Origin of the sequence: Leeuwenhoekiella sp. W20_SRS_FM14, assembly GCF_052119605.1 — a bacterium.
Lineage (GTDB): Bacteria > Bacteroidota > Bacteroidia > Flavobacteriales > Flavobacteriaceae > Leeuwenhoekiella.
Genome location: NZ_JBGQOK010000003.1, coordinates 288,357 through 345,230 on the forward strand (window position 1 = coordinate 288,357; position 56,874 = coordinate 345,230).

Annotated in this window: 67 protein-coding genes (2 of these 67 running past the window's edge); 22 read left to right on the forward strand and 45 right to left on the reverse strand. The window is 35.9% G+C overall.

Going from position 1 to position 56,874, the window contains the following annotated elements; all coding sequences use genetic code 11:
* A protein-coding gene (locus tag ACEN25_RS07410; RefSeq protein WP_441802368.1) for a 7-carboxy-7-deazaguanine synthase QueE crosses the window boundary here: on the reverse strand, positions 1-20 show its 5' end (the start). 613 nt of this gene lie to the left of the window's left edge; only the first 20 of its 633 coding nucleotides appear in the window; the start codon lies at positions 18-20; its stop codon lies off the left edge, out of view.
* A gap of 236 nt (positions 21-256) precedes the next feature.
* Here ACEN25_RS07410 and ACEN25_RS07415 point away from each other — a divergent pair, with 236 nt between their 5' ends.
* The 12 genes from ACEN25_RS07415 (at position 257) to ppgK (ending at position 8,689) form a co-directional block, all read left to right on the forward strand.
* Complete coding sequence (locus tag ACEN25_RS07415; RefSeq protein WP_441802369.1) at positions 257-991, forward strand: hypothetical protein; 735 nt, start codon at positions 257-259, stop codon at positions 989-991.
* An 83-nt stretch (positions 992-1,074) separates the two neighbouring features.
* Positions 1,075-2,598: a helicase HerA-like domain-containing protein gene (locus ACEN25_RS07420; protein WP_441802370.1), complete on the forward strand. Its 1,524-nt coding sequence runs from the start codon at positions 1,075-1,077 to the stop codon at positions 2,596-2,598.
* Positions 2,599-2,623: 25 nt separating this feature from the next.
* Positions 2,624-3,169 (forward strand): hypothetical protein, encoded by a 546-nt coding sequence (locus ACEN25_RS07425; protein WP_028376302.1) that lies wholly within the window; start codon positions 2,624-2,626, stop codon positions 3,167-3,169.
* A gap of 20 nt (positions 3,170-3,189) precedes the next feature.
* Positions 3,190-3,558, forward strand: a complete 369-nt coding sequence (locus tag ACEN25_RS07430; protein ID WP_441802371.1) for a cupin domain-containing protein — start codon at positions 3,190-3,192, stop codon at positions 3,556-3,558.
* 111 nt (positions 3,559-3,669) lie between these two features.
* Positions 3,670-3,873: a hypothetical protein gene (locus ACEN25_RS07435; protein WP_028376304.1), complete on the forward strand. Its 204-nt coding sequence runs from the start codon at positions 3,670-3,672 to the stop codon at positions 3,871-3,873.
* 48 nt (positions 3,874-3,921) lie between these two features.
* Complete coding sequence (locus ACEN25_RS07440) at positions 3,922-4,761, forward strand: alpha/beta fold hydrolase (RefSeq protein ID WP_441802372.1); 840 nt, start codon at positions 3,922-3,924, stop codon at positions 4,759-4,761.
* A 31-nt stretch (positions 4,762-4,792) separates the two neighbouring features.
* Positions 4,793-5,575: a 23S rRNA pseudouridine(2604) synthase RluF gene (gene rluF, locus ACEN25_RS07445; protein ID WP_441802491.1), complete on the forward strand. Its 783-nt coding sequence runs from the start codon at positions 4,793-4,795 to the stop codon at positions 5,573-5,575.
* Positions 5,576-5,669: 94 nt separating this feature from the next.
* The gene (locus tag ACEN25_RS07450) at positions 5,670-5,915 is read left to right on the forward strand and encodes a DUF7218 family protein (RefSeq protein WP_441802373.1); all 246 of its coding nucleotides are present in this window, start codon (positions 5,670-5,672) and stop codon (positions 5,913-5,915) included.
* Between the two features lie 19 nt (positions 5,916-5,934).
* On the forward strand, positions 5,935-6,354 hold the full coding sequence (locus ACEN25_RS07455; RefSeq protein WP_441802374.1) for a VOC family protein: 420 nt from the start codon (positions 5,935-5,937) through the stop codon (positions 6,352-6,354).
* Positions 6,351-7,403, forward strand: a complete 1,053-nt coding sequence (locus ACEN25_RS07460) for an AI-2E family transporter (RefSeq protein ID WP_441802375.1) — start codon at positions 6,351-6,353, stop codon at positions 7,401-7,403. The genes ACEN25_RS07455 and ACEN25_RS07460 overlap by 4 nt, the downstream gene beginning before the upstream one ends.
* The gene (locus tag ACEN25_RS07465) at positions 7,387-7,866 is read left to right on the forward strand and encodes a thiol-disulfide oxidoreductase DCC family protein (RefSeq protein WP_441802376.1); all 480 of its coding nucleotides are present in this window, start codon (positions 7,387-7,389) and stop codon (positions 7,864-7,866) included. Before ACEN25_RS07460 ends, ACEN25_RS07465 begins: the two co-directional genes overlap by 17 nt.
* A gap of 79 nt (positions 7,867-7,945) precedes the next feature.
* Positions 7,946-8,689, forward strand: coding sequence for a polyphosphate--glucose phosphotransferase (gene ppgK, locus ACEN25_RS07470; protein WP_441802377.1), 744 nt, complete (start codon positions 7,946-7,948; stop codon positions 8,687-8,689).
* A gap of 70 nt (positions 8,690-8,759) precedes the next feature.
* On the opposite strand, the gene ACEN25_RS07475 is transcribed toward ppgK, so the two are convergent.
* From ACEN25_RS07475 to argS, 3 genes are all read right to left on the reverse strand, one after another.
* A complete protein-coding gene (locus ACEN25_RS07475; RefSeq protein WP_441802378.1) occupies positions 8,760-9,641 on the reverse strand; it encodes a bifunctional 5,10-methylenetetrahydrofolate dehydrogenase/5,10-methenyltetrahydrofolate cyclohydrolase in 882 nt (293 codons plus the stop codon).
* A 77-nt stretch (positions 9,642-9,718) separates the two neighbouring features.
* The gene (gene ffh / locus ACEN25_RS07480; RefSeq protein WP_441802379.1) at positions 9,719-11,047 is read right to left on the reverse strand and encodes a signal recognition particle protein; all 1,329 of its coding nucleotides are present in this window, start codon (positions 11,045-11,047) and stop codon (positions 9,719-9,721) included.
* 216 nt (positions 11,048-11,263) lie between these two features.
* Positions 11,264-13,039 carry an arginine--tRNA ligase gene (argS, locus tag ACEN25_RS07485; protein ID WP_441802380.1) on the reverse strand — a complete coding sequence of 592 codons (1,776 nt, stop codon included), beginning with the start codon at positions 13,037-13,039 and terminating at the stop codon, positions 11,264-11,266.
* Between the two features lie 148 nt (positions 13,040-13,187).
* Between argS and ACEN25_RS07490 the strand changes: the two genes are divergently transcribed.
* The 3 genes from ACEN25_RS07490 to ACEN25_RS07500 all read left to right on the forward strand — a co-directional run bounded on the left by ACEN25_RS07490 (position 13,188) and on the right by ACEN25_RS07500 (position 16,634).
* Entirely contained in the window at positions 13,188-13,619 is a 432-nt protein-coding gene (locus tag ACEN25_RS07490; RefSeq protein WP_441802381.1) for a hypothetical protein, read from the forward strand.
* A gap of 61 nt (positions 13,620-13,680) precedes the next feature.
* Positions 13,681-15,117 carry an SDR family oxidoreductase gene (locus ACEN25_RS07495; protein ID WP_441802382.1) on the forward strand — a complete coding sequence of 479 codons (1,437 nt, stop codon included), beginning with the start codon at positions 13,681-13,683 and terminating at the stop codon, positions 15,115-15,117.
* A gap of 56 nt (positions 15,118-15,173) precedes the next feature.
* Positions 15,174-16,634, forward strand: coding sequence for a BCCT family transporter (locus ACEN25_RS07500; RefSeq protein ID WP_441802383.1), 1,461 nt, complete (start codon positions 15,174-15,176; stop codon positions 16,632-16,634).
* A gap of 2 nt (positions 16,635-16,636) precedes the next feature.
* On the opposite strand, the gene ctlX is transcribed toward ACEN25_RS07500, so the two are convergent.
* The 37 genes from ctlX to rpsL form a co-directional block, all read right to left on the reverse strand.
* A complete protein-coding gene (ctlX, locus tag ACEN25_RS07505) occupies positions 16,637-17,569 on the reverse strand; it encodes a citrulline utilization hydrolase CtlX (protein ID WP_441802384.1) in 933 nt (310 codons plus the stop codon).
* Between the two features lie 87 nt (positions 17,570-17,656).
* A complete protein-coding gene (locus tag ACEN25_RS07510) occupies positions 17,657-18,571 on the reverse strand; it encodes a dimethylarginine dimethylaminohydrolase family protein (RefSeq protein ID WP_441802385.1) in 915 nt (304 codons plus the stop codon).
* Positions 18,572-18,658: 87 nt separating this feature from the next.
* Entirely contained in the window at positions 18,659-19,945 is a 1,287-nt protein-coding gene (locus tag ACEN25_RS07515) for a citrate synthase (RefSeq protein WP_028376324.1), read from the reverse strand.
* A 280-nt stretch (positions 19,946-20,225) separates the two neighbouring features.
* Positions 20,226-21,515: a phosphopyruvate hydratase gene (eno, locus tag ACEN25_RS07520; protein WP_441802386.1), complete on the reverse strand. Its 1,290-nt coding sequence runs from the start codon at positions 21,513-21,515 to the stop codon at positions 20,226-20,228.
* Positions 21,516-21,724: 209 nt separating this feature from the next.
* The gene (gene carA / locus ACEN25_RS07525; protein WP_441802387.1) at positions 21,725-22,837 is read right to left on the reverse strand and encodes a glutamine-hydrolyzing carbamoyl-phosphate synthase small subunit; all 1,113 of its coding nucleotides are present in this window, start codon (positions 22,835-22,837) and stop codon (positions 21,725-21,727) included.
* 108 nt (positions 22,838-22,945) lie between these two features.
* On the reverse strand, positions 22,946-23,443 hold the full coding sequence (rplQ, locus tag ACEN25_RS07530) for a 50S ribosomal protein L17 (RefSeq protein WP_441802388.1): 498 nt from the start codon (positions 23,441-23,443) through the stop codon (positions 22,946-22,948).
* Positions 23,444-23,506: 63 nt separating this feature from the next.
* Positions 23,507-24,499, reverse strand: a complete 993-nt coding sequence (locus ACEN25_RS07535) for a DNA-directed RNA polymerase subunit alpha (RefSeq protein WP_028376328.1) — start codon at positions 24,497-24,499, stop codon at positions 23,507-23,509.
* Positions 24,500-24,525: 26 nt separating this feature from the next.
* Complete coding sequence (gene rpsD / locus ACEN25_RS07540; protein ID WP_028376329.1) at positions 24,526-25,131, reverse strand: 30S ribosomal protein S4; 606 nt, start codon at positions 25,129-25,131, stop codon at positions 24,526-24,528.
* Positions 25,132-25,222: 91 nt separating this feature from the next.
* Positions 25,223-25,645 carry a 30S ribosomal protein S11 gene (rpsK, locus tag ACEN25_RS07545; protein WP_035899755.1) on the reverse strand — a complete coding sequence of 141 codons (423 nt, stop codon included), beginning with the start codon at positions 25,643-25,645 and terminating at the stop codon, positions 25,223-25,225.
* A 9-nt stretch (positions 25,646-25,654) separates the two neighbouring features.
* Entirely contained in the window at positions 25,655-26,029 is a 375-nt protein-coding gene (gene rpsM / locus ACEN25_RS07550; protein WP_028376331.1) for a 30S ribosomal protein S13, read from the reverse strand.
* Positions 26,030-26,034: 5 nt separating this feature from the next.
* Positions 26,035-26,151 carry a type B 50S ribosomal protein L36 gene (gene ykgO / locus ACEN25_RS07555; RefSeq protein WP_009779203.1) on the reverse strand — a complete coding sequence of 39 codons (117 nt, stop codon included), beginning with the start codon at positions 26,149-26,151 and terminating at the stop codon, positions 26,035-26,037.
* A 5-nt stretch (positions 26,152-26,156) separates the two neighbouring features.
* Complete coding sequence (gene infA / locus ACEN25_RS07560) at positions 26,157-26,372, reverse strand: translation initiation factor IF-1 (protein ID WP_028376332.1); 216 nt, start codon at positions 26,370-26,372, stop codon at positions 26,157-26,159.
* Positions 26,372-27,709 (reverse strand): preprotein translocase subunit SecY, encoded by a 1,338-nt coding sequence (gene secY, locus ACEN25_RS07565; protein WP_028376333.1) that lies wholly within the window; start codon positions 27,707-27,709, stop codon positions 26,372-26,374. Before secY ends, infA begins: the two co-directional genes overlap by 1 nt.
* An 11-nt stretch (positions 27,710-27,720) precedes the next feature.
* Positions 27,721-28,173: a 50S ribosomal protein L15 gene (rplO, locus tag ACEN25_RS07570; RefSeq protein WP_028376334.1), complete on the reverse strand. Its 453-nt coding sequence runs from the start codon at positions 28,171-28,173 to the stop codon at positions 27,721-27,723.
* A 14-nt stretch (positions 28,174-28,187) separates the two neighbouring features.
* Positions 28,188-28,367, reverse strand: a complete 180-nt coding sequence (rpmD, locus tag ACEN25_RS07575; protein ID WP_441802389.1) for a 50S ribosomal protein L30 — start codon at positions 28,365-28,367, stop codon at positions 28,188-28,190.
* A gap of 10 nt (positions 28,368-28,377) precedes the next feature.
* Positions 28,378-28,902, reverse strand: a complete 525-nt coding sequence (gene rpsE / locus ACEN25_RS07580; protein WP_028376336.1) for a 30S ribosomal protein S5 — start codon at positions 28,900-28,902, stop codon at positions 28,378-28,380.
* Between the two features lie 6 nt (positions 28,903-28,908).
* The gene (gene rplR, locus ACEN25_RS07585; protein WP_028376337.1) at positions 28,909-29,265 is read right to left on the reverse strand and encodes a 50S ribosomal protein L18; all 357 of its coding nucleotides are present in this window, start codon (positions 29,263-29,265) and stop codon (positions 28,909-28,911) included.
* A 12-nt stretch (positions 29,266-29,277) separates the two neighbouring features.
* On the reverse strand, positions 29,278-29,820 hold the full coding sequence (gene rplF / locus ACEN25_RS07590; RefSeq protein ID WP_441802390.1) for a 50S ribosomal protein L6: 543 nt from the start codon (positions 29,818-29,820) through the stop codon (positions 29,278-29,280).
* A gap of 20 nt (positions 29,821-29,840) precedes the next feature.
* The gene (rpsH, locus tag ACEN25_RS07595; protein WP_441802391.1) at positions 29,841-30,239 is read right to left on the reverse strand and encodes a 30S ribosomal protein S8; all 399 of its coding nucleotides are present in this window, start codon (positions 30,237-30,239) and stop codon (positions 29,841-29,843) included.
* A gap of 74 nt (positions 30,240-30,313) precedes the next feature.
* Positions 30,314-30,583, reverse strand: a complete 270-nt coding sequence (gene rpsN / locus ACEN25_RS07600; protein WP_441802392.1) for a 30S ribosomal protein S14 — start codon at positions 30,581-30,583, stop codon at positions 30,314-30,316.
* A gap of 2 nt (positions 30,584-30,585) precedes the next feature.
* Positions 30,586-31,137, reverse strand: coding sequence for a 50S ribosomal protein L5 (rplE, locus tag ACEN25_RS07605; RefSeq protein WP_028376341.1), 552 nt, complete (start codon positions 31,135-31,137; stop codon positions 30,586-30,588).
* Between the two features lie 2 nt (positions 31,138-31,139).
* Positions 31,140-31,451 (reverse strand): 50S ribosomal protein L24, encoded by a 312-nt coding sequence (rplX, locus tag ACEN25_RS07610; RefSeq protein WP_441802393.1) that lies wholly within the window; start codon positions 31,449-31,451, stop codon positions 31,140-31,142.
* Between the two features lie 12 nt (positions 31,452-31,463).
* Positions 31,464-31,832: a 50S ribosomal protein L14 gene (gene rplN / locus ACEN25_RS07615; RefSeq protein ID WP_028376343.1), complete on the reverse strand. Its 369-nt coding sequence runs from the start codon at positions 31,830-31,832 to the stop codon at positions 31,464-31,466.
* A gap of 2 nt (positions 31,833-31,834) precedes the next feature.
* The gene (gene rpsQ, locus ACEN25_RS07620; RefSeq protein WP_028376344.1) at positions 31,835-32,092 is read right to left on the reverse strand and encodes a 30S ribosomal protein S17; all 258 of its coding nucleotides are present in this window, start codon (positions 32,090-32,092) and stop codon (positions 31,835-31,837) included.
* Positions 32,093-32,103: 11 nt separating this feature from the next.
* Positions 32,104-32,295 carry a 50S ribosomal protein L29 gene (gene rpmC / locus ACEN25_RS07625; protein WP_028376345.1) on the reverse strand — a complete coding sequence of 64 codons (192 nt, stop codon included), beginning with the start codon at positions 32,293-32,295 and terminating at the stop codon, positions 32,104-32,106.
* An 11-nt stretch (positions 32,296-32,306) separates the two neighbouring features.
* Positions 32,307-32,729, reverse strand: a complete 423-nt coding sequence (gene rplP / locus ACEN25_RS07630) for a 50S ribosomal protein L16 (RefSeq protein ID WP_028376346.1) — start codon at positions 32,727-32,729, stop codon at positions 32,307-32,309.
* A gap of 19 nt (positions 32,730-32,748) precedes the next feature.
* A complete protein-coding gene (rpsC, locus tag ACEN25_RS07635) occupies positions 32,749-33,468 on the reverse strand; it encodes a 30S ribosomal protein S3 (RefSeq protein ID WP_028376347.1) in 720 nt (239 codons plus the stop codon).
* 3 nt (positions 33,469-33,471) lie between these two features.
* A complete protein-coding gene (rplV, locus tag ACEN25_RS07640; protein ID WP_441802394.1) occupies positions 33,472-33,882 on the reverse strand; it encodes a 50S ribosomal protein L22 in 411 nt (136 codons plus the stop codon).
* 8 nt (positions 33,883-33,890) lie between these two features.
* Positions 33,891-34,169, reverse strand: a complete 279-nt coding sequence (gene rpsS / locus ACEN25_RS07645) for a 30S ribosomal protein S19 (RefSeq protein WP_028376349.1) — start codon at positions 34,167-34,169, stop codon at positions 33,891-33,893.
* A gap of 6 nt (positions 34,170-34,175) precedes the next feature.
* Positions 34,176-35,000, reverse strand: a complete 825-nt coding sequence (rplB, locus tag ACEN25_RS07650; protein WP_128757665.1) for a 50S ribosomal protein L2 — start codon at positions 34,998-35,000, stop codon at positions 34,176-34,178.
* 9 nt (positions 35,001-35,009) lie between these two features.
* A complete protein-coding gene (gene rplW, locus ACEN25_RS07655) occupies positions 35,010-35,300 on the reverse strand; it encodes a 50S ribosomal protein L23 (RefSeq protein ID WP_028376351.1) in 291 nt (96 codons plus the stop codon).
* Positions 35,301-35,305: 5 nt separating this feature from the next.
* A complete protein-coding gene (rplD, locus tag ACEN25_RS07660) occupies positions 35,306-35,935 on the reverse strand; it encodes a 50S ribosomal protein L4 (protein ID WP_028376352.1) in 630 nt (209 codons plus the stop codon).
* Complete coding sequence (rplC, locus tag ACEN25_RS07665) at positions 35,935-36,546, reverse strand: 50S ribosomal protein L3 (RefSeq protein ID WP_028376353.1); 612 nt, start codon at positions 36,544-36,546, stop codon at positions 35,935-35,937. The genes rplD and rplC overlap by 1 nt, the downstream gene beginning before the upstream one ends.
* Before the next feature lie 175 nt (positions 36,547-36,721).
* Entirely contained in the window at positions 36,722-37,027 is a 306-nt protein-coding gene (rpsJ, locus tag ACEN25_RS07670) for a 30S ribosomal protein S10 (protein WP_009779180.1), read from the reverse strand.
* A 10-nt stretch (positions 37,028-37,037) separates the two neighbouring features.
* Positions 37,038-39,170: an elongation factor G gene (gene fusA / locus ACEN25_RS07675; protein ID WP_441802395.1), complete on the reverse strand. Its 2,133-nt coding sequence runs from the start codon at positions 39,168-39,170 to the stop codon at positions 37,038-37,040.
* Positions 39,171-39,175: 5 nt separating this feature from the next.
* Positions 39,176-39,652, reverse strand: coding sequence for a 30S ribosomal protein S7 (gene rpsG, locus ACEN25_RS07680; RefSeq protein WP_028376355.1), 477 nt, complete (start codon positions 39,650-39,652; stop codon positions 39,176-39,178).
* A 25-nt stretch (positions 39,653-39,677) separates the two neighbouring features.
* Entirely contained in the window at positions 39,678-40,052 is a 375-nt protein-coding gene (gene rpsL / locus ACEN25_RS07685; RefSeq protein ID WP_009779177.1) for a 30S ribosomal protein S12, read from the reverse strand.
* A gap of 231 nt (positions 40,053-40,283) precedes the next feature.
* Between rpsL and ACEN25_RS07690 the strand changes: the two genes are divergently transcribed.
* From ACEN25_RS07690 to rlmB, 6 genes are all read left to right on the forward strand, one after another.
* On the forward strand, positions 40,284-41,903 hold the full coding sequence (locus ACEN25_RS07690) for a hypothetical protein (RefSeq protein ID WP_441802396.1): 1,620 nt from the start codon (positions 40,284-40,286) through the stop codon (positions 41,901-41,903).
* A 259-nt stretch (positions 41,904-42,162) separates the two neighbouring features.
* Positions 42,163-45,372, forward strand: a complete 3,210-nt coding sequence (locus ACEN25_RS07695; RefSeq protein WP_441802397.1) for a SusC/RagA family TonB-linked outer membrane protein — start codon at positions 42,163-42,165, stop codon at positions 45,370-45,372.
* A 23-nt stretch (positions 45,373-45,395) separates the two neighbouring features.
* Positions 45,396-46,715: a SusD/RagB family nutrient-binding outer membrane lipoprotein gene (locus ACEN25_RS07700; protein WP_441802398.1), complete on the forward strand. Its 1,320-nt coding sequence runs from the start codon at positions 45,396-45,398 to the stop codon at positions 46,713-46,715.
* 484 nt (positions 46,716-47,199) lie between these two features.
* Positions 47,200-50,400, forward strand: coding sequence for a SusC/RagA family TonB-linked outer membrane protein (locus tag ACEN25_RS07705; RefSeq protein WP_441802399.1), 3,201 nt, complete (start codon positions 47,200-47,202; stop codon positions 50,398-50,400).
* Positions 50,401-50,406: 6 nt separating this feature from the next.
* A complete protein-coding gene (locus ACEN25_RS07710) occupies positions 50,407-52,002 on the forward strand; it encodes a SusD/RagB family nutrient-binding outer membrane lipoprotein (RefSeq protein WP_441802400.1) in 1,596 nt (531 codons plus the stop codon).
* Between the two features lie 91 nt (positions 52,003-52,093).
* Positions 52,094-52,828 (forward strand): 23S rRNA (guanosine(2251)-2'-O)-methyltransferase RlmB, encoded by a 735-nt coding sequence (gene rlmB / locus ACEN25_RS07715; protein ID WP_441802401.1) that lies wholly within the window; start codon positions 52,094-52,096, stop codon positions 52,826-52,828.
* Here the strand turns inward: rlmB and ACEN25_RS07720 are convergent.
* Complete coding sequence (locus tag ACEN25_RS07720) at positions 52,825-53,538, reverse strand: rhomboid family intramembrane serine protease (protein WP_441802402.1); 714 nt, start codon at positions 53,536-53,538, stop codon at positions 52,825-52,827. The two genes, rlmB and ACEN25_RS07720, sit on opposite strands and share 4 nt — an antisense overlap.
* A gap of 88 nt (positions 53,539-53,626) precedes the next feature.
* Here ACEN25_RS07720 and ACEN25_RS07725 point away from each other — a divergent pair, with 88 nt between their 5' ends.
* Complete coding sequence (locus ACEN25_RS07725) at positions 53,627-54,904, forward strand: replication-associated recombination protein A (RefSeq protein ID WP_441802403.1); 1,278 nt, start codon at positions 53,627-53,629, stop codon at positions 54,902-54,904.
* Between the two features lie 76 nt (positions 54,905-54,980).
* Here ACEN25_RS07725 and ACEN25_RS07730 read toward each other — a convergent pair whose 3' ends face one another.
* From ACEN25_RS07730 to ACEN25_RS07740, 3 genes are all read right to left on the reverse strand, one after another.
* A complete protein-coding gene (locus tag ACEN25_RS07730) occupies positions 54,981-55,883 on the reverse strand; it encodes a hypothetical protein (RefSeq protein WP_441802404.1) in 903 nt (300 codons plus the stop codon).
* Between the two features lie 111 nt (positions 55,884-55,994).
* Entirely contained in the window at positions 55,995-56,687 is a 693-nt protein-coding gene (locus ACEN25_RS07735) for a YjjG family noncanonical pyrimidine nucleotidase (RefSeq protein WP_441802405.1), read from the reverse strand.
* A protein-coding gene (locus tag ACEN25_RS07740; RefSeq protein ID WP_441802406.1) for a polysaccharide deacetylase family protein crosses the window boundary here: on the reverse strand, positions 56,680-56,874 show its final stretch. Its footprint extends 1,110 nt past the window's final position; the window shows 195 of its 1,305 coding nt (coding positions 1,111-1,305); its start codon lies beyond the right edge, outside the window; it ends in the stop codon at positions 56,680-56,682. The genes ACEN25_RS07735 and ACEN25_RS07740 overlap by 8 nt, the downstream gene beginning before the upstream one ends.

Genomic DNA, 56,874 nt, shown 5'->3' on the forward strand with positions numbered 1-56,874 from the left:
GCTATTGCCTCTTTTGTCATAAGTGGCAAAGATACTACAACTCTTTTCGAAGCATCAATAAACAGAATAATTTTTAGAGCTGTATTATTACAAGAATTTATATTTTAGACAAGTAAAAACCATTCAACTGCTTAAAAAAGTAATTACATTATATTTATTAATTGCAACATATTTAGTAAATGCGCAGGTAGGTATAGGAAATTCAAACCCAGACCAAAGCGCTATTTTAGATATAAGCAGTGAAAATTCCGGTTTATTGATTCCCAGAATAACTACTTCTCAAAGAAATGCAATCTTGTCTCCTGCTAACGGATTATTGTTATACAATACAAATTTAAACTCTATTGAAATTAATACCGGTACCCCTACAACACCAGTTTGGAAGACTGTAGAATTAAAAGAAAGAACTACTAACGCTCTAATACCTCCTAGCGTTACCACATTAGAAATGAACGCACTTGCAACAATTGAAGGGTCTATTGTCTATAATACAGACTTTAATTGTTTATTTCAATATAACGGTTCGTGGTCTAGCTTATGTAAACAAAGCAATACCAAAAAAGTGACGCTATATAAAAATTTTAATGGAGATAATGTCATTATTGCAAATGCTGCATTCCACAATTTCCCTTTTGGCAGTAATCCTGTAGATATTAAAGAAATTGACTCTGATACATTTGAAATTTTAGGAGACGGAAGTATACGAGTACTGCAAGCTGGAAGCTATTTCATTTCAGCAAGCTTAGCTGTAAGAAATATGAATAGTGGAAACAGAAAATATATTCTAGCCGTATTTGAAGGAACAACCAGAAGAGGGTATATGAGTCGTGGGTTTACTAATGTTCCTACAGGCAATGATTATTTTGGCGTATCTGGAGTATTTCAATACTACTTTAATGCAAACGCAATTATAAATATTCAATATTACTTTAACACTCCCACTACAACTTTCAACGGCGACCTTATGCACATAGGAATCGTCAAGTTATAAGTAAAAAATCTTTAATATTTTAATCATTTTTTCTATACCTAATATGTTTTGGTTTATGTTTATTTTTGACCAAATTTCAACTTATGGATCAATCTGAAGCATTTAAAGAACATATTGTACAAGGCAACAGCTTTAAAGGAGAATTTATTACTGTGGGAGCAGCAATGCTTAATGGAAAAACCATTAGCGGTGCCCACGTAAAAATTCCGCTTAAAACCTTAAATCGCCACGGCTTAATTGCAGGAGCGACCGGTACCGGAAAGACTAAAACGCTGCAGGTCTTAGCTGAAAATCTTTCAGAAAAAGGAGTTCCCGTCTTATTGATGGATATGAAAGGTGATTTAAGCGGGATTGCAAAGGCAGGATCTGGTCATCCTAAAATTGACGAACGCCATGAGAAAATAGGAATCCCCTATACAACTAAAGATTTTCCTGTAGAATTACTTACGCTATCTGAACAAAATGGAGTGCGGCTTAGAGCTACCGTGAGTGAATTTGGCCCTGTATTATTCTCGCGTATTCTTGATGCTTCAGATGCACAAGCGGGTATAATTGCCATACTCTTTAAGTACTGCGACGATAAAAGTTTACCACTACTCGATCTTAAAGATTTTAAAAAAGTATTGCAATACGCTACAGAGGAAGGTAAAGAAGAAATACAAGATTTATACGGAAGAATATCTACAGCTTCGGCAGGGTCAATTCTACGTAAAATTGTACAACTAGAACAACAGGGAGCAGATATTTTCTTTGGAGAAAAATCTTTTGAGGTTGACGATCTATTACGTCTTGATGAGAATGGAAGAGGAAAAATTAATATCATAAGGCTAACAGACATTCAGGATAGACCACAATTATTTTCAACATTTATGTTGAGCTTACTAGCAGAGATATACAGTACATTTCCAGAACAGGGAGATAGTGAACGACCCGAGCTGGTCATATTTATAGATGAAGCACATCTTATATTTAGGGAAGCCTCTAAAGCTTTGCACAATCAAATTGAAAGTATTGTCAAATTAATACGATCTAAAGGTGTAGGTTTATATTTTGTTACTCAAAATCCTACAGATGTACCCGAAGGTGTTTTAAGTCAGTTAGGTTTAAAAATACAGCATGCACTTAGGGCTTTTACAGCAAAAGACCGCAAAGCCATAAAACTTACTGCCGAGAATTATCCTGATTCTGAATATTACGATACCCAGGAAGTGCTCACATCTTTGGGTACCGGCGAAGCTTTAGTTTCAGCACTCGATGAGAAAGGTCGCCCTACTCCCCTTGCAGCTACAATGATGCGCGCACCCATGTCGCGTATGGATATTTTAACCCAGGATGAGCTTGATGATTTAAACCGAAAATCTACGCTAGTTTCTAAATACAACTCCACTGTTGATCGGGAAAGTGCTTACGAATTATTAAACGAAAAGATTAAAAAAGCAGAGAGTGCTGAGGTAAAAGAAAAGGCGCAACAAGAACGTGCAACAGTAAAACGCAGTACCCGTACTTCTACCCGAAGCAGCACAACAGAGAAAGCAATAATTAAAGTGCTTACCAGCGCGACGGTAATACGTGGTGTTTTAGGTATCTTAGGAAAGATGATCAAATAAAAACAAACTAAACTCTAATATTCTAATGAAACGTATTTTACTCATTACCCTATTAACTAACCTATTTCTCGTCTCTTGTAATTCTGACAATCCTTACAGCGTAACTGCAGACAGTGTGGGACCACTTACAAAAGAAACCACAACTTCAGAATTAAAAACACTTTTTGAAAACGACAGTGTTGTTGATCAAAACTCTGGATTGAGCGAAGAGCTTAATGTAAATGCAATAGAGATTTATGAAAAGGGCGGCAAACAACTTTTAAGTTTAATGCCTATAAAAGAAGGTACACCTAAGACAATACGCACAGTTCAAATATTTGATGCGCGATACACAACTCAAGAAGGCATCAATCTAAATAGTACATTTAAAGATATTACTGAAGCTTACGATATCTCTCGTATTGAAACTCTAATTAGTAGCGTAGTGGTATTTGTAGATGATATCAATGCCTATTTTACGATAGACCGTAAAGAGTTAGCCGGAGAATTACGCTTTAATATGGATGCTAAAGTTTCTGAAGCTGAAATTCCGGATAACGCCAAAATTAAGTATTTTATGATAGGCTGGTAAGTCTTCAAACCGAACGTATTGTGAAGAACAAAAATTATTATATTCAAAAGAATCCTTTTATAGTACCTACAGATGACGGGAAGTATATAGGTGAACATTTTGGTAAAGCAAGCGATGGCAATTCAGATTTAAGTATTGCACATATGATTGCGCCGCCACAATGGAGTGAACCCTTTCAAACTCCAGAATTTGATGAATACACATTTATTATAGCTGGTAAAAAGCAATTTCTTATAAATGAAGAATCTATAATTTTAGAAGCGGGGCAGTCTATAAAAATTATTGCAGGCACCAGAGTTCAGTACAGTAATCCGTTTGACGAGCCCTGTACATATATATCTGTATGTAAGCCTGCTTTTGATTTTGAGCACGTTAACAGAGAAGAATAACTCCTGTATTTATTAAAATCCTATTAATTATAAGCCAAAGCATCGTTAATCTACGAGGCTGAACGTTTACATTCTGCTACTTTTGAACCATAACCAATACGAATTTCAATTATGATTAAGATTTTAGCTCTAGTTATGGTAATAGGAGGTGCAATTGCACTGGTTGCAGGTGTTTTAGGCATCTTCGGAAGTATAAGCACAGGACTTAGTCCTTGGGCGATGGCCATTTTAGGAGGCGTTTTCTTCTTATCTGGTATATCTCTTCTTAAATATAGAAAAGATACTGACGTGATAGATGCTGAAAACAAACGCTAGAAATCTCATAACCCTTATATTTGACCCTCTTTAAAAGAGGGTTTTTTTATGAATAAACTTTTTATGAAAACGCTTCCTAAAATCTTAGGAAACTACGTAAACACTCTGGCGCTAGTTAGTCCTCAAGCGGCAGCAAAAAAGGCTTTTAAAATTTTTAGCAAGCCTAGAAGAGGCAGAATAGGTCCGCATCACGAAGATTTTTTAAAACCAAATCTTGAACCGGCTTTACAAATAGATGAGCTGCGTATTCAACCCTATAAATGGTCTGGTGGAGAAAAAACAATTTTACTCGTACACGGTTGGGAAAGTCACACGCATCGTTGGAAAGAAATGATTGTACGCTTAAAAAGTGAAAATTATACAATTATAGCATTTGATGCACCTGCCCACGGCTACAGTACGGGTAAATATCTATACGTACCTATTTATGATCAAGTTTTAACTGCTATATTAGATAAATACCAACCAGATTATATGATAGGACATTCTATTGGAGGGATGACAGTTTTATTTAACCAATCTCAAAAATCAACATTCAAACCTAAAAAATTGGTCGTATTAGGTGCTCCAGATAGACTTGAAAGTATTTTAACTGATTATCAAAAAATATTAAATCTTAGCGACCGGGTAATGAATGCACTCGAGAATTATTTCTTGAAGCGATTCAATTTTAAAACTACAGATTTTTCTTCTTCAGTTTTTGCTAAAAATATTGAAACTCCCGCCTTAATCATTCACGATAAAGACGACACTATTACTCCGGCTTCAGGCTCAAAGTCAATACACGCTACTTATAAAAATTCAGAATATATAGAAACAAAAGGGCTAAATCATTCTCTTTACGATACAAAAGTGAACGATCAAATCGTAGATTTTCTAAAACGTTAATTTGATTTTTAAACACGTTACATTTACAACTATGGAAGAACCCACTAAAACCCGAATAAACAAATACCTCAGCGAGGTAGGATTTTGTTCTCGACGTGAAGCAGATAAATTAATTGACGCAGGTAGAATTACTGTAAATGGCAGTGTACCCGAAATGGGCACCAAGGTAAGTGCCGATGACGAAATACGTGTAAATGGAAAGCTTGTAGGCGAAAAACAGGACGCACCCGTATATTTAGTTTTTAATAAACCGGTAGGTATAGTTTGCACTACAGATACGCGTGTCGAAAAGGATAATATAATAGACTACATCAACTATCCCACTCGTATTTTTCCTGTAGGAAGACTTGACAAAGCTAGTGAAGGACTTATTTTTTTAACTAATGATGGAGATATTGTAAATAAGATACTACGTGCACGCAATAACCATGATAAAGAATATATTGTAGAAGTTGATAAGCCAGTGACCGCTTCTTTTGTAAAAAGTATGGCTGGTGGCGTACCTATACTTGACACTATTACCCGTAAATGCGAAGTAGAGCAATTAGGTAAAAACAGATTTAAAATAATTCTCACTCAGGGTCTCAATAGACAAATACGCCGTATGTGTGAACACCTGGGCTATAATGTAACCCGCTTAAAACGGGTGCGTATTATGAATATACACCTTGATGTAGGTGTAGGCAAATACAGAGAATTTACTAAAACCGAATTAAAAGACCTAAATGCGCTTTTAATAGATAGCACTAAAGAATTTATAGCTGAAGGAAGCAACACTCCAAAACCAAGTGGCCCACGAAGAAGAATTGAATAACTGTCGAAGAATTCAATAATTAAACCTGTGTTAATGCGGGTTGTCAACTCGTGTATTCGTTATAATTTTAAATAACACCTTTTAATTTAAAATTATGGCAGATAGAATTCCTTCTGTAAAAAACGAAGAACAATACGAAGCTTTACGCGATAAGGGTTACAGCAAAGAAAAATCTGCACGTATAGCAAACACGCCAGATTCTGGCAAAAAAGGTGGTAAAGCTGAAAAGTATGAAGACCGCACTAAGAAAGAATTATACGAGCAGGCTAAAGACGTTGACATAAGCGGTCGTTCAAAAATGACCAAAAAAGAACTTATTGAAGCTTTAAGAAACAACTAACCAAAAACCTAATCTAACCATGCCTTCACCATTTCATCTAGCAATACCTGTTGACGATGTACAAAGAGCCCGTATATTTTACCGCGATACTTTAGAACTTGCTGAAGGTCGCAGTACAGATGAATGGGTTGATTTTGATTTTTTTGGGCATCAATTAGTAATTCACTACAAACCAAAAGAAGAGTCGGCCAAAATACATCATAATGAGGTTGACGGAAAACACGTTCCCGTACCTCATTTTGGTGTGGTCCTCGACTGGGAACATTTTCAGGTTTTTGCAGATAAATTAAAGGCTAAAAATATACAGTTTGTAATTGAACCTTACATTCGATTTAAGGGTCAGGTAGGTGAGCAAGCCACTATGTTCTTTTATGATCCTTGTGGTAATGCTTTAGAATTTAAAAGCTTTAAAGACATGTCTCAACTATTTGCAAAATGAATAAACTCAAACCAGAACTCGTAAGGCAGCTTTTTTTAATTCTCTTAATACTATTCCTCTTTATACTAATACTTGAGGAGATGATTCCTTATTTATCTGGGGTATTAGGAGCGATAACCTTATACGTTTTACTACGTAAGTTTGTAAAAAAACTGGTAAAACGTGGTTGGAAACCCGGTTTAGCGGCTGGTCTTGCAATGCTCGCTTCTTTCCTCATTATTATTGTTCCTATAGGGCTAACCGTGATGATGCTTACCAATAAAATAGGAAAAGCTGTAAAAAACTCAGAACGGGTGATTGAAGTTGTTAAAGAACAAGTGGGGACCTGGGAGGCAGATTTAGGCTTTAAGGTTAGCGAATCTATAGATACCAACTCTATTACCAGTTGGGTATCTACAAACCTTCAAAATTTTGCAGGTGGCACTTTTAATGTATTTATAGCCGTAGGTATTATGTACTTTATGCTCTATTACATGCTCATAAATCGTACCGAAATGCGCAAATCTTTGTTTGCATTTATCCCTTTAGATGCTGAAAGCATTAAACGTATTGGCGAAGAAAGTGTTGCAATGGTAAAGAGTAATGCACTGGGAATACCACTTGTAGCAATTGCACAGGGTGTAGTAGCTTTAATAGGCTTTTTTATTTTTGGGGTACCTGACCCATTTTTCTGGTTTGTTATTACAGCTATAGGAAGTATGATTCCGTTTGTGGGAACTTTATTAGGTATTGTTCCTGTCGTTATTTTAATGGTAGCGGGTGGTGACAACTTGCAAGCAGTAGGTATTGCTATTTACGGTCTAGTCGTAGTAGGTTCTACAGATAATCTAATTAGACTTTATGTACTCGAAAAACTAGCAAACGTACATCCTTTAGTTACTTTAATTGGAGTTATAGTAGGTGTACCTTTATTTGGTTTTATAGGGTTAATATTTGGACCACTAGTCATCAGTTTATTCTTACTAATTGTAAAAATTTACAAGCACGAATATGGGGATTCTGAGCCTCAACTTGAAGAAGAATTAAAAACTGATGTTTCAGAAGCTTAACAGAACAACCCATATACCTAATAGTAAACCTATCTTAATTTGGGATGGAGCATGTGGTTTCTGTAAATTTTGGGTCACCCGCTGGAAGTTTGCGACGGGCGATGCTGTTTATTATACTACATTTCAGGAATCTGCTCATAATTTTCCAGATATCCCACTTAAAGAATTTAAAAAAGCCAGCCGATTTATAGATTTGGATGGATTTATTTATAGCGGTCCCGATTCTGCTTATAAATTGTATGAGTCTATTCCTTCTAAAGATTATCCTTTTCACAGATGGTATATAAAATACAGCGCTTTTAGGTGGTTGAGTGATCATGCTTATAATTTTATAGCCAAAAACAGACCTATGGTATTCAGATGGGTTAAAATTCTATTTGGCAGTAATCCTACAAATTTAAAACCGTATTGGCTTTTATATATTTTTTGTATTCTTCTCTTCGTTTTTGTGCTTTTTCAATAAATTGCCAGCTAATAATGCAAACAGCTTAAAATAAGAAACCGTTTTTAAGCAAATTTATAATTAAGAATAAACACATTATATGGAAATTCTTGGAGTTGATGTAGGAGGATCTGGTATTAAAGGAGTACCTGTTAATCTGGATCAGGAGAAATATTTAGGTGATAGATTTAGACTTGACACTCCAATGCCCCGTGAACCTAAAGCAATGGTAAAAACGATTGCCGAAGTTGTAAAACATTGGGATTGGAAAGGTGTTGTGGGCGTTGGTTTTCCTACAGTAATTCATAAAGGTAAAGCCCTGGAACATGGTAATCTTGATAAATCCTGGTTGGGTTTACAGGTAGATGATATGATTTCTCAAAAAATAGGCTTACCTGTAAACGTAATGAATGATGCAGATGCTGCTGGTCTCGCAGAGATGGAGTTTGGTGTTGGGAAAGGAGTGCAAGGTCTGGTTATAACCGTAACTATAGGAACCGGTATAGGAAGTGGTGTTTTCTTTAACGGCGAACTCATTCCTAATTTTGAATTGGGACAAATGAAGTACAAGAAGAAAACCTCAATTGAAGAATTTGCTTCTCGACGGGTACGTCTAGATAACGAAATGAGTTTTAAAAAGTGGGGAAAACGCTTTAATAAATTTATTCAGTTAGTAAGTCAAATTAGTCAACCCGAACTGATAATAATAGGTGGTGGCGCCAGTAAAAACTTAGATGAATATATTAAATATCTTAAAACTGATATTCCTATTATGGCTGCTCATACACGTAATCATGCAGGAATTATAGGTGCTGCTCTGGGTGCACGGCATCTGTTGAAATAAAATATTATAATCCTAATAAAAAAGAGGTCTTTATAAAGACCTCTTTTTTATTGTAACCTATTTATTAAACTTATAGTGCATTATGTCTCGCTCTTGCCAGCAAAGTATTCTTTAACAACATTGCGATAGTCATAGGTCCTACTCCACCAGGAACAGGAGTAATAAAATCTGCTTTTTTACTTACCGCTTCAAAGTCTACATCACCAGTAATGCGGTAACAACGTTCTTTAGTCTCGTCTGGAACTCGAGTTATACCTACATCTATAATTGTAACGCCCTCTTTAACCATATCTGCTTTTAAAAATTCAGGAACACCCAATGCAGTAATAATAATATCTGCCTGTTTAGTTAATTCTTCTAAATTGCTTGTACGGCTATGAGCAAGAGTTACGGTGCTGTTACCCGGGTTACCTTTCTGAGACATTAATATACTCATAGGACGCCCTACAATATGGCTGCGACCTATTACAACCGTATGTTTACCTTCAGTAGGAACATTATAACGCTTTAATAATTCCATAATACCAAAAGGTGTAGCAGGAATAAAAACCGGCATATCCTGAGCCATTTTGCCAAAGTTTGTAGGATGAAAACCATCTACATCTTTATCTGGGTCAACAGCAAGTAGTACCTTTTGCTCATCAATATGTTTTGGTAACGGAAGCTGCACAATATATCCATCTATTTCTGGATTATTATTAAGCTGATCTATTTGATCTAAAAGCTCTTCCTCAGTTGTTTCTTCAGCTAACTTAATTAATGTAGAATCAAAACCTATACGCTCACAAGAACGCACTTTACTTCCCACATAAGTAAGACTCGCACCATCATTCCCTACTAAAACCGCTGCAAGATGAGGTACTTTTTCACCTCTGGATTTCATTTCTTTAACTTCCAGAGCGATTTCATTTTTTAAATCATCACTGGTTTTTTTTCCGTCTAGAATAGTCATATTCAATAATAAATGTTAGGCGTTAATTGTTATTGGAAAAGCACTTATAACTTTTAACCATTAACATTTAACTGATTTTATCGCATATTATTCATCATCTGCATCATCTTGGCTCCGCCACCTCCTTGCATCATTTTCATCATTTTACTCATTTGAGTAAATTGCTTTAATAATTGATTGACTTCCTGTACCGAAGTTCCTGATCCTTTACTAATACGTTTTTTACGACTGCTGTTAATAATTGAAGGCTGCGTACGCTCATCTGGAGTCATGCTGTGTATTATAGCTTCAATACCTTTAAAAGCATCATCATCTATATCAAGACCTTTTAAGGCTTTGCCGGCCCCAGGTATCATCCCGATAAGATCTTTCATATTACCCATTTTCTTAATCTGCTGAATTTGCTTTAAGAAATCATCAAAACCAAACTGATTTTTAGCAATTTTCTTTTGCAGCTTACGGGCTTCATCTTCGTCAAATTGTTCCTGAGCACGTTCTACAAGAGATACAACATCTCCCATACCAAGAATACGATCTGCCATACGGGAAGGATAGAAGACATCAATAGCTTCCATCTTTTCACCAGTACCTATAAACTTAATGGGTTTATTAACAACCGTTTTAATAGATAAAGCTGCACCACCACGGGTATCTCCATCTAATTTTGTTAAAACAACCCCGTCAAAATTTAAAATATCATTAAATGCCTTTGCGGTATTTACAGCATCCTGACCGGTCATAGAGTCAACTACAAATAACGTCTCCTGAGGTTCAATTGCTTTATGCACAGCCGCAATCTCATTCATCATTGCCTGGTCAACTGCAAGTCGACCCGCGGTATCTATAATTACCACATTAAAACCATTTGCTTTTGCGTGAGCAATACCGGCTTGTGATATTTTTACGGGATCTTTCTCTTCTCTGTTAGAATATACCTCAACGCCTATTTGATCTCCCACTACGTGAAGTTGATCTATCGCTGCAGGACGATACACGTCACAGGCTACAAGTAAAGGTTTTTTGGTCTTTTTAATTTTTAAATAATTTGCCAGCTTCCCAGAAAAAGTAGTTTTACCACTACCCTGTAAACCAGACATTAGTATAACAGTAGGATTGCCTGAAAGATTAATACCTTCTGCATCTCCTCCCATTAATTTTGTGAGTTCGTCTTTAACCAGTTTAGTCATTAACTGACCCGGTTTTAACGCTGATAATACATCTTGTCCCAGTGCTTTATCCTTAACGGTGCTGGTAAAATCTTTTGCGATTTTATAATTAACATCTGCATCTACAAGTGCACGACGTATTTCTTTAAGAGTTTCGGCTACGTTTACTTCTGTAATCTGACCGTGCCCCTTAAGCACGTGCATCGCCTTATCTAACTTATCACTTAAATTATCAAACATAGATTTTATTATAAACAGCCTCGTGAATCAATCGCGAGGGATTTTGTATTCTTTTAATTTACCCGGTTTTATACCTGAACTCAGTCTTCCACTTTATGGATTCAAGGTTGCAAATTTAATGATTTGAATACAAGAATAATAGTTTCAAATCAGAAGATATTCATTTAACCGTATTTAGTTCTGTTGATTGCTCTTCTTTTAAAATGCTCCAAATAATTACATTCGCTCAGGAACCGCTATTCCTAATAAGTTAAAAGCTGATGCTATTACTTCACTAACTTTTTTTGAGAGCGCTACGCGGAAGCTTTTCTCTTCATCTGTATCTGCTCCTAAAATCGAAACTTGCTGGTAAAAAGAATTAAACTCTTTAACCAAATCATACGTATAATTAGCAATTAAAGCTGGACTGTGATTTTCTGCTGCTAATTGTATGGTTTCTGGATATAAAGCGATTTGCTTTATCAATTCTTTTTCTTTAGGATGTAAGTCATTATGATCTGCAGTAACCGGCACCCCATTATCTACTGCCTTTCTCAAAATAGACTGAATACGCGCATAGGTATACTGTATAAAAGGTCCTGTATTTCCTTGAAAATCTACAGACTCTTCCGGATTGAAAAGAATACGCTTTTTAGGATCTACTTTAAGAATATAATATTTTAATGCTCCCAGCCCTATTATCTTATACAACTCCTGCTTCTCAGCGTCACTATAGCCATCAAGCTTACCTAATTCTTCAGCAATATTGCCTGCTGTGGTTGTCATTTCGTTAATAAGATCATCGGCGTCAACTACAGTACCTTCGCGGCTTTTCATTTTTCCGCTAGGTAAGTCTACCATCCCATAGCTTAAATGATACAGATTTTCTGCCCAGTCGTATCCTAGTTTTTTCAGAATTAAGAACAAGACTTTAAAATGATAATCCTGCTCATTACCTACCGTATAAATCATTCCGCCTACATCGTTGTGATCTTTTACACGCTGTATTGCTGTACCTATATCTTGCGTCATATATACCGCAGTACCATCGCTACGCAAAACTATTTTTTCATCAAGACCGTCTGCTGTTAAATCGCACCAGACTGAACCATCTGCCTTTCTATAAAAAACTCCGTTTCTAAGGCCTTCTTCAATATTATCTTTACCTAATAAATAGGTATTGCTTTCGTAATAGTAACTGTCAAAATCTACACCCAGATTTTTATACGTTTCTTCAAAACCTGCATAAACCCAGCTGTTCATCATTTCCCAAAGCGCAACTACCTCCTTATCTCCTGCTTCCCATTTGCGCAACATATCCTGTGCCTCGAGGATTAAAGGAGCTTGTTTCTCTGCTTCTTCCTTTGTCTTTCCCTGAGCTACTAGATATGATTGCTCTTCTTTGTAGGCTTTATCAAACTTCACGTAGTAATTACCTACCAGTTTATCGCCTTTTAAACCTGTAGACTCGGGTGTTTCACCCTTACCAAAATTTTTCCAGGCAAGCATACTTTTACAAATATGAATCCCACGGTCATTTATAATTTGTGTTTTATAAACTTTTTTACCTGAGGCTTTTAGGATTTCTGCTACAGAATATCCTAACAGATTATTACGTACGTGGCCTAAATGCAACGGCTTATTTGTATTTGGTGAAGAGTATTCTACCATAACAGCCTTACCTTTTGCAGGTTTATGTCCGTAGTTTTCTATAGAACGTATTTGCTTAAAAAACTCTAGATAGTAACTGTCTGCTATAACCAGATTCAGAAAACCTTTAACCACATTAAAATCAGAAATTTCGGTAAGATTCTTCTTTACATAGGCTCCTATTTGCTCGCCAATAACCGCAGGATTGCCTTTAGCAACTCGCAAAATAGGAAATACCACAACCGTTAAATCACCTTCAAAATCCTTGCGTGTAGGTTGTAGTTCTACTTCGTTTAATTCGGCATTAAAAAGGTATTGTACCGCATCTTTAACGGCTTGACTTAATTTTTCTGGTAAATTCATGAGTGTTTTTTCTGAAGCCGCAAAGATAAGCAAAAGCAGGCTTTAGCAAAGCGAAAAGCCTACAGCCTAATACATAGTCTCTATTTTAATTCTATTTAAGGATTGCTAAATATAATTTCTACACAAACTCGTATCTTTAAAAGAAAAAATGTTACTGAATGTTTCTTACAATAACCCTGAAATAAAACAAAAAATTAATGCTGAGGTAGGTGCGCCATTTACACTGCGCGAACGTATAAAAATGCGCGGCATTGGCTCTTCAAAATTATTTATAACAAGCACAAGCATTGAGATTCATAACCTACTCATTCTTGACAGCTATGTTGATACGTGCAATATAGAAATGCGCCCGAATGGCATTATCATTGGTTTTAGATCATTACTAGAATCCTATGCTCTAATAATACCGTATTACAAACTCACCTTATACAAAGGCAAGGCTCAAGAATACAGTATTTACAGAGATAACTATTTTATAAAAATACGAGCTAAAGCTAAAGACAAAACTACCCACAGTTTTATCAAAAAAATAATGGATTATAAAGCAGAAAACTTACCAGAACTTCCCGAAGGTATGTAGTTTGAGTATCTAACAGTACCTTAAATAGTTTTAGTAATACCTATCTTTATAAAAATGCTTTATGAAAATTTTACTCACAGGCGCTAATGGCTACATTGGCATGCGTTTGCTGCCAATGTTGCTTGAGCAAGGGCACGAAATTATTTGTGCTGTTAGAGACAAAAATCGGCTCTCTGTAAATGCGCGCACACGCGAACGTATTGCAATTGTAGAAATAGATTTTCTCGAAGAACCAGATTTGAACAAGCTTCCAAAAGATTTAGACGCAGCTTATTATCTTATTCACTCAATGACCTCATCTACATCAGACTTTGATGAGAAAGAAGAACGGTCTGCACAAAACTTTAATAAATACCTCGCGGAAACTGCTTGTAAGCAAGTAATCTACCTGAGTGGTATTGTTAATGAAGAAAACTTAAGCAAGCATCTTAGATCCCGTAAACAAGTAGAAGATACTTTGTATCAGGGGAATTTTAATCTTACCGTTTTAAGAGCTGCGATAATTGTAGGATCAGGAAGTTCGTCATTTGAAATTATACGTGATTTATGTGAAAAACTACCTGTGATGATCACTCCTAAATGGGTCACCACCCGTTGCCAACCGATTGCAATTCGCAATGTATTACAATTCTTATCTGGTGTTTTAGGAAATGACAAATGTTATAATGAATCATTTGACATTGGCGGTCCAGATATTCTTTCTTACAAAGAGATGATGTTACTCTACTCTAAAATACGCGGTCTGTCACTTACCATTATTAACGTACCGGTAATGAGTCCTAAAATATCTTCCTATTGGTTATATTTTGTAACCTCCACGAGTTACAAACTTGCGTTAAATCTGGTAGACAGTATGCGCGTAGAAGTAATTACCAGAGACACCAGATTACAGGAAATACTCAATATAAAACCGCTCACCTACACAGAGGCTATCAAATTGGCTTTTGAAAAGATAGTACAAAATCAAGTTGTCTCAAGCTGGAAAGACTCTATGGTAAGTGGAAGATTTAGGAAAGATGTAAGTGAATATATTAAAGTTCCTGAATTTGGTTGTTTAAAAGATCGACAAAGAATACAACTAAAAAATCCCGAACAAGCACTAGAAAATATTTGGTCTATAGGGGGAAATCGTGGCTGGTATTATGCAAATAGACTTTGGAAGATACGCGGCTTTATAGATAAAATTTTTGGTGGTGTAGGACTTAGAAGAGGACGCACCCATTCTCACGAACTTTATGAGGGAGATTCTCTTGATTTTTGGAGAGTATTATTAGCCGATAAAAAAGAAAAAAGATTATTGCTTTTTGCTGAAATGAAAGTACCGGGCGAAGCCTGGTTAGATTGGGAGATTGATGATCATAATGTACTGCATCAAACAGCAACCTTTAGACCTCGGGGGCTTTGGGGTAGATTGTACTGGTTTAGCATGTTACCTTTCCACTATTTCATTTTTGATGGAATGATTCGAAGTATCGCAAAATATAATCCTAAAAAATAAGAACTATCAGACCCACAAAAAACTTTAAGGATGCGCTACTGCTTAAAACAGCAATCGTGATCCTATTAATTATATGTTTTTTCTTTTATGCTTTTACTGAAGAGAGTTATAACATCATTGAGAATATATCTCTCGAAGTTCGCAACTACTTCGGACAATTTTACCTGGTTCTGGGTTTATGTTGTGTTCTTATATTAGTCGCTGTTGCAATTTCTAAATGGGGAACTTACAAACTGGGAAAATCTAACGAAAAACCTGCATTTTCAAGAATGGCCTGGGTCTCGATGCTCTACAGTGCAGGAATGGGAGCCGGTATTTTATTAAGAGCCGTGCAAGAACCTGTTTATATGCTTTTAAATCCCCCTATAAATACCAATGCATCTAAACAAACAATCGCTCTTGAATTTACATTTTACCAGTGGGGATTTACGGCATGGGCATTTTATGCCCTTTTTGCTTTAGCCATAGGTACAGCTGTTTTTAAATTTAGTAGACCTGTTTTAACTAGTAGTACAGTATTCAACACATTAGAAAATAAAGAACATAAATTAAAATTTACCGGAAGATTTATAACTGACCTTTTGACTCTGCTTACAACGGTATTTGGTCTTGTTGCAGCCGTAGGTTTAGGTGCCAGCCAAATTAAAGGCGGATTAGATCATTTACTAGGAATTACATTAAGTTCTAACTACATCATAGCACTTATTCTAGTAGTAGGCGTACTCTCTTTAGTTTCAGCATTAAGCGGTGTTGAAAAAGGTATAAAGCGTTTATCTACTGCAAATATTTACCTCACCCTCGCATTACTTTTCTTTGTCATTATACAAAGTGATGTAATAGCCATACTAAAACAATTTGCAATATCATTTTATCATTATGTTGTAGACTTTATACCTATGAGCCTTGCGCTGGGCAACTACAATCCCGGCACGCAATTCCTAACAGATTGGACCTATTATTACTGGGCATTCTGGATAGCCTGGGCACCGTTTACAGGTATTTTTATAGCTCGTATTAGTCACGGAAGAACCATTAGAGAAATAATAATAGGAGTACTACTTCTTCCCTCTTTAGGAACATTCCTGTGGTTTACAGTTTTTGGGCAGTCAGCATTTGAACTTATAGCAAACTGGCAAACGTATTCAGGAGAATTTGATAATGTATTTACGTCGCTTTTTGAATTTCTATCTAATTACCCGCTTCAGGTTGTTGTAAATAGTATAGTTGTTTTATTACTTATAGGTTTTTTAGTTACTTCATTAGATTCTGCAATCTATGTATTAAGCACATTTACTTCTACTGCAACCAAAGAACCTTCAAAGAGACACCGTATTTTATGGAGTATAATTCTCACTCTAAGTGCAGTAGGCCTCGTTTTATTAGGATTTGTGCGTAAAGAAAGTAATGTATTAATAGCCGCACAAAAGTTACTCATAGTAACATCACTGCCTCTAAGTTTATTTATGGTTTGGATGATCCTTAAATGGTTAATGAACCTGAGTCACTGGAAAAAATAGATTTATTTTCTAGGAAGAAAAATTTCTGCCATCATACAACGGGCACTACCTCCACCACACGTTTCAATAGTCTCTAAATCACTGCTAAGAATCTCACTGTATTTAGATATACTTTCTATCTGACCATTATTTAACGATTGATGTGCACTCGAGCTCATTACCAGATATTTTTTACCTTCAGCATTAGCAACCTGAAGCATATTGCCGGCAAATTGATGCATTTGTTTCTCAGAAATGGAAATGATTTCTTTACCTGATTCCTTTAGCTGATTCAGTACAAATTTTCGCTCTTTCTTATCATCTATACACTCTAAACAAATCACACAAAACTCTTCTGCTACACACATCATTACATTTGTATGATAAATGGGCAGACGTTTACCCTCAACAGATTGATACGCAGTGAAAATAACTGGAAGATACTCAAACTCTTCACAAAATTCGATAAACAAGTCTTCGTCTGCACGTGCAGAAAGTGCACAATAGGCTTTCTCATTTATTCGATCTAAAATGACACTACCTGTACCTTCTAAAAAAATACCTTCCTCTTCTGCTTCTGTATAGTCTATGATATTATTAATCATAAACCCTGAGTCTTCTAGAAGGGTAAAGAACTCTTCTCGACGCTCTTTTCTTCTATTTTCTGCATACATTGGGTAAATTGCAATATTTCCATTCTCATGAGTACTTACCCAATTATTCGGAAATATTGAATCTGGAGTATCTAATGTTTTATCATCATCTAAAATAAGTACGTTAATACCGGCAGTTTTTAACTTTGATACAAACTTATCGAACTCCCCTTGTGCCTTTTTGTTTATTTCATCATTTTTAAGAGCTAACTCTTCTTGAAAGTAATTATTAACGGCAGTTTGTTCATTCATTCTAAATGCCACGGGGCGCACCATTAACACGGTATCAGTAACTTGTTTCATAGGGAAAATTTTCAGGCAAATGTAGAATACGTATTTTGATTGTGCACACGATTTTCCTACGCGATTAAATGTAAGTTTTAAAGTATTTTACTCTCTAATTAAAGGAAGTGTACTACATCTTAAAAGTCCTTCTTGCTTAGATATTTCGGCATAAGGAACTTCTTCTACAGTTATACCTTTACTGCGAAGCCACGTGTTTAATCTGGTGAAATTTCGTTCAGATATAACAACATCTTGAGAAATAGAAAAAATGTTTGAATTCATACTAAACATTTCATCAGAATCTATCTCAAAGACATTTTCTTTACCAAAATGATTTAATAACCACTCATATTCTTCCTCTATTAAAAAACCATTTTTATGTAGAATGGCATACTTATCTCCAACGGGTTGAAAACAGCAATCTAAATGAAGGGCATTTTCATAAGGATTTACGTTAGATTTTCTAAGATTGAAAGACATAACCTTTTTCTCTGGAAATGTTTTTTGTAGAAATTCTACTGCCAGCATATTTGTACGCGCTATAATATAATCTGAATAATCTGGTTCTCTATAAACTCCCACTAAAATGTAATCTCCCACAGGCATTACATCACCCCCTTCAATGTGAGCCTCTTCAGGAAATCGTATTATTTTATCGGGATCTATTTGAGCTAAAACATGCTCAATAGCTTCGATTTCCTGTTCTCTATCTGGTAATATATTTGCTTTTATAAATATATCATCAATTACAAAACCTATATCTCTAGTAAATATTTGGTTATAATTCTCAATTAATTTAGGTCTAAAAACCTGTACCCCATATTTATTAAAAACTTCTTCTACAGCTTCTATCTCACTTACCATATCCTCCTCTTTAGGATAGGTATTTGATTTAATATACAACATAGATTTAGGATCGTATGCATCTTCAAGAGCAGGTACACCACCATTGCTTTTTGCGGTTCCTAATATCACAGAACGAAGACGTGAGGTCTCATCGTTTATATTAAGTTTTATCATAAAATGTAATTATCAAAAATATATAAACATAAAGCGGGTTTCTGACAATGATCAAAAACCCGCTATTATAATAGAAAACCAGAAGGTTTAGCGCTCTTCCATAGGTTTAAATGATCTCAAAGTCTCTCCTATATAAACCTGACGAGGTCTTCCTATAGGCTCTTTGCGTAAACGCATTTCTCTCCATTGTGCAATCCAACCCGGTATACGACCCATTGCAAACATTACTGTAAACATTTCGACGGGTATACCTAAAGCACGATAAATTATACCTGAATAGAAATCAACATTAGGATATAACTTACGCTTTACAAAGTAATCATCTTCTAATGCTTCTTTTTCAAGCCCCTTAGCTATTGTCAATACCTCGTCGTTTATACCTAGCTGCTCTAGTACATCATCTGCAGCCTTTTTAATAATTTTTGCTCTGGGATCAAAATTTTTGTAAACTCTATGACCAAAGCCCATTAGACGGAAAGGATCTTCTTTGTCCTTAGCTTTTTGCATGTATTTTTTAGTATCACCACCATCTGCTTTAATAGCTTCAAGCATTTCTATAACTGCTTGATTTGCTCCTCCGTGCAAAGGTCCCCAAAGTGCCGAAATACCCGCTGAGATTGAAGCAAATAAGCCTGCGTGTGAAGAACCTACTATGCGCACGGTAGATGTAGAACAGTTTTGCTCGTGATCTGCGTGTAAGATTAAGAGTTTATCAATAGCTTCAATAATTACAGGATCTACTTTGTACTCGCTATTCGGTTTAGAAAACATCATTTTATGTAAGTTTTCTACGTAGCCTAAACTGTCATCACCATAATCAAGAGGTTTACTCATTTTAGTACGCATAGTCCAGGCAACTAAAACAGGAAATTTACCCAATAGTTTAACAATAGCTTTATACATATCTTCTTCAGAATCAACATTTACCGCTCCAGGATTAAATGCTGTTAATGCAGAAGTAAGCGAAGCTAATACCCCCATAGGATGAGCAGATTTAGGAAAACCATTCAAGATTTTCTTTATATCTTCATCTACGTGATTTTCTTCTTTAATATCATTATGAAACTTTTTAAGCTCATCTTGAGTAGGCAGCTCACCAAAAATTAAAAGATAAACCACTTCTAGAAAAGAAGCTTTTTCTGCAAGTTCCTCGATAGAATAGCCTCTATATCTTAAAATGCCTTCCTCTCCATTTAAAAATGTAATTGCACTTTCACAACTACCCGTATTTTTATAACCGGGATCAATTGTTGTGTAACCACCAGTTACAGCTCTTAAAGTAGCTATATCGATTGCATTTTCATTTTCAGTACCTGTAATAACAGGAAATTCATAGGATTTACCCTCAATTGTCAACGTAGCATTATCTGCCATTATATTATATGTTTTAGCTAATTATCAAAAAATTCAAGTGTTGCTAAAATACAAAATTAAGAGAGATTACTAAAGCAAATAGGGCATTCACGAGGTTAAAAAAAACAAAATAATTTGACAACAAGTTTATATAGACAGCTATTTTAAAACAAAGAAGTTTTAACCACTAAAATGAAAAATAATCTCAATAAAATATCTGAAATAATAAGGAGTTTTCTAAACCTCTTTAAATCAAAAAAACACCCATATGGGTGTTTTTAAATTATATTTTTTAATAAGGTTACTTTATTTTAAAAGCATTCATTTTAGGAAAATAAGCAACAGATCCTAATTCTTCTTCTATACGCAGCAATTGATTGTATTTTGCCATACGATCACTACGCGATGCAGAACCGGTTTTTATTTGTCCTGTATTAAGTGCAACTGCAAGATCTGCGATAGTTGTATCTTCCGTTTCACCAGAACGGTGCGACATAACTGATGTATAACCGGCATTGTGAGCCATATTAACTGCAGCTATAGTTTCAGTTAACGTACCAATTTGATTTACTTTAATTAAAATTGAATTAGCAATACCGTTTTCAATTCCTTTAGAAAGGCGCTCAACATTAGTAACAAACAAATCGTCACCTACCAGCTGTACTTTATCGCCAATCTTTTCTGTTAAAGATTTCCATCCCTCCCAGTCATTCTCATCCATGCCATCTTCTATAGAGATAATAGGATATTTTGCTGCTAATTCGGCAAGGTAAGTTGCTTGTTCTTCACTAGAGCGAATAACACCTTTATCACCTTCAAATTTAGTATAATCGTATTTTCCGTTTACATAAAATTCTGCTGCTGCACAATCTAAAGCGATCATTACTTCGTCTCCAAATTTGTAACCTGCATTCTCTACTGCCTTTTGAATACTTTCAATAGCATCTTCAGTTCCTTCGAGTGTTGGTGCAAAACCTCCTTCATCTCCTACAGCAGTGCTTAGACCACGGTCGTGCAATACTTTTTTGAGATTGTGAAAAATCTCTGTACCCATTTTAATAGCGTGCGTAAAGCTTTCTGCTTTAACCGGCATTACCATAAATTCCTGAAAAGCGATAGGAGCATCACTATGTGACCCACCATTTATAATATTCATCATAGGTACAGGAAGTGTATTTGCACTAACACCACCTACGTAACGATAAAGAGGCATGTTCAATTCATTTGCTGCTGCTTTTGCAGCTGCAAGAGAAACTCCTAAAATTGCATTAGCACCTAATTTAGATTTATTAGCCGTTCCATCAAGATCAATCATTGTTTGATCTATCAGATTTTGTTCAAATACAGAAACTCCTAGGAGTTCCTGAGCAATAATTGTATTAACGTTATCAATAGCTTTTAAAACGCCCTTACCCATATAATCTTTACCCCCATCACGAAGTTCAACAGCCTCGTGCTCACCTGTAGAAGCTCCTGAAGGAACTGCTGCTCTACCTAAAACTCCATTTTCGGTTAAAACATCTACTTCTACTGTGGGATTTCCTCGTGAGTCTAAGATTTGACGTGCGTGGATATTGATAATTATACTCATATTATTTTAAAATTGATTAGTTCTTTTAGTATGCGCAATATACTGAATAAGCCAGTATTTATAAACCTTAGTAAGTGGTTTAGCTGTAATTTAATGATAATTTAAAACTACAAGCCCAGATATAAAATACTTACAAAACCTATTAAGAAATGGCTATTTTTATCACATTTCTATAATTTCTTAAAAGTGTTATTTATGTGGTTTTATGCTTATGCAGTTTTCTTTTTCATTAAACCTATAAATTCATCAAATAAATAGGTCGCATCATTAGGACCAGGCCCAGCTTCAGGATGATATTGAACTGAAAAACAAGCTTTATCTTTCATCCTTAAACCCATAACCGTATTGTCATTTAAGTGTTGATGTGTAACTTCTAAATTAGTATTGGATTTAGCCTCCTCATAATTTACTGAAAAACCATGATTTTGAGAAGTAATCTCGCCTTTACCTGAAACATGATTCATCACAGGGTGATTTATTCCTCTATGCCCGTGGTGCATTTTGAAAGTACTTATACCATTTGCAAGTGCAATTATTTGATGACCTAAACATATCCCAAAAAGTGGTTTATCGGCAGCTAAAATATTTTTTGTGGTCTCTATAACATGCTTCAAAGGATCTGGATCTCCAGGCCCGTTAGAAAGAAAATAGCCGTCAGGATTCCAGGCTTCCATTTCCTCAAATGTAGTATCGAAAGGAAATACCTTAATATATATATCACGTGAAGCCATATTACGCAAGATATTCTTCTTAATTCCTAAATCTAGAGCAGCTACTTTGTATGAAGCATTTTCATCACCAAAAAAGTAGGGTTCTTTTGTTGACACTTTTGACGCCAATTCCAGACCATTCATATCTGGCACATTAGCTAGTTGCTCTTTAAGTGCCTCTATATTATCGACATCTGTAGAAATTACGGCATTCATAGCTCCATTATCTCTTATGTAAGAAACTAAAGCCCGGGTATCTACGTCTGAAATTGCGAATAGATTATTTTTATCAAGAAAAGATTGCAAAGACTCATCAACACGAGTACGTGAATAATTATAACTAAAATTACGGCAGATTAAACCTGCAATCTTTACAGAACCAGATTCGGTCTCATCATTATTACCACCATAGTTACCTATGTGAGCATTTGTAGTAACCATTAATTGACCAAAATAAGACGGATCAGTAAAAATCTCCTGATATCCGGTCATACCGGTATTAAAACAAACTTCTCCAAAGGCTGTACCTTCTTTGTCTCCTACAGCCTTACCATAAAAAATAGTTCCGTCAGCAAGTAGAATTAATGCTTTACGATTGGTTTGATACTTCATGTTGTTCTTTTAAAATACTAATTGGATTGTGGCAAAATTAATTATAAAAAAAAGGATAAACCTAAACGGCTTATCCTTTTTAAAATTTATTCGATATTAAAGAAATTTCTATTCTTCTTCATCAGAACCTTTAGTCTCTTTTTTTGGAGCTTCTTTTTTAGTAGCAGCAGCATTAGCCTCTGTACTAGCAACTTTCTTACCGGCTCTACGAGTAGATTTTTTCTTAGTTTTACCTAAGTTATAAATCTCATTGTAATCAACAAGCTCGATCATCGCCATATCAGCGTTATCTCCTAAACGATTACCTAACTTGATAATACGCGTATAACCACCTGGACGATCTCCTACCTTTACAGCAACATCTCTAAATAATTCTGCAACTGCATCTTTTTGACGCAATTTGCTCATTACGATACGACGATTATGTGTAGTATCTACTTTAGATTTTGTAACAATAGGTTCTACAAACTGCTTAAGCGCCTTGGCCTTAGCAACTGTAGTATTGATACGTTTATGCTCAATTAGAGAACATGCCATATTTGCAAGCATAGATTTTCTATGTGCTGTCTGGCGTCCTAAATGATTTATTTTTTTTCCGTGTCTCATGACATTTTAATTTAAGCAAACATCTTGCTCTACCCTTTTTGAGGAGCAAATTATGCTGCGTTACTAGTCTTTATCTAATTTGTATTTTGAAAGATCCATACCGAAGTTTAAACCCTTTACGTTCACAAGCTCTTCAAGCTCTGTAAGTGATTTTTTTCCGAAATTACGGAACTTCATAAGATCATTCTTATTATAAGAAACTAAGTCTCCAAGAGTCTCAACTTCAGCAGCTTTTAAACAGTTAAGTGCACGTACAGATAAATCCATATCCACTAATTTAGTTTTAAGCAATTGACGCATATGTAAAGATTCCTCATCATAAGTTTCAGTCTGAGCAATCTCATCTGCCTCAAGGGTGATGCGCTCATCAGAAAACAACATAAAATGGTGAATCAATGTTTTTGCAGCTTCAGTTAAAGCCTCTTTAGGATGAATAGAACCGTCAGTGATGATTTCAAAAACTAATTTCTCATAATCCGTTTTTTGCTCAACACGAAAGTTTTCTATACTATACTTCACATTTTTAATTGGAGTATATATCGAATCTGTAAAGATAGTTCCTATTGGAGCATTTTGTTTTTTGTTCTCTTCAGCAGGAACATAACCACGACCTTTCTCTACCGTGATCTCCATGTTGATGTTAACTTTCTTCTCCATATTGCAAATAACCAATTCTGGATTGAGAATTTGAAAACCAGAAATAAATTTCTGGAAATCTCCTGCAGTTAACTGTTCTTTATCAGAAACAGAGATGGTTACAGTCTCATTATCTATCTCATCAATCTGTCTTTTAAAACGTACTTGCTTAAGATTAAGAATGATTTCAGTAAAGTCTTCTACAACTCCCGCAATAGTTGAAAACTCATGATCTACACCCTCTACGCGTACAGATGTAATAGCAAAACCTTCTAAAGAAGAAAGTAATACTCTACGTAGCGCGTTACCAACAGTCAAACCGTAACCTGGCTCTAAAGGTCTGAATTCAAACTTACCTTCAAAGTCGGTAGAGTCTATCATTATGACTTTATCGGGCTTCTGGAAATTTAGTAATGCCATATTATGTTTTCTAAGAGTTGTTATTATTATTTAGAGTACAATTCAACGATGAATTGCTCGTTGATATTTTCAGGTATCTGAATACGTTCAGGAACCGAAACGAATGTACCTTGTTTGGTGTCATTATTCCAAGTGATCCACTCATAAACGTGGCTTGCATTTGAAAGAGAATCCTGTATAGCTGTCAAAGATTTTGACTTCTCACGTACAGCGATTGTATCACCAGCTTTTACTTGATAAGAAGGAATGTTTACTAATTCTCCATTAACAGTAATATGTCTGTGCGATACAAATTGACGTGCAGATCTTCTAGAAGGAGCAATACCCATTCTATAAACTACATTGTCTAAACGAGATTCACATAATTGTAATAACACAACCCCGGTAATACCAGTAGAACGAGTTGCTTTTTCAAACATATTACGGAATTGATTTTCTAAAATCCCATAAGTATATTTTGCTTTTTGCTTCTCCTGAAGTTGTATTGCATATTCAGACTTTTTACCACGGCGTCTGTTGTTTCCGTGTTGACCTGGAGGATAATTTCTTTTTTCAAAAGATTTGTCATCTCCAAAAATTGCTTCGCCAAATTTACGAGCGATTTTAGTTTTAGGACCGGTATATCTTGCCATTCTAATAAATAATTTGTGGGGTGATTAAGGAATTAAGGTCTAGTCCTTCGCAAAATCGTTGATCCCCGATTGATATAAAATAAATAATTAATTAAACTCTTCTACGCTTAGGAGGACGACATCCATTATGTGGTAATGGTGTAACGTCTACGATCTCTGTAACTTCGATACCACTATTGTGGATAGAACGTATAGCAGATTCACGACCATTACCTGGTCCTTTTACATAAACTTTAACCTTACGTAAACCAGCTTCGTGAGCTACTTTACTTGCATCCTCAGCAGCTAATTGTGCTGCATAAGGAGTGTTTTTCTTAGAACCTCTAAAGCCCATTTTTCCGGCTGAAGACCAAGAAACAACATCACCTTTTTTATTTGTCAAAGAAATTAAGATGTTATTGAACGATGCTGAAATGTGTGCTTCACCTATCGACTCAACAATTACCTTGCGCTTTTTTGTACCTTTAGTAGCTTTTGCGCCTTTTCCTCCACCTTTAGTGTTTTGCTTTGCCATTGTTACTTATTATTTAGTTGCCTTTTTCTTGTTAGCAACCGTTTTACGCTTACCTTTTCTGGTTCTTGAGTTGTTTTTGGTACGTTGACCACGTAATGGTAATCCAGAACGGTGTCTGATACCACGGTAACAACCAATATCCATAAGACGCTTAATACTCATTGAAACTTCACTTCTAAGTTCACCTTCAATTTTATAAGAACCTACAGCATCACGAATACGACCAATTTGATCATCATCCCACTCGTTTACTTTTAAATTCTCATCAACATCTGCCTGAGCCAATATCTTCTGAGCTCTGCTATTTCCGATTCCAAAGATGTACGTCAAAGCGATTACACCTCTCTTTTGTTTTGGGATATCTACCCCTGCAATTCTAGCCATAATCCTTAACCTTGTCTTTGTTTGAACTTAGGGTTCTTTTTATTAATAACGTATAATCTTCCTTTGCGACGTACAATCTTGCAGTCTGCACTTCTTTTCTTTACTGATGCTCTTACTTTCATCTTGTCTAGTATCTATAAGTTATACGAGCCTTTGATAAATCGTATGGGCTCATTTCTAGTTTTACTTTATCTCCAGGTAATAATTTAATATAATGCATACGCATCTTACCTGAGATATGCGCAGTCACAATGTGACCATTTTCGAGTTCTACTCTAAACATTGCGTTAGACAATGCTTCAATTATTGAACCGTCTTGTTCTATTGCTTGTTGTTTTGCCATTATGCTACTGCTTTTCGATTTTTACCTGACTTCATTAAGCCATCGTAATGTCTATTTAGTAAATAAGAATTTACTTGTTGCATAGTATCTATTGCTACACCTACAAGAATAAGCAAAGAAGTACCACCATAAAAAAGTGCCCAACCTTGTTGCATTCCTAAAACACTTACAGCAACCGCAGGAAAAACAGCAATCAATGCTAAAAATATTGATCCGGGTAGCGTAATCTGAGACATAATTCTGTCTAAATATTCAGAAGTCTCTGTACCTGGTCGAATACCTGCTATAAAACCACCACTTCTTTTTAAATCATCTGCCATTTTATTAGTAGGCACCGTGATTGCAGTATAGAAGTAAGTAAAAATTATAATTAATAATGCAAAAACAAAGTTGTACCAAAAACCAAATATATTAGTGAATTCAGCAGCAACTGATTGTGCAGTGGTAGATTCTGATAAACCAATAACGGCACCAGGAATAAACATAATTGCCTGAGCAAATATGATAGGCATAACACCAGAAGCGTTAAGCTTTAATGGAATGTATTGTCTACTTCCAAAAACATTACGTTCATAACTCCCACTTGCAGTTCTACGTGCATATTGCACCGGTATTTGTCTAACTGCCATTACAAGTAATACAGATAGAAGAATTATAACAAACCAGATTACAAGTTCAATTAAAATCATAATTAAACCTCCATTAGATTCAGAAACTCTTGAAATCCACTCCTGAATAAATGATTGAGGTAATCTTGCTATAATACCCACCATAATTAATAGTGAAATACCATTACCTATACCTTTATCAGTTATTTTCTCACCTAACCACATTGCAAATACACAACCTGTAGTCAAAATAATAACTGAAGAAATAATGAAAGTAACATTACTTCCCATAACAAAAGCATCAGCAGGAAGTATATTAAACAAGTTGGTTATATAACCAGGTCCTTGAATAAGAGTAATTGCAATAGTTAACCAACGTGTAATTTGGTTAATCTTACGACGACCACTTTCTCCTTCTTTTTGTAGCTTCTGTAAATAAGGTACAGCAATACCCATAAGCTGCACAACAATAGATGCAGAAATATAAGGCATAATACCTAAAGCAAATACAGAGGCATTTGAAAATGCCCCTCCTGTAAATGCATTTAGTAACCCAAGTAAACCTCCGTCTGTCTGAGCAGACAAGTTGGCTAATTGAGATGCATCAATACCTGGAAGAACTATTTGAGCCCCAAAACGGTATACTAATAGTAAACCAAGGGTTAGAAGAATGCGATTCTTCAACTCTTCTATTTTCCAGATATTCTTAATCGTTTCTATAGCCTTCATACTAAATAATGTTATAAAGTTACTGCTTCTCCGCCTGCTGCTTCTATAGCTTTTTGTGCTGAGGCTGTAAATTTATGAACACTAATCTTCAATTTGGCTTTTAGCTCTCCACGACCTAAAATTTTAACTAAGTCATTTTTACCTACTAATCTGTTCTGAACCAAAACATCAATAGTAACTTCGTCCTGGATTCTTCCAGCGTCAACATACTCTTGTAAAGTATCAAGGTTTACACCTGAGAATTCCTTACGGTTTACATTAGTAAAACCAAATTTAGGAACACGTCTTTGAAGTGGCATCTGACCACCTTCAAAACCTACTTTCTTAGAATATCCTGATCGTGACTTCGCACCTTTGTGCCCACGGCCAGCGGTTCCGCCATTTCCTGTAGCTTCACCACGACCTCGCCTGCTGTCGTTCTTTTTTACCGAGCCTGCTGCCGGTTTTAGATTGTTTAAACCCATTTCTCTAATAATGTTTAAGCTTCCTCTACAGAAACTAAATGACTTACTTTATTTATCATACCAAGTATATTAGGAGTATTTTCATGCTCCACTACCTGATTCATTCTTTTAAGACCTAAAGCCTCAAGAGTTCTCTTCTGGTTTTGTGTACGATTAATCGCACTTTTAACCTTAGTTACTTTTATTTTTGCCATTGTCTTAAAATTATCCTTTGAAAACTTTATCAAGAGATATACCTCTTTGTTTAGCTACGGTTTCTGCACTTCTTAACTGTAAAAGTGCGTCAAAGGTAGCCTTTACCACGTTATGTGGGTTAGAAGATCCTTGATTTTTAGAAAGTACATCGTGAATACCTACTGCTTCAAGTACTGAACGAATCGCACCACCGGCAATTACTCCTGTACCAGGAGCTGCAGGCATAAGTAGCACTCGCGCTCCACCATATTTACCTTTTTGCTCGTGTGGTATAGTACTTTTACTAAGTGGTATACGTACTAGGTTCTTTTTAGCATCTTCGACTGCCTTAGCTATTGCACTGGCAACATCTTTAGATTTACCAAGACCTTGACCTACTACACCACTTTCATCACCAACTACAACAATAGCAGAAAAACCAAAAGCTCTACCACCCTTTGTTACCTTAGTAACACGTTGAACACCTACTAAACGGTCTTTAAGATCTAATCCGCTTGGTTTTACTAACTCTACGTTTTTATATTTTTGATACATAACTTCTTAGAATTTTAATCCGCCTTCTCGGGCTCCTTCTGCTAATTGTTTTACTCTACCATGATACAGGTAACCTCCACGGTCAAATGCTACCGCTTCTACACCTGCCTCTTTAGCCTTCTCTGCAATTGCCTTACCAACTAGCTTAGCGATTTCTGCTTTATTTTCTTCAGATGAAGAAAATCCTTTATCACGAGATGATGCTGCAGTTATAGTTTTACCCGTAGTATCATCAATGATCTGCGCGTAAATCTCTTTATTACTTCTATATACAGAAAGTCTTGGACGTTCTGCAGTACCCACAAGAGCCTTACGGATTCTGAGACGTATTTTGTTTCTTCTAGTGTATTTTGAAAATGCCATAACGCTATTTTATTATGCAGATTTACCTGCTTTTCTTCTTAATTGCTCTCCTACAAATTTGATACCTTTTCCTTTGTAAGGCTCTGGCTTACGGAAGCCTCTAATCTTCGCTGCAACTTGACCTACTAATTGTTTGTCAAATGAAGTAAGCTTTACGATTGGATTCTTACCTTTATCGCTTACTGTTTCAACAGTAACCTCTGGCGCAACTTCCAAAACAATATTGTGTGAATAACCTAAAGCCAAATCTAATTTCTGACCTTGGTTACTAGCTCTATAACCTACACCTACTAACTCTAGGGATTTAGTGAAACCATTAGCTACACCTTCAATCATGTTTGCTATTAAAGCACGGTATAAACCATGTTTTGCCTTATCCTCTTTTTTATCGGAAGAACGCTCCAGGGTGATTACACCCTCTTCAATTTTTATATCTATGTTAGAATACTCTTGCTTAAGCTCTCCTAACTTTCCTTTTACAGTAATTATACCATCTGTTACATCAACAGTAACACCAGCTGGTATTGTAATTGGGTTTTTTCCTATTCTTGACATTGCTCTGTTCTTTTAACTGATTAATATACGTAGCAAAGTACTTCTCCTCCTACATTCTCCTGTTGAGCCTGCTTTCCTGTCATTACTCCTTTTGAAGTAGATACAATAGAGATACCTAAACCATTAAGAATACGTGGCACTTCTTTAGAAGAAGAATATTTACGTAAACCTGGCTTACTTATTCTCTGAATGTCCTTGATAACAGAGTCCTTAGTCTCTTTATCGTACTTCAAAGCAATCTTAATGCTGCCTTGAGCGGTTTTTTGTTCAAATTTGTAACTTAAAATATAACCTTGATCAAATAAGATCTTGGTTATTTCTTTTTTCAAGTTAGAAGCAGGAATCTCCACAACTCGGTGGTTTGCTGCTGCTGCGTTTCTAATCCTAGTTAGAAAATCTGCAATAGTATCTGTATACATTTATATAAAATTGCGGTTTTGGTTTTTTATTATGAACTATTCAAAATAAAACCTAAAACCAATTTATTCTTAATTTACCAGCTTGCTTTTTTAACACCTGGTATAAGACCTTGATTAGCCATTTCACGGAAAGTTACACGTGAAAGACCAAAAGTTCTCATATACCCCTTAGGACGTCCTGTTATTTTACAACGATTATGTTGACGAACAGGAGATGAATTTTTAGGCAGCTTTTGCAATGCATCATAATCACCAGCTTCTTTTAAAGCCTTTCTTTTTTCTGCATATTTGGCTGCAAGTTTCTCACGCTTTCTCTCGCGAGCTTTCATTGATTCCTTTGCCATAATTACTTCTTTTTAAAGGGCATTCCCAATTGAGTTAATAATGCTTTTGCTTCTTTATCCGTTTCCGCAGAAGTTTCAAAGGTAACATTCATACCTTCAATTTTACGAACTTTATCGATATCAATTTCAGGAAATATTATTTGCTCTGTAATACCTAAGCTGTAGTTACCACGACCGTCAAATCCTGTTGCGTTAATACCGTTAAAATCTCTTACTCGAGGTAGTGCAGATGTAATTAAACGATCTAAGAACTCATACATGCGCTCACCGCGTAATGTAACTTTTGCTCCAATAGGCATACCCTTACGTAATTTAAAAGCAGCAACATCTTTTTTAGACATTGTTGCCACTGCTTTTTGACCAGCAATTGTTGTTAATTCTTCTACAGAATAATCAATCAATTTTTTATCAGCTACAGCCGCACCTACTCCTCTAGAGATTACGATCTTTTTCAATTTAGGAACCTGCATAACATTTGCATACCCAAATTCTTCTTTTAGAGCCGCAATTACACGCTCATTATATTCCGTCTTTAGTCTTGAAATGTAAGCCATAACTAAATTACTTCATTTGATTTTTTAGAAAAACGCACTTTCTTATCACCTTCCATACGGTAACCTACACGAGTAGCATCACCATTACCATCTACAAGAGATAGATTTGAAATATGTAGAGCTGCCTCTTTCTTTGCAATACCACCTTGAGGATTTGAAGCACTTGGCTTCTCGTGTTTAGACACTAAATTAACCCCTTCAACGATTGCTTTGTTCTTATCTTTAATAACGCGCTGTACTTTACCTTCCTCACCTTTGTGGTCTCCAGCAATAACTCGTACGGTATCTCCAACTTTTATTTTAAGCTTTGTCATCTTACTTCTGTATTAAAGCACCTCTGGCGCTAATGATACAATCTTCATGAATTGCTTATCACGAAGCTCTCTCGCTACAGGACCAAATACACGAGTTCCGCGCATTTCTCCTTGAGCATTTAACAACACACAAGCGTTATCATCAAAACGGATATATGACCCATCTGGACGACGTACTTCTTTGCGTGTACGCACAACAACTGCAGTAGAAACGGCACCTTTCTTTACTTGACCGTTTGGAGTTGCATCTTTTACAGAAACAACTATTTTATCACCTACAGAAGCATATCTTCTTTTTGTACCACCTAACACTCTAATCGTCAAAACTTCTTTTGCACCAGTGTTATCAGCTACTCTTAATCTTGATTCTTGTTGTAACATAATTACTTAGCTCTTTCAATGATTTCTACAAGTCTCCAACTTTTAGATTTACTTAAAGGTCTAGTTTCCATAATCCTTACTGTATCTCCTATATTGCAGTCGTTTTGCTCGTCGTGTGCTACGTACTTTTTCGTTTTTAAAACGAATTTACCATACATAGGGTGTTTTACCTTTTTAACTTCAGCAACCACAATTGATTTCTGCATTTTATTGCTGGTAACAACACCTATACGTTCTTTTCTTAAATTTCTTTTTTCCATCTTAAGCAGCATTATTGTAATTCGCGTTTTGTCAGCTCAGTAGCAATACGTGCTACAGATCTTCTTAGACCTCTAAGCTGAATGGGATTTTCCAAAGGAGAAATAGCATGTGCCATTTTTAAATCGGTATAAGCTCTTTTCGCTTTTACTAACTCTTCCTGTAATTCTGCTACAGATAGTTCTTTTACTTCTGATTGTTTCATTTTTCTAGAATTTAGTCAGCTTGATAATCCCTAGCTACTACATATTTTGTTTTAACCGGAAGCTTTTGTGCCGCTAAACGTAATGCTTCACGAGCCACCGGCTCAGAAACACCACCTATTTCAAACAACATTCTACCTGGCTTAACTACAGCTGCCCAGTACTCAACAGCACCTTTACCTTTACCCATACGTACTTCCAAGGGCTTCTTTGTAATAGGCTTGTCTGGAAATATTCTGATCCATAAAGATCCTTCACGTTTCATAAAACGTGTTGCAGCAATACGTGCAGCTTCTATTTGTCTTGACGTAAGAAAATTAGAGTCTAATGATTTGATACCAAAAGTACCATTAGAAAGTAAATGCCCTCTACCGGCATTACCCTTCATTCTACCCTTCTGTTGCTTACGAAACTTTGTCTTTTTAGGCTGTAACATCTCTCTTTACTTTAAAAAATTACTTTCTACGGCGTGGTTTTGGTGCTCCAGCCCCACGACCGGCCTTTCCTCCTTGCTTCTTAGCAAGTCCTACTAAAGGAGATAATTCTCTCTTTCCGTAAACCTCACCTTTCATGATCCATACTTTGATACCCAATCTACCATAAGTAGTATGAGCCTCTACCAAAGCGTAATCAATATCAGCTCTGAATGTTGATAATGGAATACGACCTTCTTTATAAGATTCAGAACGAGCCATCTCTGCCCCGTTTAAACGACCTGAGATCTGTATTTTGATACCTTCTGCATTCATACGTATTGCAGCCGCAATAGCCATCTTCGTTGCACGACGGTAAGATATACGATTCTCAATTTGACGGGCTACTGAGGAAGCAACCAAAAAAGCGTCAAGTTCTGGACGTTTGATCTCAAAAATATTGATCTGAACTTCCTTATCTGTAATTTGTTTAAGTTCTTCTTTCAACTTGTCTACCTCTTGACCACCTTTCCCAATAATAATACCAGGTCTTGCAGTAGTGATAGTAACGGTTACAAGCTTAAGCGTACGCTCAATAATTACTCTAGACACACTAGCCTTAGATAAACGAGCGTGAATGTACTTTCTAATCTTATCGTCTTCGGCGAGTTTATCACCGTAGTCGTTACCACCGTACCAGTTAGATTCCCATCCTCTGATAATACCTAGGCGATTTCCGATTGGATTTGTCTTCTGTCCCATTTATTATTTGCTTTGTGTGTTATCTTTAGCAGCAAGTACCACAGTCACGTGATTGCTACGTTTTCTAATTCTATGTGCGCGACCTTGTGGTGCAGGACGTAGTCTTTTTAACATACTTCCACCATCCACTCGAATCTCCTTAACAACTAAATCTGCATCTTCAATACTTGCATCTTCGTTTTTCTCTTGCCAGTTTGCAATGGCAGAAAGAACTAACTTTTCAACACGACGAGAAGCTTCTTTATTACTAAATTTCAATATTTGAAGCGCCTTTTCTACTTTCTGACCTCTTACTAAATCCACAACTAAGCGCATTTTACGAGGCGAAGTAGGGCAGTTGTTCAGTTTTGCAAAGGCTACACTTTTCTTAGCCTCTTTTATCTGCTCTGCTCTTTCTTTTTTACGAACTCCCATAGCTTCAATTATTTTTTACCTTTATTTTTTGACCCAGTGTGACCTCTAAAAGATCTTGTAGGTGAAAATTCTCCTAACTTGTGACCAACCATGTTTTCTGTTACGTAAACAGGAACAAATTGACGACCGTTGTGAACTGCTATAGTTTGACCAACAAAATCTGGAGTAATCATTGATGCTCTTGACCAAGTTTTGATTACTGTTTTCTTATTAGCTTCTACATTAGCAGCTACTTTTAGCTCTAATTTATAGTGAACGTAAGGTCCTTTTTTTAATGAACGTGCCATATCTTATTATTTCTTTCTACGTTCTACAATATATTTATTACTCGCTTTCGTCTTAGTACGGGTTCTATAACCTTTAGCAGGTATACCATTTCTAGAACGTGGGTGACCACCTGAAGATTTACCTTCACCACCACCCATTGGGTGATCTACTGGGTTCATCACAACCGGTCTTGTACGAGGACGTCTACCTAACCAACGCTTTCTACCAGCTTTACCAGAAACGATAAGCTGATGATCACTGTTAGATACAGCACCTATAGTAGCCATACAGTTAACAAGTATTAATCTTGTTTCACCTGATGGTAATTTAACAGTAGCAAACTTACCGTCACGAGCCATAAGCTGAGCAAAAGCACCAGCACTACGAGCCATAATAGCTCCCTGACCAGGACGAAGTTCTATACAAGAAATAATTGTACCTAATGGAATATCAGATAATGGCAAAGCATTTCCTATTTCAGGAGCAGAACCACTACCAGAAACTACATTCTGATCTACCTGAAGACCATTAGGAGCAACGATATAACGTTTTTCACCATCTTGATAGTTCAACAAAGCAATAAAAGCAGTACGATTAGGATCATACTCAATTGTTGCTACAGTTGCAGGAACACCTACTTTATTTCTTTTGAAATCAATAACGCGGTAGCGTCTTTTGTGACCACCACCAGTATAGCGCATGGTCATTTTTCCTTGACTGTTTCTCCCCCCAGATCTTTTCATCGGAGCCAAAAGGCTTTTTTCCGGCTTATCAGTAGTAATGGCGTCAAACCCATTTACTACTCTAAATCGCTGTCCTGGGGTGATTGGTTTTAATTTTCTTACTGACATTTGTTTGTCTTAAATGTTATTATAAAAATCAATCACATCACCTTCCGCCACCTGTACAATAGCCTTCTTAAAGCCTTTTGTTTTACCAGTGATCATACCAGATTTTGTAAATTTGGTATTACGATCTGGGCGAACGTTCATTGTTCTCACTTTAATTACCGAAACGCCATAAGCTGCCTCTACGGCATTTTTCACTTGGATCTTATTAGCACCGGGATTTACTTCAAATGTATAACGGCTGTTAAGCTCACTATCCATAGTCGCTTTTTCGGTAATCACGGGTTTTATTAAAATACTCATGTCGTTTACTTACTTAAAGTTTGCTCAATTTCTTCTAGAGACCCTTCTAAAAACACTACATTATGAGCATTCATAATTTTGTAAGTGCTTAATTCTGAACTCATTACAACTTCAGAGGTCTTTAAATTGCGTGACGACAAATATACATTATTATTTGACTCACCCAACACAAACAAAGACTTTTTATTATCTAGGCCTAAAGCCTTTACAACATCAATAAAATCTTTTGTCTTAGGAGTATCAAATTTGAAGTCTTCAACAATTATTATAGCCTTGTCATTTGCTTTTAATGTTAGAGCAGAACGACGCGCTAAACGCTTTAAACCTTTATTCAATTTAAATGAATAATTACGAGGTCTAGGCCCGAACATACGTCCACCACCTCTAAATACACCAGACTTTATACTACCAGCACGAGCTGTACCCGTACCTTTCTGTTTTTTAATCTTACGTGTACTACCTGAGATCTCTGCACGCTCCTTAGCTTTATGCGTCCCCTGTCTTTTGTTAGCCAGGTGCTGCTTTACATCTAAGTAAATAGCGTGATCATTAGGTTCTATTGCAAAAATAGCGTCAGAAAGGTTTGCCTCTCTCCCTATTTCTTTTCCTTTAATATCAACTACTGCTACTTTCATTATCTTTCAATAATTACATAAGCGTTTTTGTGACCAGGTACACAACCTTTAACCACAAGTAGATTCTTTTCAGCAACTACTTTTAAAACTCTTAAATTTTGAACTTTAACTCGCTCATTCCCCATTTGACCAGCCATACGCATACCTTTAAATACACGAGCAGGATAAGAAGCCGCACCAATAGAACCAGGAGCTCTTAATCGGTTATGCTGACCGTGAGTAGATTGACCTACACCACCAAAACCATGACGTTTTACAACACCCTGGAATCCCTTACCTTTAGATGTACCTATGACATCTACAAACTGACCTTCTTTAAAGACATCTACAGATACTGTATCGCCTAAATTGTACTCCCCATCAAAATCTTGAAATTCGACAATTTTACGCTTTGCAACTGTACCCGCTTTCTTGGCATGGCCTTGAGCAGCTTTAGTTGCAGTCTTTGCGTCATCGAAACCTAGCTGAAGAGCACTATACCCATCAACTTCTTCAGTTCTGACTTGGGTAACAACGCAGGGACCTGCTTCTATAACAGTACAAGGAATATTCTTCCCGTTCTCGTCAAAGATGCTGGTCATACCCACTTTTTTTCCAATTAACCCAGACATATTAATTATTATTGATTATTACTATTTTACTTATTTATTTATCGTTTGGCAAACGCCAAAATAAAAACAGGGTCAAAATACTTTCAACCCTGAATGTATTTTTATCCGTTTTTCCCTCGCACGCAGCTTAGGACATTTTGAGAAATTAGGGCTTAAAATCAAAGCCCTAAAATACTTATACTTTAATCTCTACTTCAACACCACTTGGCAATTCAAGCTTCATTAACGCATCAATCGTTTTTGAAGAAGAACTGTAAATATCAAGCAAACGTTTGTAAGAGCTAAGCTCAAACTGCTCACGAGATTTCTTATTCACGTGAGGAGAACGTAATACTGTAAAGATTTTTTTGTGAGTAGGAAGTGGGATTGGCCCAGTCACTACAGCACCGGTACTTTTTACCGTTTTTACGATTTTTTCAGCAGACTTATCTACTAAGTTATGATCGTAAGATTTAAGTTTTATTCTGATTTTCTGACTCATTTCTTAGTAATTAAGCGTTAGCAATTCCTTTAGCCGCTGCAATAACATCCTGCGATACGTTTGCCGGAGTTTCTGCATAGTGTGAAAATTCCATAGTAGAAGTTGCACGACCTGAAGATAAAGTACGTAAAGTAGTTACGTAACCAAACATTTCAGACAATGGCACAGTTGCTTTAACAACTTTTGCTCCTGCACGGTCACCCATACTGGTCATTTGACCACGACGTCTGTTAAGGTCACCCACGATATCACCCATATTCTCTTCTGGAGTGATAACTTCAACCTTCATTATAGGCTCAAGAACTACAGCACCTGCAGCTTTAGCAGAAGCTTTAAATCCTAATTTAGCAGCAAGTTCAAAAGATAATGCATCAGAATCTACAGGGTGGAAAGAACCATCCTTAAGAGTAACTTTCATAGCATCAACTTCAAATCCTGCTAATGGACCGTTAACCATAGCTGCTTTAAATCCTTTTTCAACAGAAGGAATGTATTCTTTAGGAACATTACCACCTTTAACAGCATTAACGAATTCTAAACCAACCTTACCTTCTTCAGCAGGCTCAAGTGTAAATACGATATCAGCAAATTTACCACGACCACCAGATTGTTTTTTATACACCTCTCTGTGATCTGCAGCTCTTGTAATCGCCTCTTTGTATTCAACTTGCGGTTGACCTTGATTAACTTCTACCTTAAACTCACGTCTAAGACGATCAACAATAATATCTAAGTGAAGCTCACCCATACCAGATATAATTGTCTGACCAGAAGCCTCATCAGTACGAACCTGGAATGTTGGATCTTCTTCAGCAAGCTTAGATAAAGCCATACCTAATTTATCAACATCTGCTTTAGTCTTAGGCTCAACAGCGATACCAATTACCGGATCTGGAAAATCCATACTTTCAAGAACGATAGGATGCTTCTCTGAAGTTAAAGTATCCCCTGTTTTAATATCCTTAAAACCTACAGCAGCACCAATGTCACCAGCTTCGATAAAATCAATTGCATTTTGCTTGTTAGCGTGCATCTGGTAAATACGAGAGATACGTTCTTTGTTACCTGAACGATTGTTCAATACATAAGAACCGGCATCTAAACGACCTGAATAAGCACGGAAGAATGCTAAACGTCCCACGAATGGATCTGTAGCAATTTTAAACGCAAGAGCAGCAAAAGGCTCATTTACGTCTGGCTTACGCAATTCTTCTTTTTCTGTATCTGGGTTAACACCTTTAATCCCTTCTTTATCTACTGGAGAAGGTAAATAACGACATACAGCATCTAACAAGAATTGTACACCTTTATTTTTAAAAGCAGAACCACAAATCATAGGAATAATTGACATATCCATTACAGCAGCACGAAGAGCAGCATGCACTTCATCTTCAGTAATAGAGTCTTCATCTTCCATATATTTCTCAAGTAAGTTTTCATCATAAGCAGCCACCTCTTCGATTAGCATACCACGATACATTCTTACTTCTTCTTTCATTTCTTCAGGAATAGCAACAACATCAAAAGTTGCTCCCTGAGTTTCATCATGCCAAACTACAGCACGATTCTTAACCAGGTCAATAATTCCTCTAAAGTCAGCTTCATCACCAATTGGCAAAACGATAGGCACTGCATTAGAACCTAACATCTCTTTAACTTGCTTACAAACTTCTAAGAAGTTAGAACCCTGACGGTCCATTTTATTAACAAAGCCCATACGAGGTACTTTGTAGTTATCAGCAAGTCTCCAGTTAGTTTCAGATTGTGGCTCTACACCATCAACTGCACTAAATAAGAATACTAAACCATCTAGAACACGTAATGAACGGTTAACCTCAACTGTAAAGTCAACGTGACCAGGAGTGTCAATAATATTAAAGTGATAATCTTTAGAATCAGGAAGAGGTTGTGCATTTTCCATCGGAAACTTCCAAGAACAAGTTGTTGCAGCTGAAGTAATAGTAATACCACGCTCCTGCTCTTGCTCCATCCAGTCCATAGTTGCAGCACCATCATGCACCTCACCTATTTTGTGACTAACACCAGTATAATAAAGTATACGCTCTGTAGTCGTGGTTTTACCCGCGTCAATATGAGCCGCAATACCTATATTTCTTGTATATTTTAAATCTCTTTGTGCCATTTTTTTTAGAATCTAAAGTGAGAGAATGCTTTATTCGCTTCCGCCATCTTATGAGTATCTGTACGCTTTTTAACAGCAGCACCTTCTTCTTTAGCAGCAGCTAATACTTCTGCAGCTAATTTAGAAGCCATCGATTTTTCGTTACGCTTACGTGAGTAACTAATCAACCACTTCATCGCAGTTGAAATCTTGCGATCTGGTCTAATTTGCATTGGTATTTGAAATGTAGCTCCACCTACTCTACGGCTACGTACTTCTACGTGAGGCATAACATTAGATAATGCATCTTTCCAAACTTCCAAAGCAGTTTTTTCTTCGTTGTTTTTCTTTTCTTCTACGATATCCATTGCATCGTAAAAGATTTTAAAAGCTACCGACTTCTTACCATCCCACATCATCATGTTCACAAAACGCGTAACAAGTTGATCGTTAAATCTTGGATCTGGTAAAAGAGGTCTCTTTTTGGCCTGTCTTTTTCTCATTTCTTCTCTTTAAAAGTGTTGATAATTACTTCTTAGGGCGTTTTGCACCATACTTAGAACGACGTTGTAGTCTTCCCTGAACACCTGCGGTATCCAAAGCTCCACGTACAATGTGATATCTAACTCCTGGCAAATCTTTTACCCTTCCACCTCTAACCAATACTATCGAGTGCTCTTGTAAATTGTGACCCTCACCACCAATGTATGCATTCACCTCTTTACCGTTAGTCAATCTAACACGCGCAACTTTACGCATTGCAGAGTTAGGTTTCTTAGGTGTAGTGGTATACACACGGGTACAAACCCCGCGGCGTTGTGGGCACGAATCTAAAGCAGCCGATTTACTCTTCTTGGTTATTTTGGCTCTTCCTTTTCGTACTAATTGTGAAATTGTTGGCATAATTTCCTTTACCTAATTATAGTTAATCTAATAGCCCCTCTTCTAAGGGCTTGCAAAGGTATAAAATAAAATGAGTAATTCAAGCTATAATTCATTAATTTTCAAAGGTATTTCTAAACACGTTCAAAAATAGGTTCTATCATATTACTCAACAAGAATTACAGCCCATTGAAAATATACTTCACCATCCTCACTTCTTTAATTTTTTGCACACCGTTATTTAATAAAGCAGTGGCTCAAAATCTCACTCTAGAAGTTAAGACTATAAATCATGAGCAGGATAGTATTTCAGGCATTTATTTTCAACAACGGAAATTTGACAACTTCAACTTATTAAATGAAAGTATTTCGAAAGCTAAAGAACAATTAGAATCTTCAGGATATTTCAATTATATAATAGACAGCTTAAATTTTAAATCTGAAACAGTCTGCACAATTGAATTTGACAGCGGAAAGAAAATTGATAAAATACAAATTTCAACAAAGGATGAACTTGTAAAAAACTATTTAAAAAAACTCAACTTAAATTATAAGGACACCTATTTTATATTACCTCTAGATAACCTAAACACTACCCTTAATCAATTTACTGCATTTGAGGCTCAAAATAAATTTGCAACCACGTCCTTTCAATTAAAGAATCTAGTAATTCGGAATGCAATGGCATTTGCTACTTTATATATTAATAGACAAGAATCTAAATCTAATGTAACTGTTGCAATTAAAGGCTATCCCGAATTTCCAAATGCTTTTACTAAACACTATTTAAAATTAAATGGCAGAGTTGACAAAAATTACCTATTAGAAAAGGCAGAGACCTTTTACAAATTACCTTTTATAGAGCAGCTCAAAGAACCTGAGGTTTTAATCAGCAATCAGGACATAAAATTATATTTGTATACCAGCAAAACAAAAGCAAATCGCTTTGAAGGGTTTCTTGGTTTCAGAAATAACGAAAATAACACAAAAGTTAAGCTAGACGGAAATATAGAAATCAACCTATTAAATAATTTTAATTATGGAGAATCTTTAGATTTCATCTTCAATAACGGTAATAATCAGCAAAGTTTAAATCTCGCTACTCGACTACCATTCTTATTTAAATCACCTATTAGCTTTGGAGCCCAACTGAATCTCTTTAGAAAAGATTCAACATTCTCAACATCGTATCAGAAAATTATTCTAGATTATTTTATTACGAGCAATACTCAAATTGATGTCTTCACAAGTTTAGAAAAATCAACACTTTTACTAACAGAAACAGCCCTTCTATTAAATGATTACACTAAAAATGAAATGGGTGTCAATGTAAAACACAGCTCATTTCCTGTAATTAATAAGTTAAAAAGTCCATATGAATTAAATTTAAAGCTCGGCTTAATCAACCGTAAAACTCCAGAAACAAAAACGAAAGACAATCAGTTAAAATTAGAATTTAATGCACTTTATCTCTTACAATTCACAAATAAGCATCACCTTCTATTAGAAAGCACAAATAAAATTTTAGAATCGAAAACATTTTATACAAATGAACTATTTCGCCTTGGCGGAATAAAAAGCATAAGAGGTTTTAGAGAAAATCAATTATTAGCAAATAGATACCATCTCATACTAAGCGAATATCGCTATATAACCTCTAAAAAGATTTACTTCAACACAATTACAGATTTTGGTTTAATTGAAAATAAAAATCAAGATGAACTTAATTTTATTTACAGTATAGGTCTAGGAACTACTATCTCAACTAGAGCAGGCGCAATTCAAATAAACTTCGCCAATGGTAATCAAACCAATCAAAATTTCACTCTTTCAAATACAATATTACACATAGGCTTAAAAACTCAATTTTGAATAATAAACAGCACTTTTATAAAACAAGCTTTACAGCCGCACAAAACACAAAAATCATTAACGCATTTTAACAGATATAATACATCTTTTTAATAAATAAACTTTAAAATAATTAATATTAATACGAATACTCAATAGTTTCTTCATTTAACATTAATACTATAATTATTAACAAATATTTAAAATATTAATCTAATTAATTGTTTTCCAAATATTTTTTATTGATTTTTAGCACGGCTAATTCAAATATATTTTAAATATGAAAACAAGATTACATGGTTTCCTAACACTATTATTAGTGTTAATCATGCAAATTTCATTTGCACAAACAAAGACCGTATCAGGTACTGTTACGGACGACACGGGAGTACCACTCCCAGGAGTTAATGTTGTAGTTAAAGGCACTACGCAAGGAACTCAAACCGATTTTGACGGGAAATTCTCGATTTCTGCTTCAGAAGGCGCAGTTATAGTATTTTCCTATGTAGGCTTTGCCAATAAATCCCAGACCGTTGGATCCTCAAATACAATGAATATTGTTTTAGAACAAGGGGAACAACTTGATGAGATTATTTTAACAGCACTAGGTCTTGAGAAGAAAAAAGATGAAGATCTTAGTTCTTCAACCACAATTAGTACAGATGAAATCTCAAAGTCTGGTGAAACAGGTCTTATTCAAGGCCTATCTGGTAAAACATCTGGTGTGAATATTACCCGAAACTCTGGAGACCCAGGTGCAGGTGCATATATTCAAATACGTGGACAAAATACAGTATTAGGAAGTGCATCACCACTAATTGTATTAGATGGTGTTATAATCTCAAACACCAGCGTAGGTGGTGGTACAGACGGTGTTGTACAACAATCTCGTTTAAACGACATCAACCCAGAAGATATAGCTAATGTAACCGTATTAAAAGGAGCTGCAGCCGCATCTATCTATGGTACAGGTGCTGCTAACGGGGTAATTATCATTAAAACAAAAAGAGGAACGGGTTCTGGAGGCAAAAATGTATCCGTAGATTTTAGATCTTCAGTTTCGTTTGACCGGGTAAATGTCGAATTTGATAAACAAGGGAAATTTGGACAAGGTAATAACGGAGTATTTCAAAGAAATACAGGTAACTCTTGGGGTGATAAAATTTCTGATCGTGCAGGAGGAGCTGACCTGGTAAATACATCAGGGCAGTATTTTGAAGCAGATTCAGGTAACCTATACTACCCTATTACTGAAAAACGTTCTAGAGAAGTATTTAATAACTCAAACAGAGATCAGGTTTTTGGTACCGGTGTTACTATTGACAATTCAGTTAGTTTAGGATATGCAACTGACAATACTAACACGTTATTTAGTGTATCTGACCTAGACCAACAAGGTATCATCAACGGACAATCATCTTATGACAGACAAACTTTAAGATTCAATCACGAAGCTCGAATCTCTGAAAAGTTTATGGCTCGAGTTAACACATCTTATTCTAAAATCACATCAAAAAGAATACAGCAAGGCTCTAACTTAAATGGTCTTTACTTAGGATATCTGAGAACCGCACCTGATTTTGATAACAGAGACTACAAAGGAACCTATTTCAATAGTGCTGGTACCAGTTTCTTAAACGCACATAGAGGATATAGAAATGATTTGGGATCAGCAGCACCAGTTTATAATAATCCTGGTTGGACGATTAATGAGCAAGACAACCCTAATGACGTAGAACGCTTTATAATTAACCCAGAAATTAACTGGAAAATTTTAGACAACGTTAGCCTTACAGGTCGCTATGGTCTAGATTATTATTCAGACACACGCGAAACATTTTTCCCGGTTAACTCTGCTGCGGGCTTAGCTACAGGTGCGTACTTTAGAAACACTATACAAGAAAAACAACAAACGTATAATATATTTCTAAATGGAAATAATATAATAACATCTGATATTAACTTTAATTGGCTTGCAGGAGCACAGTTTGAGGAAAATGATTATTCTAATTTAGGTGGCTCATCAACTATTTTCACCAATCCATTTGTTGATGATTTGAGGATTTTTGGTAATGCTGAAGCTTCTAATGAAACACCTACATTATTTAAGCAATTAACAAGAAAATCTGGAGCTTACGGATCTGTAAACTTTGACCTCTACAATCAAGTTTTCTTAGAAGCAACAGGACGAATAGAAAGAGCTTCTTCATTACAATCAAGCACCTTTTACCCAAGTTTCTCTGCGGGTTGGGCATTTTCTGAAAATATTGATGACAAATCTATTTTATCATTTGGTAAGTTAAGAGCATCTTATGGAGAAGTAGGTATTGAACCTATCCCTTACAGAAGCCTTACCACTTTTAGTCCAGGAGGTGTTGCGTCTTCATGGGGTGATGCTTTATTTGCATCGGTATACGGAAATCCGTTTACAAGAAGTGGTATTCAAGGAAATCCTGATTTGAAAGTAGAGCGTATTAAAGAATACGAAATAGGTACAGATTTAAGATTCATAAATAATAGAATTACTCTTGGAGCAACCTATTACAGTAGAACTACTGAAGATGCTCTACTACCTATTGATGTTCCTTCTTCAACAGGATTTAATCAGGTACTTAAAAATGCTGCCGAAATATCTAACAAAGGTCTTGAACTAGACTTAGGATTAAATATTATTCGCACAGAAGATATTAAATGGGATGTTAATGTAAACTACTCTCATAATAGAAATATCGTAGAAAGCTTAAGCGGAGTTCAATCTTACTTCTTAAATGGTTTTACCGGTACATCTTCCCGCGTTGTAGAAGGCGAACCTTTTGGATCACTATGGGGTGTAGCTTTTGCTCGTGACGAAGCAGGTGATTTAATCCTAGATGCTAACGGTTTTCCTACAGCATCTAATCAAGAAGGCGTTATAGGTGATCCTAATCCAGATTGGAGAGGTGGTGTAAGCACTAGCCTTTCTGTTAAAGGTTTTACACTTAGTGCGCTCATTGAAACTTCTCAAGGTGGTGATATCTGGGGGGGATCTAATGGGGTGTTAAACACATTTGGTGTTTCGCCAATCACAGCTAATGAAAGTACCTCAACAACACCATTAACTACATATAGCGGATCAACAATTCCTGCAAATACAACCTTTAGAGGTAATATTCAAGATTTTGGCGGAGGCCCTGTTGCTCTTACCCAAGACTGGTATGGTACATTAGGTGGAGGTTTTGGTGCTGTTGGAGAGCAGTTTATCGAAGATGGCTCATGGACACGCCTTAGAGAATTATCTTTATTTTACGCTATACCATCTAATGCTGTAGAAAAAATAGGACTTCGTTCAATCGAACTAGGTGTTACTGGTAGAAATTTAATATTATGGACAGACGTAGAAGGTTTTGATCCTGAAACCAACTTAACAGGAGCTTCAAAAGGTAGAGGTCTGGAGTATTTTAATAATCCAGGTACTAAATCCTATCTATTTACACTTAAAATTTCTTACTAATTAATTTTTTAGATATACTAAAAATGAAAAATAAATTAACCACAATATTTGCTATTGGACTTCTTATCGCATCTACATCTTGCGAAGATTACTCCAAAGATTTAAATACTGACCCTAACAATTTTACCGACGCTCCGGGCTCTTTAGTAGTAGGCCAGGCTGAGTTGGCACTTGTTAAACTTTCAGAAAGTCAGGCATCTCGATATGCAGGCCTCTTTACAGATCAATTTTCTGGATGTGACAGACAATATTTAAGTTATGAGATTTATAATGTTACCACCGGTGATTTTGATGATGACTGGGGAGACATCTATGTTGCGGGTGTTGCTCAATCTCAATATGTACAAGAAAAAGCTAAAGCAGACGGCAATGCTGTACTTGAAGGGGTTGCTCAGATTTTAGAAGCTACTTTCTTTGCTGAGGCTACTGCATTGTTTGGTGATGTACCATTCACAGAAGCGGGTGATCCCTTATTATTCCCGAATCCACAATACGATAGCCAGGCAGATATTCTTGATGGAGTTCAAATTATCTTAAGTGAAGCAATAGCTAAAGTGGGTTCAGCGTCAGTTTCTGCTAATTTTGGAGGATCTGTATTTGCAGATAATGATGCTACTTGGTCACAAATAGCACATTCACTAAAAGCCAGATATTTTTTACTTGCTAAAGATTATAGCAGTGCCTATACAGAAGCTCGTTTAGGAATTTCAAGCGCTAGTGGAGATTTGCTTGCCAAACATGGACCGAATACGGGTGAAAAAAATCTTTACTTTCAGTTTACGCAAGAACAACGAGGAGGATATCTAGGCCTTTGTAACGACCCTTATTTATTAAGATTATTAGATGGTTCTACACCAAGACTACTCACTACTCCTGGTGATGCAAACAGATTACCAGTATATTTTGATGTAGCAAATCTAGAGATTAATACAAATTCTGGTGGCTATTTTGCAATAGATGCCACTTTTCCTATAATAAGTTATGTAGAAACAAAGTTAATAGAGGCTGAGGCAGCTGCTCGTACAAGTCAGGATGCTAGCACACCATTCAATCAGGTAAGATCTTATCTTGCGAATGAATATGGCGGAGCATTTCCTGCAAGCACATCTACAGGTTCACAGTTAATTAATGAAATACTAGAAGAAAAGTATATATCATTAATAGGTTCATTACAAGTGTTTCACGATGCTAGAAGAACTAATAATGCCTTGAACTTACCAATAAAAGGAGCTACCAATACTGCACTGCCTCAGAGATTTTTATACCCACAGTCAGAAATCAACGCAAATTCAAGTTTCCCCGGAGTTATTGATTTGTTTGTTAAAACTGCAGTTAATAATTAAGAAACCATTTTCTCAAAATTAAAAGCCATTCAATAATTGAATGGCTTTTTTTTTTGGAAAAAATTAAGAACATCAGATATTTTTATAAAAAAGGTACACGTATTTCATTCAATTATTTCTCGAAAGAAGAAAAAGCATTAGAATAATTGTAAAAATTAACACTTGTACTTAAATAATAAAGAAATATCTAGATACTAAATTTTAAAATTTACTATAACGTTTAAGCATTTCAACATTATAATATTGAAAAAGAATTTGTCAGAACGTAAACAACTGCACGTCAGACAAGTGCATTATTAAAAACAATAATTTGCATATATGTTAAAAAAAACTAAAAATCAGCATTTAAAATCACATATCCGTAAAAGAATTCGCTATTCATTAAAATTAATTAACCTCTCTTTGAAGTTTTAAGACATAAAAATTGGTTTTTGAATATTATTTATACAAATTCGCAGCTGGCTAATTCAAATAAATAACAAACATGAAAACTAAATTTAGTGGATTGCTAACGCTTTTACTGGCGTTGGTAGTGCAAATCTCGTTTGCACAAACAAAGCAAGTAACCGGTACGGTTACTGACGGAAGTGGAGTTCCACTCCCGGGAGTTAACATCGTGATTCAAGGATCAACGACAGGTACTCAAACAGATTTTGATGGTAACTATGCTATTGAAACAGAATCAGGATCAACATTAGTTTTTTCTTATATAGGTTTTGGAGATGTTCAAAAAGTTGTAGGATCATCAACTACAATAAATGTAACACTACAGGCGGGAGAAGCTTTAGATGAAGTTGTTGTAACTGCATTAGGTATCTCAAGAGAAAAGAAATCTTTAGGATATTCTACTCAAGAAGTTAGTAGTGAAGAGTTAACTGAAACTAGAAACAGTAACGCTCTAAATGCTCTATCTGGTAAAGTTGCCGGGGTACAAATTTCAAACGCAAGTGGTAGTCTTGGAGGATCTTCTCGTATTGTAATACGTGGTATTGGATCTATAACTCAAGAAAACAGACCACTTATTGTAGTAGATGGTATTCCATTAGATAACAGTAACTATAACAGCACATCGACTCAAAATGGAGGCGGTGGTCGTGATTTTGGGGATACTGGTTTTGATATCAACCCAGATGATATTGCAAGTATGAACGTACTTAAAGGTGGTGCTGCAGCAGCACTTTATGGCTCACGTGCGTCAAACGGTGTAATTCAAATCACAACAAAATCAGGTAAAAAAGGTAAAGGTGAAGTAACCGTTAATACCGGTATCACTTTTGACGAAGTAAATGTTTTACCTCAAACTCAAAAGCTCTACGGTGGTGGTGGTGGAAACTTTGCCATTGGAGATCAGGGTGGTTTTAACCAGGCTAACATTAACGGTACAACATACAACCTAGTTGATTATGGTACAGATGAATCTTGGGGACCACGTTATGAAGGTCAACAAGTATTACACTGGGATGCTTTAGATCCTGGCACACCTGGATATTTACAAACCAGACCCTGGTTAGCTCCAGCAAACGACGGAAGCACTTTATTTAAAACTGGTTATTCTTACAATAATGGTGTTGCTTTTTCTCAAGGTGGTGAAAATTCAACAATGCGTATGTCTATAAACAACACGCAAACAGAAGGTATTTTACCAAACACTAATCTTAAGAAAACCAGTATCAATTTTAATGGATCTACAAATATTGGAGATAAATTAAAGGTTGATGCTTCTGTAAACTTCACTGTAACAGATGGTTTTAACAGACCTGCTTCAGGATATACAGGAGAAAGTGTAATTCTACAATTATATCAATTTGGTCAGACTTCTCTTGACTACGACCGTTTAAAAGCATACAAGACAGCAGATGGTCGCCAGAGAACCTGGAACAGAACAGCATTTGACGATGCAACTCCACGTTATACAGATAACCCATACTGGGTATTATATGAAAACACAGCTAATGACAAAAGAACACGCTGGTATGGTACTGTAGGTGCTACTTACAACTTTACAGATGATTTTTATGCAGTAGCAAAAGTTTACGGTGATACTTACGACTTTAGAGTTAATCAAAGAACTGCTGTAGGCTCACAAGCACAAGCTTATTATTCTGAAGTAGATAGAGATTTTCAAGAAATAAACTATGAAGGACGTCTACATTATGATAAAAAAGTATTTAACGATAAGTTAAGTGTAAATGCATTTGTAGGGGGTAACAGAAGGGTAAATGAATACCATTCTTTAGGAAGTAATACTAACGGAGGTCTAGTAGTTCCCGGTTTTTATAACTTAAGTAACTCAGCAGATAACCCTACGGTAAATGAATTTGATTCAAGAAGACAAATCAACAGTTTATTTGGTTCTGTATCTTTTGGCTACGATAACTTTGCTTATATAACGGTAACTGGTAGAAATGACTGGTCTTCTACTTTGCCTTCTGCAAATAATTCTTACTTCTATCCTTCTGTAAGTGGTAGTTTTATTGCATCTCAATTTATCGATGCTGACTGGTTATCTTTCTTAAAATTACGCGCAGGTTATGCAGAAGTAGGTAGTGATACAGATCCTTACCAACTGAGCAATGTATTTGTAGGTAGTAACCCATTCTTAGGTACTGTACCGTTTACTTTAGTTAGTAGTAATAAGAATCCTAATTTACTTCCAGAAGAAAAACGTACTTATGAATTTGGTGTTGAAGCTTCATTTTTTAACAGAAGATTAGGTTTTGACATAACGTACTATAACGAACTTACTAGAGATCTTATTACTCCGGTACAAGTTGACCCATCTTCAGGTTTTACTACAACTGTGTTAAATGCAGGTGAATTAGAAAATAAAGGTATTGAGATATTAGTAAATGCTACTCCTATAATGAGCGATGATTTTAGCTGGGATGTTACCTGGAATTTCTCGAAAAATGAGAACACTTTATTAAGTTTAGCTCAAGGTCTTGAAACATTACAAATAACCCCATTCCCATTTAATGGAGTATCGCTTAATGCGGTTGTAGGTGAGCGCTATGGTCAAATTAGAGGTACAAACTACGTGTATGATGACGCAGGAAACCGTGTAGTAAATGCAAATGGAAGCTATGCAGAAACTCAAGATGTAGAGAATTTAGGTTCAATACTTCCAGATTACAATATGGGTCTTAGAAACACTTTTACATATAAAGGTATTAGTTTAGGTTTCTTAATTGACAGACAGAAAGGTGGTAAATACCGTTCTTTAACTAATATATGGGGTAATTACTCAGGTATATTAGAGCAAACTGCTGCAAATAATATTCGTGAAGAAGGTTTAGTACTTCCAGGAGTTACAGGAGACATTACCTACAATGATGATGGTTCTTATACTGTAACAAATACTGCAGAAAACACTCAAGTAATTTCTGCACAACAATACGGTTCAGATTTCTACTTTGGTAACGATAACCAAAACGTTTTTGACGCATCTTACTGGAAATTACGTGAAGTAACCTTAGGATACAGTTTACCAAAAACTTGGATAGGTGACGCTTTTAGTGATGTTCGTTTAACCGCATTTGGTAGAAACTTATTAGTATGGGGTCTTGATAATGACAATTTTGATCCTGAAGTTGCAACATCTGGTAGTGGTAACATACAGGGATCTGAAGGTGGTTCTTTACCATCAACTCGTTCTTACGGACTTAATGTTCAATTAAAATTTTAAGAAATAATGAAAAATAAATTTATAATCCTATTAATGCTTGTCATCTCTGCAGGATTTAGTTCTTGCGATGAAGGCTTAGAAGAAGTGAACCGTAACCCGAACGACCCAGAACTTGTTCCTACTGCTAACATTTTTGCTTCTGCAACAAAAAGCTACACAGATTTTAGTCGTGATGCTTTTAACTCAGGTCGTCTAACTCAAGTTTGGGTTCAGTACTGGGGACAAACTGCTTATGCAGATGAAGATCGTTATTTATATCGTGAAACTTCAGCACAAAGCATATACCAGAACACCTATTTAGTTGCAACAGATTTCAAAGCAATTCTTGATTTAAATACTAATGAAGAAACGCGCGATGATGCTGCTGCTTCAGGTGATAACGATAATCAAATCGCTGCATCTCGTATAATGTTATCTTATATGTTTTATGAGTTAACAAATTTCTTCGGTGATGTTCCTTACTATTCTTATGGTTCTGATGATCCAGATTTTCAAGCTCTTAATGTAGATAATAATCTGACTCCTGTATTTGCTCCACAAGAGAAAATATATGCAGATATTCTTAAAGAACTTAGAGCATCTGCAGATATGATCAACACAAGTGCTCCTGTTTTTGTTAGCGGTGATAACATTTTTAATGGTGATGCTGCTAAATGGAAAAAATTTGCAAACTCTTTAATTTTAAGAGTAGCAAATAACCTTAGAGGTACAGATCCTGCAACGGCAACTAGCGCAATTAATACGGCAGTACAATCTGGAGTAATGACTTCAAACGATGACAATGCAGCACAGGCATATGCTGCAGAAGACTTAAATGCATCACCTTGGTGGAGAGCATTTGTTGTAGACGGTCGTACAGATTTTGCAGTAGCAGCTCCATTTATCAATTTATTGAAAGGAGAAACAGGTAACTTTGGCTTAGATCCTCGTTTATTTGAAATGGCAGCTCCTATATCTGCAAGTATCGGTTCTATTACCAGTAACACTTACGAAAGAAGTGAAGATCCTGCAGATTATGAAGGTGCTCCTTATGCATTTAGAAATATGAACGGTCTTAATTTTACTTCGTATTCATTTACTAGTAGTAATGTATTGAAGCAAGATTATAGTGAAGTTCTTATGGAGTATGCCGAAGTACAGTTTATTCTTTCTGAACAAAACAACTGGAATCAAACAAATTATGTTAACGGAGTACGTGCATCTATGGAGAAATGGGGTGTTGCTGATGCAGATATTGATGCATTTGTAGCGACTCTTCCTCCTGCTAGTCAAGAGAATGTTCTTAACCAAAAGTATATAGCATTATATATGCAACCTAACACTGCATATGCTGAATACAGAAAATCAGGTTTCCCAAACATATTATTACTTCCTGGTGACACTGTAACATTACCAGCAAATCAAATTGAAGCGCAAGCTCCTGCAAACCGTATAGAATCATATACTTTCGTTTCAGGTGTTAATGGTGTAACTGATTTACCATTTAGATTGAGATATCCTCAAATATTACAAACACTTAACCGTGAAAATCGTTCTGCAGCTGCTGCTGACTTAGCTAACGGTGACACATTATTAAGTAAATTATTCTGGGACGTTAACTAAGTTAAAGTTCTATTTAGAATATCTAAAACCACCCATTTATATGGGTGGTTTTTTTATTTCACAAAACTTAAAACAAACCTATCTTTGCACCATGTCAAAAAACTCCCACATCTACGGTACCAGATCAATTATTGAAGCGATAAACGCTGGTAAAGAAATAGGCAAAATATATCTACAAAAACGGCTTGCAAACCCCTTATCAAAAGAACTGGAAGGTAAAATACGAGAACACGGTATCTCTGTATCTTATGTTCCTCAAGAGAAACTATATAAACTTTCAGATCAAAATCATCAGGGAGCTATTGCTACCATCTCCCCTATTCGCTTTGCAGATTTTGAAGCAACTGCCGAAGCTATCCTGGCTTCAGAAAAACCGGCATTATTTCTTTTACTTGATCAACTTACAGACGTACGTAATTTTGGCGCAATTATACGTACTGCCGTATGCACCGGTGTAGACGCTATTATTGTACCTAAATCTGGTGGTGCACCCGTGACAGATGATACAGTTAAAACTTCAGCAGGGGCTATATTTAATATTCCTATTTGTAAAGTAGATCACATTAAAGATGCTTTATTTTATTTACAAGGCTCTGGTGTGCAAGTGGTAGCAGCAACTGAGAAAACAGAAGATTCTATCTATGATCTAGACTATAAATTATCTACTGCTTTAGTTATGGGTAGCGAAGGTAAAGGGGTTACTGCCGGAGTCTTAAAACTTGTAGATCATAAAGCAAAATTACCTATGGCTGGTAGCATAAGCTCTTTAAATGTTTCGGTAGCCTGTGGTGCATTTCTGTATGAAATTGTAAGACAAAGAAGTTAACCTTTAAAGTCCTTTTCAGAATCGTCTTCAAGCTCTATGGGTGGGTCGATAAAATATCCATTTTCATCAAATTGTTTTAAAAATGGATCATCATCGGGATTATAAGCTTCGGTTTCCCAAACATATTTTGCAGGTTTAGGTATTTTATTTTTTACCATAAAAGCTAAAATTGTGCCAGTTAGGAATCCAGATAAATGGCCTTCCCAGCTCATTCCTTCCTGAATGGGTAATGTCCCCCAGATTAAGCTTCCGTAGAGAAAAACAACAATTAGGGAGAAAGCAGTAAGTCTATAGTTTTTAGACCAAATTCCTTTAAAAAATAAGAAAGAAGCAAGCCCATATACGACTCCACTAGCGCCTATATGATAAGCTTCGCGTCCTATTACCCAGGTGCCAAAACCAGAGCATACTACTATAACTAGTAAAACTTTGAGTGCAACAGGTCTATAGAAATAAATTAAACCCGCCATTAAAACCAAGGTAGGAACACTATTATGCCAGAGGTGACTAAGGCTAGAATGTATAAATGGCGATAAGGCAACTCCTCGCAGCCCAGCCAGATCTCTGGGAAGCACTCCGTATTTAGTGAAATTATATCCAAATCTCAACTCAAACCAAAACACCAACCACATCATAAGCACAAATACCAGCGGATATATAATCACGCTGCTACTAAATTGAAAGGTTGAATTTTGCTTATGACTACTCATATCTAATCTTTACTAGCAATTGCTTATCCAAAATCATAAATTAGGAAATAGTGGCAGTAAATCTCGACTAATTAAATAATTTTGAAGTATGAATGCACCATTAGCAGAACGTTTACGCCCCAAAAATCTTGATGATTATTTAAGTCAGGAGCATCTTGTAGGTGACAAAGGATCACTTACTTCTTCTATAAAATCTGGAATTATACCTTCCTTAATTTTATGGGGTCCTCCGGGTGTGGGTAAAACAACGCTTGCTACTATAATTGCCGAAGAATCTAAGCGACCTTTTTATACTTTAAGTGCAATCAATAGCGGGGTAAAAGATGTGCGTGAGGTTATTGATAAAGCTAAAACTGCCGGCGGATTGTTTACTCAAAAGAATCCTATTTTATTTATTGATGAGATTCACCGCTTTAGTAAATCACAACAAGATTCGCTACTTGCAGCAGTTGAAAAAGGATGGGTAACACTTATAGGTGCAACTACAGAAAACCCCAGTTTTGAGGTAATACCGGCATTATTGTCGCGTTGTCAGGTTTACGTATTAAATCCGTTCTCAGCAGATGACCTAAGAGCACTTTTAAAGCGTGCAATGACTCAAGATGCAATTCTATCCAAGAAAAAAATTATACTAGAGGAAACTGAAGCGTTACTGCGTATAAGCGGTGGTGATGCGCGTAAGCTTTTAAATATTTTTGAATTACTCGTAACTACAACCACTTCTGAAAAGGTTGTAATCACTAATGAAATGGTTAAAAGTAAAGTACAGCAAAACACCGTACTTTATGACAAAACCGGCGAGCAACATTATGACATCATCTCTGCCTTTATAAAGTCTATACGCGGTAGCGATCCTAATGCGGCAGTTTACTATTTAGCCCGAATGATTGAAGGTGGTGAGGATCTCAAGTTTATAGCAAGAAGACTCATTATTTTAGCTTCTGAAGACATTGGGAATGCCAATCCTACAGCGCTGATAATGGCTACAAACTCATTTACAGCCGTGAATACTATTGGCTACCCAGAAGCTCGTATCATTTTAAGTCAGTGTGTAACTTATCTTGCAACCTCACCTAAAAGTAACGCCTCGTATATGGCCATAAACAAAGCCCAACAACTCGTAAAACAAACCGGGGATTTACCTGTACCCATGGCATTACGCAACACTCCTACAAAATTAATGAAAGAATTAGGCTATGGTGAAGAGTACAAATACTCTCACGACGGTGCTGGAAATTTTATTGCTCAGGAGTTTTTACCAGAACAGGTAAAAAATCAAAAACTTTACGATCCCGGCGATAATGCTCGTGAAGACGGAATCAGAAAATTTCTAAAGAATCGTTGGGGCACTAAATACGATTACTAATTACAACTTAAAAGTAAATAAAAGACCTCGAAGCAAACGTTTCGAGGTCTTTTATTTACTGGTTATTTTAAAGTATTTACTTTTTTGTAAATACCATTTTCACTAAGCCAGAAACGCCTTTTATTTCGCGTTCTACAGTAAATTCAGAATTATTATAAAAACCTACGCCTGTGAATTCTGAAGTACTTACGAGATAAGAACCGGCAGATGTTTTTGTCGCAGTTCCTATTTTTGATGATCCCTCATAAACATCAAAACCGTTTGATGTAGGTTTCATTGTAAATGAACCATCTGCACTTACCAAAACAGTAGTTACATCTTCTACTAGTTGAGACTCATTTTGAGCAATGGCAACTTTAGAATCATCAACCACTTCAATTACATCTTCCGCTTTCTCTTCTGCTAAATCTATTTTAGTTTGTGCTGTTTGAATAACACCGGTAACAGCTACTTCTTTGTCCTCTTTCTTTATCTCAGACTGTCTTTTACGTATTTCAGGAACTAAATCTTCTGTTTGAGGTTCTTCCAGTAAATCTGCTTTACTTACAATCTCTTCAGAATAACTATATCCCATATCCTCAAGACCTGCAAATGCTTTTCTAAATGCATCCTGATGCCCCTCTTTAAACGTTTTAATTTTACTTTTTCCTTCAGGAAGCGCAAAGACTTCTTTCCCTCTACAGTTCACTAACGAAATTGCTGCATTGGTACTTAAAAATCCACTTACATCTGCTCGCGCATAAAGCGTATTGCAACCTGACGTATTTAAATCTGAAGGCAATTCTTCATTTTCTAAGTAAGCATTAAAGCCATATTTTATAAATAAGAAACGGGTTAACGCATTTAAATCATATTCACCCGCTTCATTTTGAAATTCAAACTTTTGCGGTATTACAATGTATTTATAATCCTGTAATTCTTGTGCAGACATGCTAAGCCCACAAATTATCAATACTAAACAAACAATATTCTTTTTCATATTTAATAAATATATTTAAGACCAGTACTATTGTAAAAGTCAGTTTATTTTAAATTAAATTATTACATAATATAGAAAGACAAGATATAAAAGATGCAGTAACTAAAACCATTATAAAAAGATTTTTACCGCATCTATGCGATCTATCTCAACCTCTTCATGATCGTGATTAGCCTTATGATAATTAAAAAAAATTGTACGCATACCTATATTTTTAGCTCCTAAAATATCTGCTTCATAGGTATCACCTATCATAATACTTTCCTGAACCTGAGCCCCAGCCTGTGTTAATGCGTGATGAAATATTTTAACATCAGGCTTTTTAACTCCTACAGACTCACTGCTGGTTACGGTTTTAAAAAAGTGATCTATTTTAGATTTTTTCAACTTTAACGCCTGCACCTGTTCAAAACCATTAGTAATAATGTGAAGTGCATATTTTGTATTTAGATCTTCTAACAAGTCTAGCGCACCATCAAACAAGTAATTATGATCTGGCAAATGCGTTATATAATCATCAGACAATTTATTTATTAAATAGTCATCTATATTGATATTTAAGCCCTCAAAACTTTTTTTGAGCCTACCATAGCGCAACTGCTCTTTTGTAATCTTAGATTCTCTAAAATACTTCCAATATTGAAAATTTATCGGACTGTAAACATCTAAAAATTCATCAACAGGAACTACTATTTTATTTTTCTCAAATATGGTTTCAAAAGCAAGTTTAGAGTTTCGGTCAAAATCCCATAAAGTATGATCAAGATCAAAAAAAACGTGCTTTACTCCTGGCAATTTATTCATGTACTAATTGTCTAAAAAATTGTTTCCACTGTCCCTCGTCCTGTCCTTTTCCAGTTACAGATTTATTTTTAAAACTGAATATAAATGTTCCGTTTACCTTCTCAACTTCGGCTTTCATTTTAAAAAAAACGTCCAAAACTTCATTTAAATCTTTTGCATCTAATGCCTCTGCTTCAAAAGACTGAGC

Excerpts from the sequence above, each read along its gene's own strand:
- ACEN25_RS07420 (WP_441802370.1), top strand. The coding sequence starts at position 1,075 with ATGGATCAATCTGAAGCATTTAAAGAACATATTGTACAAGGCAACAGC.
- ACEN25_RS07425 (WP_028376302.1), top strand. The coding sequence starts at position 2,624 with ATGAAACGTATTTTACTCATTACCCTATTAACTAACCTATTTCTCGTC.
- ACEN25_RS07435 (WP_028376304.1), top strand. The coding sequence starts at position 3,670 with ATGATTAAGATTTTAGCTCTAGTTATGGTAATAGGAGGTGCAATTGCA.
- ACEN25_RS07440 (WP_441802372.1), top strand. The coding sequence starts at position 3,922 with ATGAATAAACTTTTTATGAAAACGCTTCCTAAAATCTTAGGAAACTAC.
- rluF (WP_441802491.1), top strand. The coding sequence starts at position 4,793 with ATGGAAGAACCCACTAAAACCCGAATAAACAAATACCTCAGCGAGGTA.
- ACEN25_RS07450 (WP_441802373.1), top strand. The coding sequence starts at position 5,670 with ATGGCAGATAGAATTCCTTCTGTAAAAAACGAAGAACAATACGAAGCT.
- ACEN25_RS07455 (WP_441802374.1), top strand. The coding sequence starts at position 5,935 with ATGCCTTCACCATTTCATCTAGCAATACCTGTTGACGATGTACAAAGA.
- ACEN25_RS07460 (WP_441802375.1), top strand. The coding sequence starts at position 6,351 with ATGAATAAACTCAAACCAGAACTCGTAAGGCAGCTTTTTTTAATTCTC.
- ACEN25_RS07465 (WP_441802376.1), top strand. The coding sequence starts at position 7,387 with ATGTTTCAGAAGCTTAACAGAACAACCCATATACCTAATAGTAAACCT.
- ppgK (WP_441802377.1), top strand. The coding sequence starts at position 7,946 with ATGGAAATTCTTGGAGTTGATGTAGGAGGATCTGGTATTAAAGGAGTA.
- ACEN25_RS07475 (WP_441802378.1), bottom strand. The coding sequence starts at position 9,641 with ATGACTATTCTAGACGGAAAAAAAACCAGTGATGATTTAAAAAATGAA.
- ffh (WP_441802379.1), bottom strand. The coding sequence starts at position 11,047 with ATGTTTGATAATTTAAGTGATAAGTTAGATAAGGCGATGCACGTGCTT.
- argS (WP_441802380.1), bottom strand. The coding sequence starts at position 13,039 with ATGAATTTACCAGAAAAATTAAGTCAAGCCGTTAAAGATGCGGTACAA.
- ACEN25_RS07490 (WP_441802381.1), top strand. The coding sequence starts at position 13,188 with ATGTTACTGAATGTTTCTTACAATAACCCTGAAATAAAACAAAAAATT.
- ACEN25_RS07495 (WP_441802382.1), top strand. The coding sequence starts at position 13,681 with ATGAAAATTTTACTCACAGGCGCTAATGGCTACATTGGCATGCGTTTG.
- ctlX (WP_441802384.1), bottom strand. The coding sequence starts at position 17,569 with ATGAAACAAGTTACTGATACCGTGTTAATGGTGCGCCCCGTGGCATTT.
- ACEN25_RS07510 (WP_441802385.1), bottom strand. The coding sequence starts at position 18,571 with ATGATAAAACTTAATATAAACGATGAGACCTCACGTCTTCGTTCTGTG.
- ACEN25_RS07515 (WP_028376324.1), bottom strand. The coding sequence starts at position 19,945 with ATGGCAGATAATGCTACGTTGACAATTGAGGGTAAATCCTATGAATTT.
- eno (WP_441802386.1), bottom strand. The coding sequence starts at position 21,515 with ATGAGTATAATTATCAATATCCACGCACGTCAAATCTTAGACTCACGA.
- carA (WP_441802387.1), bottom strand. The coding sequence starts at position 22,837 with ATGAAGTATCAAACCAATCGTAAAGCATTAATTCTACTTGCTGACGGA.
- rplQ (WP_441802388.1), bottom strand. The coding sequence starts at position 23,443 with ATGAGACACGGAAAAAAAATAAATCATTTAGGACGCCAGACAGCACAT.
- ACEN25_RS07535 (WP_028376328.1), bottom strand. The coding sequence starts at position 24,499 with ATGGCATTACTAAATTTCCAGAAGCCCGATAAAGTCATAATGATAGAC.
- rpsD (WP_028376329.1), bottom strand. The coding sequence starts at position 25,131 with ATGGCAAGATATACCGGTCCTAAAACTAAAATCGCTCGTAAATTTGGC.
- rpsK (WP_035899755.1), bottom strand. The coding sequence starts at position 25,645 with ATGGCAAAGCAAAACACTAAAGGTGGAGGAAAAGGCGCAAAAGCTACT.
- rpsM (WP_028376331.1), bottom strand. The coding sequence starts at position 26,029 with ATGGCTAGAATTGCAGGGGTAGATATCCCAAAACAAAAGAGAGGTGTA.
- ykgO (WP_009779203.1), bottom strand. The coding sequence starts at position 26,151 with ATGAAAGTAAGAGCATCAGTAAAGAAAAGAAGTGCAGACTGCAAGATT.
- infA (WP_028376332.1), bottom strand. The coding sequence starts at position 26,372 with ATGGCAAAACAACAAGCAATAGAACAAGACGGTTCAATAATTGAAGCA.
- secY (WP_028376333.1), bottom strand. The coding sequence starts at position 27,709 with ATGAAGGCTATAGAAACGATTAAGAATATCTGGAAAATAGAAGAGTTG.
- rplO (WP_028376334.1), bottom strand. The coding sequence starts at position 28,173 with ATGGGTTTAAACAATCTAAAACCGGCAGCAGGCTCGGTAAAAAAGAAC.
- rpmD (WP_441802389.1), bottom strand. The coding sequence starts at position 28,367 with ATGGCAAAAATAAAAGTAACTAAGGTTAAAAGTGCGATTAATCGTACA.
- rpsE (WP_028376336.1), bottom strand. The coding sequence starts at position 28,902 with ATGTATCAAAAATATAAAAACGTAGAGTTAGTAAAACCAAGCGGATTA.
- rplR (WP_028376337.1), bottom strand. The coding sequence starts at position 29,265 with ATGGCATTTTCAAAATACACTAGAAGAAACAAAATACGTCTCAGAATC.
- rplF (WP_441802390.1), bottom strand. The coding sequence starts at position 29,820 with ATGTCAAGAATAGGAAAAAACCCAATTACAATACCAGCTGGTGTTACT.
- rpsH (WP_441802391.1), bottom strand. The coding sequence starts at position 30,239 with ATGTATACAGATACTATTGCAGATTTTCTAACTAGGATTAGAAACGCA.
- rpsN (WP_441802392.1), bottom strand. The coding sequence starts at position 30,583 with ATGGCAAAGGAATCAATGAAAGCTCGCGAGAGAAAGCGTGAGAAACTT.
- rplE (WP_028376341.1), bottom strand. The coding sequence starts at position 31,137 with ATGGCTTACATTTCAAGACTAAAGACGGAATATAATGAGCGTGTAATT.
- rplX (WP_441802393.1), bottom strand. The coding sequence starts at position 31,451 with ATGACAAAGCTTAAAATAAAAGTTGGAGATACCGTACGAGTTATTGCT.
- rplN (WP_028376343.1), bottom strand. The coding sequence starts at position 31,832 with ATGTTACAACAAGAATCAAGATTAAGAGTAGCTGATAACACTGGTGCA.
- rpsQ (WP_028376344.1), bottom strand. The coding sequence starts at position 32,092 with ATGGAAAAAAGAAATTTAAGAAAAGAACGTATAGGTGTTGTTACCAGC.
- rpmC (WP_028376345.1), bottom strand. The coding sequence starts at position 32,295 with ATGAAACAATCAGAAGTAAAAGAACTATCTGTAGCAGAATTACAGGAA.
- rplP (WP_028376346.1), bottom strand. The coding sequence starts at position 32,729 with ATGTTACAGCCTAAAAAGACAAAGTTTCGTAAGCAACAGAAGGGTAGA.
- rpsC (WP_028376347.1), bottom strand. The coding sequence starts at position 33,468 with ATGGGACAGAAGACAAATCCAATCGGAAATCGCCTAGGTATTATCAGA.
- rplV (WP_441802394.1), bottom strand. The coding sequence starts at position 33,882 with ATGGGAGTTCGTAAAAAAGAAAGAGCAGAGCAGATAAAAGAGGCTAAG.
- rpsS (WP_028376349.1), bottom strand. The coding sequence starts at position 34,169 with ATGGCACGTTCATTAAAAAAAGGACCTTACGTTCACTATAAATTAGAG.
- rplB (WP_128757665.1), bottom strand. The coding sequence starts at position 35,000 with ATGTCAGTAAGAAAATTAAAACCAATCACCCCAGGACAGCGATTTAGA.
- rplW (WP_028376351.1), bottom strand. The coding sequence starts at position 35,300 with ATGAGTATTTTAATAAAACCCGTGATTACCGAAAAAGCGACTATGGAT.
- rplD (WP_028376352.1), bottom strand. The coding sequence starts at position 35,935 with ATGAAAGTAGCAGTAGTTGATATTAAAGGAAAAGAAATAGGGAGAGAG.
- rplC (WP_028376353.1), bottom strand. The coding sequence starts at position 36,546 with ATGTCTGGGTTAATTGGAAAAAAAGTGGGTATGACCAGCATCTTTGAC.
- rpsJ (WP_009779180.1), bottom strand. The coding sequence starts at position 37,027 with ATGAGTCAGAAAATCAGAATAAAACTTAAATCTTACGATCATAACTTA.
- fusA (WP_441802395.1), bottom strand. The coding sequence starts at position 39,170 with ATGGCACAAAGAGATTTAAAATATACAAGAAATATAGGTATTGCGGCT.
- rpsG (WP_028376355.1), bottom strand. The coding sequence starts at position 39,652 with ATGAGAAAAAGACAGGCCAAAAAGAGACCTCTTTTACCAGATCCAAGA.
- rpsL (WP_009779177.1), bottom strand. The coding sequence starts at position 40,052 with ATGCCAACAATTTCACAATTAGTACGAAAAGGAAGAGCCAAAATAACC.
- ACEN25_RS07695 (WP_441802397.1), top strand. The coding sequence starts at position 42,163 with ATGAAAACAAGATTACATGGTTTCCTAACACTATTATTAGTGTTAATC.
- ACEN25_RS07700 (WP_441802398.1), top strand. The coding sequence starts at position 45,396 with ATGAAAAATAAATTAACCACAATATTTGCTATTGGACTTCTTATCGCA.
- ACEN25_RS07705 (WP_441802399.1), top strand. The coding sequence starts at position 47,200 with ATGAAAACTAAATTTAGTGGATTGCTAACGCTTTTACTGGCGTTGGTA.
- ACEN25_RS07710 (WP_441802400.1), top strand. The coding sequence starts at position 50,407 with ATGAAAAATAAATTTATAATCCTATTAATGCTTGTCATCTCTGCAGGA.
- rlmB (WP_441802401.1), top strand. The coding sequence starts at position 52,094 with ATGTCAAAAAACTCCCACATCTACGGTACCAGATCAATTATTGAAGCG.
- ACEN25_RS07720 (WP_441802402.1), bottom strand. The coding sequence starts at position 53,538 with ATGAGTAGTCATAAGCAAAATTCAACCTTTCAATTTAGTAGCAGCGTG.
- ACEN25_RS07725 (WP_441802403.1), top strand. The coding sequence starts at position 53,627 with ATGAATGCACCATTAGCAGAACGTTTACGCCCCAAAAATCTTGATGAT.
- ACEN25_RS07730 (WP_441802404.1), bottom strand. The coding sequence starts at position 55,883 with ATGAAAAAGAATATTGTTTGTTTAGTATTGATAATTTGTGGGCTTAGC.
- ACEN25_RS07735 (WP_441802405.1), bottom strand. The coding sequence starts at position 56,687 with ATGAATAAATTGCCAGGAGTAAAGCACGTTTTTTTTGATCTTGATCAT.